Source organism: Xanthomonas sp. CFBP 8152 (assembly GCF_014199025.1).
In the GTDB taxonomy this organism is placed as follows: domain Bacteria; phylum Pseudomonadota; class Gammaproteobacteria; order Xanthomonadales; family Xanthomonadaceae; genus Xanthomonas; species Xanthomonas arboricola_B.
In genome coordinates, this window is record NZ_JACHNO010000001.1 from 1,553,907 (window position 1) to 1,610,023 (window position 56,117).

52 protein-coding genes, 1 tRNA gene and 1 pseudogene (2 of these 54 cut by a window edge) are annotated in these 56,117 nt (G+C 66.9%); 27 read left to right on the forward strand and 27 right to left on the reverse strand.

Annotation, left to right across the window (positions count from 1 at the left end):
* From FHT09_RS06500 to rnd, 5 genes are all read right to left on the reverse strand, one after another.
* Positions 1–4 carry the 5' end (the start) of a sensor domain-containing diguanylate cyclase gene (locus FHT09_RS06500; RefSeq protein WP_104604827.1) on the reverse strand. It extends 1,076 nt beyond the left edge of the window, so only the first 4 of its 1,080 coding nucleotides appear in the window; the start codon lies at positions 2–4; its stop codon lies beyond the left edge, outside the window.
* Positions 5–209: 205 nt separating this feature from the next.
* Positions 210–386, reverse strand: coding sequence for a hypothetical protein (locus FHT09_RS06505; RefSeq protein WP_181141221.1), 177 nt, complete (start codon positions 384–386; stop codon positions 210–212).
* Between the two features lie 172 nt (positions 387–558).
* Positions 559–634: transfer RNA gene (locus FHT09_RS06510), tRNA-Ala, on the reverse strand.
* Between the two features lie 75 nt (positions 635–709).
* Complete coding sequence (locus tag FHT09_RS06515) at positions 710–1,111, reverse strand: H-NS family nucleoid-associated regulatory protein (RefSeq protein WP_047125217.1); 402 nt, start codon at positions 1,109–1,111, stop codon at positions 710–712.
* A gap of 451 nt (positions 1,112–1,562) precedes the next feature.
* The gene (rnd, locus tag FHT09_RS06520; protein WP_104604825.1) at positions 1,563–2,657 is read right to left on the reverse strand and encodes a ribonuclease D; all 1,095 of its coding nucleotides are present in this window, start codon (positions 2,655–2,657) and stop codon (positions 1,563–1,565) included.
* Positions 2,658–2,754: 97 nt separating this feature from the next.
* Here rnd and FHT09_RS06525 point away from each other — a divergent pair, with 97 nt between their 5' ends.
* Positions 2,755–4,617 (forward strand): formylglycine-generating enzyme family protein, encoded by a 1,863-nt coding sequence (locus FHT09_RS06525; RefSeq protein WP_104604913.1) that lies wholly within the window; start codon positions 2,755–2,757, stop codon positions 4,615–4,617.
* 252 nt (positions 4,618–4,869) lie between these two features.
* Positions 4,870–6,117 (forward strand): virulence factor, encoded by a 1,248-nt coding sequence (locus FHT09_RS06530; RefSeq protein WP_104604912.1) that lies wholly within the window; start codon positions 4,870–4,872, stop codon positions 6,115–6,117.
* A 234-nt stretch (positions 6,118–6,351) separates the two neighbouring features.
* Here FHT09_RS06530 and xseA read toward each other — a convergent pair whose 3' ends face one another.
* Together xseA and queG are read right to left on the reverse strand one after the other, a co-directional pair.
* The gene (gene xseA, locus FHT09_RS06535) at positions 6,352–7,692 is read right to left on the reverse strand and encodes an exodeoxyribonuclease VII large subunit (RefSeq protein WP_184416889.1); all 1,341 of its coding nucleotides are present in this window, start codon (positions 7,690–7,692) and stop codon (positions 6,352–6,354) included.
* Positions 7,693–7,745: 53 nt separating this feature from the next.
* The gene (gene queG, locus FHT09_RS06540; RefSeq protein WP_104604823.1) at positions 7,746–8,813 is read right to left on the reverse strand and encodes a tRNA epoxyqueuosine(34) reductase QueG; all 1,068 of its coding nucleotides are present in this window, start codon (positions 8,811–8,813) and stop codon (positions 7,746–7,748) included.
* Between the two features lie 24 nt (positions 8,814–8,837).
* Here queG and FHT09_RS06545 point away from each other — a divergent pair, with 24 nt between their 5' ends.
* From FHT09_RS06545 to FHT09_RS06570, 6 genes are all read left to right on the forward strand, one after another.
* Entirely contained in the window at positions 8,838–10,325 is a 1,488-nt protein-coding gene (locus FHT09_RS06545) for an NAD(P)H-hydrate dehydratase (RefSeq protein WP_104604821.1), read from the forward strand.
* A complete protein-coding gene (tsaE, locus tag FHT09_RS06550) occupies positions 10,322–10,822 on the forward strand; it encodes a tRNA (adenosine(37)-N6)-threonylcarbamoyltransferase complex ATPase subunit type 1 TsaE (RefSeq protein WP_104604819.1) in 501 nt (166 codons plus the stop codon). The genes FHT09_RS06545 and tsaE overlap by 4 nt, the downstream gene beginning before the upstream one ends.
* 70 nt (positions 10,823–10,892) lie before the next feature.
* Complete coding sequence (locus FHT09_RS06555; RefSeq protein WP_104604817.1) at positions 10,893–12,566, forward strand: N-acetylmuramoyl-L-alanine amidase; 1,674 nt, start codon at positions 10,893–10,895, stop codon at positions 12,564–12,566.
* A 137-nt stretch (positions 12,567–12,703) separates the two neighbouring features.
* Positions 12,704–14,566, forward strand: a complete 1,863-nt coding sequence (mutL, locus tag FHT09_RS06560; RefSeq protein WP_104604911.1) for a DNA mismatch repair endonuclease MutL — start codon at positions 12,704–12,706, stop codon at positions 14,564–14,566.
* The gene (locus FHT09_RS06565) at positions 14,566–15,504 is read left to right on the forward strand and encodes a DUF1684 domain-containing protein (protein ID WP_104604815.1); all 939 of its coding nucleotides are present in this window, start codon (positions 14,566–14,568) and stop codon (positions 15,502–15,504) included. Before mutL ends, FHT09_RS06565 begins: the two co-directional genes overlap by 1 nt.
* A gap of 15 nt (positions 15,505–15,519) precedes the next feature.
* The gene (locus FHT09_RS06570) at positions 15,520–16,485 is read left to right on the forward strand and encodes a TraB/GumN family protein (RefSeq protein ID WP_104604813.1); all 966 of its coding nucleotides are present in this window, start codon (positions 15,520–15,522) and stop codon (positions 16,483–16,485) included.
* A 46-nt stretch (positions 16,486–16,531) separates the two neighbouring features.
* Here FHT09_RS06570 and phaR read toward each other — a convergent pair whose 3' ends face one another.
* The 3 genes and pseudogenes from phaR to gluQRS all read right to left on the reverse strand — a co-directional run bounded on the left by phaR (position 16,532) and on the right by gluQRS (position 18,981).
* Entirely contained in the window at positions 16,532–17,098 is a 567-nt protein-coding gene (gene phaR, locus FHT09_RS06575; RefSeq protein ID WP_039526896.1) for a polyhydroxyalkanoate synthesis repressor PhaR, read from the reverse strand.
* A gap of 158 nt (positions 17,099–17,256) precedes the next feature.
* Complete coding sequence (locus FHT09_RS06580) at positions 17,257–17,997, reverse strand: beta-ketoacyl-ACP reductase (protein WP_104604811.1); 741 nt, start codon at positions 17,995–17,997, stop codon at positions 17,257–17,259.
* A gap of 84 nt (positions 17,998–18,081) precedes the next feature.
* A pseudogene (gluQRS, locus tag FHT09_RS06585) lies at positions 18,082–18,981 on the reverse strand (tRNA glutamyl-Q(34) synthetase GluQRS).
* A 97-nt stretch (positions 18,982–19,078) separates the two neighbouring features.
* Between gluQRS and htpX the strand changes: the two are divergent.
* Positions 19,079–19,957 (forward strand): protease HtpX, encoded by an 879-nt coding sequence (htpX, locus tag FHT09_RS06590; protein ID WP_104604809.1) that lies wholly within the window; start codon positions 19,079–19,081, stop codon positions 19,955–19,957.
* A gap of 119 nt (positions 19,958–20,076) precedes the next feature.
* Here htpX and FHT09_RS06595 read toward each other — a convergent pair whose 3' ends face one another.
* From FHT09_RS06595 to FHT09_RS06605, 3 genes are all read right to left on the reverse strand, one after another.
* Positions 20,077–22,146: an EAL domain-containing protein gene (locus FHT09_RS06595; protein ID WP_104537104.1), complete on the reverse strand. Its 2,070-nt coding sequence runs from the start codon at positions 22,144–22,146 to the stop codon at positions 20,077–20,079.
* Positions 22,147–22,264: 118 nt separating this feature from the next.
* The gene (locus FHT09_RS06600) at positions 22,265–23,446 is read right to left on the reverse strand and encodes an NAD(P)/FAD-dependent oxidoreductase (protein WP_104604807.1); all 1,182 of its coding nucleotides are present in this window, start codon (positions 23,444–23,446) and stop codon (positions 22,265–22,267) included.
* A complete protein-coding gene (locus tag FHT09_RS06605; protein ID WP_024939301.1) occupies positions 23,443–23,991 on the reverse strand; it encodes a YaeQ family protein in 549 nt (182 codons plus the stop codon). The genes FHT09_RS06600 and FHT09_RS06605 overlap by 4 nt, the downstream gene beginning before the upstream one ends.
* 428 nt (positions 23,992–24,419) lie before the next feature.
* Here FHT09_RS06605 and FHT09_RS06610 point away from each other — a divergent pair, with 428 nt between their 5' ends.
* Together FHT09_RS06610 and FHT09_RS06615 are read left to right on the forward strand one after the other, a co-directional pair.
* On the forward strand, positions 24,420–24,629 hold the full coding sequence (locus tag FHT09_RS06610) for a cold-shock protein (RefSeq protein WP_006451993.1): 210 nt from the start codon (positions 24,420–24,422) through the stop codon (positions 24,627–24,629).
* Between the two features lie 175 nt (positions 24,630–24,804).
* Positions 24,805–25,503, forward strand: a complete 699-nt coding sequence (locus FHT09_RS06615; RefSeq protein ID WP_104604909.1) for a glutathione S-transferase — start codon at positions 24,805–24,807, stop codon at positions 25,501–25,503.
* 140 nt (positions 25,504–25,643) lie between these two features.
* Here FHT09_RS06615 and FHT09_RS06620 read toward each other — a convergent pair whose 3' ends face one another.
* Complete coding sequence (locus FHT09_RS06620) at positions 25,644–26,522, reverse strand: alpha/beta hydrolase (RefSeq protein WP_104604805.1); 879 nt, start codon at positions 26,520–26,522, stop codon at positions 25,644–25,646.
* Between the two features lie 169 nt (positions 26,523–26,691).
* Between FHT09_RS06620 and FHT09_RS06625 the strand changes: the two genes are divergently transcribed.
* Positions 26,692–28,248, forward strand: a complete 1,557-nt coding sequence (locus tag FHT09_RS06625) for a YdiU family protein (protein WP_104604803.1) — start codon at positions 26,692–26,694, stop codon at positions 28,246–28,248.
* A gap of 93 nt (positions 28,249–28,341) precedes the next feature.
* Positions 28,342–28,902, forward strand: a complete 561-nt coding sequence (locus tag FHT09_RS06630) for an adenine phosphoribosyltransferase (protein ID WP_104537865.1) — start codon at positions 28,342–28,344, stop codon at positions 28,900–28,902.
* Between the two features lie 129 nt (positions 28,903–29,031).
* Here the strand turns inward: FHT09_RS06630 and dbpA are convergent, their stop codons facing one another.
* Entirely contained in the window at positions 29,032–30,408 is a 1,377-nt protein-coding gene (dbpA, locus tag FHT09_RS06635; RefSeq protein ID WP_024939307.1) for an ATP-dependent RNA helicase DbpA, read from the reverse strand.
* A gap of 100 nt (positions 30,409–30,508) precedes the next feature.
* Here dbpA and FHT09_RS06640 point away from each other — a divergent pair, with 100 nt between their 5' ends.
* Entirely contained in the window at positions 30,509–32,401 is a 1,893-nt protein-coding gene (locus FHT09_RS06640) for an ATP-binding cassette domain-containing protein (RefSeq protein WP_104604801.1), read from the forward strand.
* 221 nt (positions 32,402–32,622) lie between these two features.
* Here FHT09_RS06640 and FHT09_RS06645 read toward each other — a convergent pair whose 3' ends face one another.
* Together FHT09_RS06645 and FHT09_RS06650 are read right to left on the reverse strand one after the other, a co-directional pair.
* Positions 32,623–33,048 carry a barstar family protein gene (locus FHT09_RS06645; protein ID WP_104604799.1) on the reverse strand — a complete coding sequence of 142 codons (426 nt, stop codon included), beginning with the start codon at positions 33,046–33,048 and terminating at the stop codon, positions 32,623–32,625.
* On the reverse strand, positions 33,045–33,494 hold the full coding sequence (locus FHT09_RS06650; RefSeq protein WP_104537111.1) for a ribonuclease: 450 nt from the start codon (positions 33,492–33,494) through the stop codon (positions 33,045–33,047). Before FHT09_RS06650 ends, FHT09_RS06645 begins: the two co-directional genes overlap by 4 nt.
* Positions 33,495–33,751: 257 nt before the next feature.
* Between FHT09_RS06650 and FHT09_RS06655 the strand changes: the two genes are divergently transcribed.
* Positions 33,752–34,363: a superoxide dismutase gene (locus FHT09_RS06655; protein WP_016904847.1), complete on the forward strand. Its 612-nt coding sequence runs from the start codon at positions 33,752–33,754 to the stop codon at positions 34,361–34,363.
* 211 nt (positions 34,364–34,574) lie between these two features.
* Here FHT09_RS06655 and FHT09_RS06660 read toward each other — a convergent pair whose 3' ends face one another.
* Positions 34,575–35,408 carry an inositol monophosphatase family protein gene (locus FHT09_RS06660; RefSeq protein WP_016905058.1) on the reverse strand — a complete coding sequence of 278 codons (834 nt, stop codon included), beginning with the start codon at positions 35,406–35,408 and terminating at the stop codon, positions 34,575–34,577.
* 116 nt (positions 35,409–35,524) lie between these two features.
* Here FHT09_RS06660 and FHT09_RS06665 point away from each other — a divergent pair, with 116 nt between their 5' ends.
* The 3 genes from FHT09_RS06665 to FHT09_RS06675 are packed head-to-tail and all read left to right on the forward strand — an operon-like array spanning position 35,525 to position 39,387.
* Positions 35,525–36,292: an RNA methyltransferase gene (locus tag FHT09_RS06665; RefSeq protein WP_104604797.1), complete on the forward strand. Its 768-nt coding sequence runs from the start codon at positions 35,525–35,527 to the stop codon at positions 36,290–36,292.
* A gap of 51 nt (positions 36,293–36,343) precedes the next feature.
* Positions 36,344–37,273, forward strand: coding sequence for a phosphate/phosphite/phosphonate ABC transporter substrate-binding protein (locus tag FHT09_RS06670; protein ID WP_181141220.1), 930 nt, complete (start codon positions 36,344–36,346; stop codon positions 37,271–37,273).
* Positions 37,270–39,387, forward strand: a complete 2,118-nt coding sequence (locus FHT09_RS06675) for an EAL domain-containing protein (RefSeq protein ID WP_104604795.1) — start codon at positions 37,270–37,272, stop codon at positions 39,385–39,387. Before FHT09_RS06670 ends, FHT09_RS06675 begins: the two co-directional genes overlap by 4 nt.
* A gap of 99 nt (positions 39,388–39,486) precedes the next feature.
* On the opposite strand, the gene epmB is transcribed toward FHT09_RS06675, so the two are convergent.
* The gene (epmB, locus tag FHT09_RS06680) at positions 39,487–40,515 is read right to left on the reverse strand and encodes an EF-P beta-lysylation protein EpmB (protein ID WP_104604793.1); all 1,029 of its coding nucleotides are present in this window, start codon (positions 40,513–40,515) and stop codon (positions 39,487–39,489) included.
* A 103-nt stretch (positions 40,516–40,618) separates the two neighbouring features.
* On the opposite strand from epmB, the gene efp reads away from it, so the two are divergent.
* The 8 genes from efp (at position 40,619) to FHT09_RS06720 (ending at position 46,980) form a co-directional block, all read left to right on the forward strand.
* Positions 40,619–41,185, forward strand: coding sequence for an elongation factor P (efp, locus tag FHT09_RS06685; RefSeq protein WP_002802373.1), 567 nt, complete (start codon positions 40,619–40,621; stop codon positions 41,183–41,185).
* A gap of 4 nt (positions 41,186–41,189) precedes the next feature.
* Positions 41,190–42,038 (forward strand): hypothetical protein, encoded by an 849-nt coding sequence (locus FHT09_RS06690; RefSeq protein ID WP_184416892.1) that lies wholly within the window; start codon positions 41,190–41,192, stop codon positions 42,036–42,038.
* Positions 42,039–42,056: 18 nt separating this feature from the next.
* Positions 42,057–43,394: a TRZ/ATZ family hydrolase gene (locus FHT09_RS06695; RefSeq protein ID WP_166774648.1), complete on the forward strand. Its 1,338-nt coding sequence runs from the start codon at positions 42,057–42,059 to the stop codon at positions 43,392–43,394.
* A gap of 29 nt (positions 43,395–43,423) precedes the next feature.
* Positions 43,424–44,143, forward strand: coding sequence for a bifunctional 2-polyprenyl-6-hydroxyphenol methylase/3-demethylubiquinol 3-O-methyltransferase UbiG (gene ubiG / locus FHT09_RS06700; protein WP_104537866.1), 720 nt, complete (start codon positions 43,424–43,426; stop codon positions 44,141–44,143).
* Positions 44,144–44,195: 52 nt separating this feature from the next.
* Positions 44,196–44,921 carry a phosphoglycolate phosphatase gene (locus FHT09_RS06705; protein ID WP_104604789.1) on the forward strand — a complete coding sequence of 242 codons (726 nt, stop codon included), beginning with the start codon at positions 44,196–44,198 and terminating at the stop codon, positions 44,919–44,921.
* A 28-nt stretch (positions 44,922–44,949) separates the two neighbouring features.
* The gene (locus tag FHT09_RS06710; RefSeq protein WP_104604787.1) at positions 44,950–45,639 is read left to right on the forward strand and encodes a phytoene/squalene synthase family protein; all 690 of its coding nucleotides are present in this window, start codon (positions 44,950–44,952) and stop codon (positions 45,637–45,639) included.
* Between the two features lie 385 nt (positions 45,640–46,024).
* Positions 46,025–46,513 (forward strand): pyridoxamine 5'-phosphate oxidase family protein, encoded by a 489-nt coding sequence (locus tag FHT09_RS06715; protein WP_104604785.1) that lies wholly within the window; start codon positions 46,025–46,027, stop codon positions 46,511–46,513.
* 176 nt (positions 46,514–46,689) lie between these two features.
* The gene (locus tag FHT09_RS06720; protein WP_104604783.1) at positions 46,690–46,980 is read left to right on the forward strand and encodes a hypothetical protein; all 291 of its coding nucleotides are present in this window, start codon (positions 46,690–46,692) and stop codon (positions 46,978–46,980) included.
* A 9-nt stretch (positions 46,981–46,989) separates the two neighbouring features.
* Here FHT09_RS06720 and eutC read toward each other — a convergent pair whose 3' ends face one another.
* The 6 genes from eutC to yidD form a co-directional block, all read right to left on the reverse strand.
* On the reverse strand, positions 46,990–47,835 hold the full coding sequence (gene eutC / locus FHT09_RS06725; RefSeq protein ID WP_104604781.1) for an ethanolamine ammonia-lyase subunit EutC: 846 nt from the start codon (positions 47,833–47,835) through the stop codon (positions 46,990–46,992).
* Entirely contained in the window at positions 47,832–49,241 is a 1,410-nt protein-coding gene (locus FHT09_RS06730; RefSeq protein WP_104604779.1) for an ethanolamine ammonia-lyase subunit EutB, read from the reverse strand. Before FHT09_RS06730 ends, eutC begins: the two co-directional genes overlap by 4 nt.
* Positions 49,238–50,602 carry an ethanolamine permease gene (gene eat / locus FHT09_RS06735; RefSeq protein WP_104604777.1) on the reverse strand — a complete coding sequence of 455 codons (1,365 nt, stop codon included), beginning with the start codon at positions 50,600–50,602 and terminating at the stop codon, positions 49,238–49,240. Before eat ends, FHT09_RS06730 begins: the two co-directional genes overlap by 4 nt.
* 208 nt (positions 50,603–50,810) lie before the next feature.
* Positions 50,811–51,650, reverse strand: a complete 840-nt coding sequence (locus tag FHT09_RS06740; protein WP_181141219.1) for a M23 family metallopeptidase — start codon at positions 51,648–51,650, stop codon at positions 50,811–50,813.
* Positions 51,650–52,999: a dihydroorotase gene (locus tag FHT09_RS06745; protein ID WP_104604773.1), complete on the reverse strand. Its 1,350-nt coding sequence runs from the start codon at positions 52,997–52,999 to the stop codon at positions 51,650–51,652. The genes FHT09_RS06740 and FHT09_RS06745 overlap by 1 nt, the downstream gene beginning before the upstream one ends.
* Positions 52,996–53,289: a membrane protein insertion efficiency factor YidD gene (yidD, locus tag FHT09_RS06750; protein WP_104537124.1), complete on the reverse strand. Its 294-nt coding sequence runs from the start codon at positions 53,287–53,289 to the stop codon at positions 52,996–52,998. Before yidD ends, FHT09_RS06745 begins: the two co-directional genes overlap by 4 nt.
* A gap of 90 nt (positions 53,290–53,379) precedes the next feature.
* On the opposite strand from yidD, the gene dksA reads away from it, so the two are divergent.
* Positions 53,380–54,423, forward strand: coding sequence for an RNA polymerase-binding protein DksA (gene dksA / locus FHT09_RS20430; protein WP_104537125.1), 1,044 nt, complete (start codon positions 53,380–53,382; stop codon positions 54,421–54,423).
* 307 nt (positions 54,424–54,730) lie between these two features.
* On the opposite strand, the gene FHT09_RS06760 is transcribed toward dksA, so the two are convergent.
* Both FHT09_RS06760 and FHT09_RS06765 read right to left on the reverse strand, forming a co-directional pair.
* Positions 54,731–55,981 carry an MFS transporter gene (locus FHT09_RS06760; protein ID WP_104604771.1) on the reverse strand — a complete coding sequence of 417 codons (1,251 nt, stop codon included), beginning with the start codon at positions 55,979–55,981 and terminating at the stop codon, positions 54,731–54,733.
* Positions 55,978–56,117, reverse strand: the final stretch of a protein-coding gene (locus FHT09_RS06765) for a SufE family protein (RefSeq protein ID WP_104537127.1). It continues 298 nt past the right edge of the window; 140 of the gene's 438 nt are visible here — the last part of the coding sequence; its start codon lies off the right edge, out of view; its stop codon occupies positions 55,978–55,980. Before FHT09_RS06765 ends, FHT09_RS06760 begins: the two co-directional genes overlap by 4 nt.

Consider the following 56,117-nt stretch of genomic DNA (forward strand, 5'->3'; position numbering starts at 1 on the left):
GCATGGCAAGACCACCGAAACAAGGCGCCGTCAGGCGATGGATATGTGTGCGTGGCGACGGTATGTCGCAGCCCTTCGCACGCGTTGGTTGGCGCAGTCCTCATCCACTCCAGCGGATGAGGTCCGTCAACGATCTTGCCACACCGGGCAGGGCAGGTCGGCGCCAGCGATTCCATTCTGATGCGCCGCAAAACCGCCCGCCTGGCAGGTCATTCGCCCCGGCCAGCGTTGCCCTTGGGGCGGCGCGTCTGTTCGTCATGGATCTGCATATCCTCTTGTCCAGGGCGCTGCTTGGCGGCCTCATCCTGTTTGCGATCCTGCCGGCTCTCTGAAACGCCGTGCTGCTTGTCGGCAGCCTTGTCGGGCTGGCTCTGCTTGTTGTTCATGGCTTGCCTCCGGAATGATGATGAAACGGACGTTAGCGCGCGCGATGTGATCCTGGCGGCATGGCGTCCGGGGCACGGGCGCTCCACCGAGCCGACACGCTACCCGATGCAGGGCCCAAAACGGAAAAGCCTCGGAAACATGGCGTTTCCGAGGCTTTCACGGTCGAAACAATGGTGGAGCGGAAGGGGATCGAACCCTCGACCTTCGCGATGCGAACGCGACGCTCTCCCAGCTGAGCTACCGCCCCACGTGCTTGGATTCTAACCACATGTCGCGCGATTCGCCAAGCACACCGGCGGCCTAGGGCGCGATCCTGCGGAACTCACTCGCGGATCAGCGGGAACTTGAGGTCCGGGTTCTTGGCCTTCCATTCCTTGTACGACACCGAGCCTTCCCAGGCGGCGAAGGCCTTGGGGGTGCGGCCGCGGCCGGACCAGGTCTCGCCGGTATGCGGCAGTTCGTACTTCGGCTTGACTTCGCTGCGGCCGCTCTTGACCACGTCCTTGCGTGCCGTGGTGGTGCCCAGGTAAGCGGAAATATCGTTGCGCTGCTTGGTGTTGAAATGGCCGGCAAACTGCTCCAGCAGCGAAACGATGGTGGCATGCGCAGAGGATGCCTCGCTGGCGCGCTCGGTCTTTTCCTGTTCTTCCAGCTTCTGCAGCTCGTCCAGCAGTTTGGCTTTGGCTTGTGCGATGGAATCCAGTTTGGAGGTGGTATTGCTCACAGAGGTATAGCCTCGGAATAGGGAGGTGGAGACGTTGCCCGATGGGCATGCGTCATTATGGCATGTGGCCCGGGGGCGGCCGGTGCGTGTGCGCGTGCCCGCAGGTGCGGTGACCAGGCCTTGTCTGGTCGCGCGTTCGCAGTGTTCTGGCGAGTCCGACCAGCATGCTTGCGCAAGCTGCGACCCGACCGTAACGATACAACAGCAAGCCAGGCGGGATGACACAGCTGTGCGGCGTTGGCCAGATGCTGACTGCATCACGGCCAGGCACGTCCTGGTGGGCTGCCAGTCTCGATGGCGCGGTATCCAATGGCAGAGGCGGCGATGGACGGGGATGCTGCCGGAGTATGTGGTCTGATTCATGACCGGCGCAGCCGCCGAACGGCCCTCCGCGCCCTGCCCGCATCGCGACGGCCGCGTGTATGCGTGGTCTCTGGACCGTTGCATCCAGTCACTGCGCTGCAGCGTCTTCCAGCAGCGGTGTCAGCTGCGCTTCCAGCGCGTCGCGGCGCCATTGCCCCAGCGGTGCGGGCCAGCTGCGTTGCTCGATCAGGGTTTCCAGGTGCCGGCGCGAGGCTAGGATGCCGTCGGGCAACCCCAGCTCGCGGCTGCGCTGGGCCACCGCGTCCTGCAGGCGCTTGAGCACGGCCTTGTTGCCGTCGGTGGCGGCCTGCGCCAGCGGTGCATGGTCCTCGTCGGGCAGCGGCGTATTCAATGCTTCCCACACTGCAGTGGCGAGCTTGCGCGGCGCCTTGGGAAACTTGTCGAACTGGCGCAGCAAGGCGTCCAGATCGGCGGGCGGAAACCGCGCCAGCTGGCTGGCCAGTTCGTTGTCCAGGATCCAGCTGCGTGGGCGATCTCTCTGGCGCGCCTGCAGGTCGCGCCAGCGCAGCAGTCGCAACAGGCGACGTTGCGCCGCAGGCTCCAGGAACTGCGCGGTGCGCAGGCTCACGTGCGGCCAGCGCTCGCCATCGTCGTGCTCCACCGTGACGAGCAGGCGCTCGGCGTCTTCGGCCAGCCAGCCCAGGCGATCCTGCTCGGTCAGGCGGCGGGTTAGTTCGTCGTGGATGGCGAACAGGTAGCGCACATCGTCGGCGGCGTATTCCAGCTGCGCCGGCGACAGTGGGCGACGCATCCAGTCCGAGCGCGTCTCGCCCTTGGTCAGCAAGGTGCCGGTCACTTCCTGCACCAGTTTCTGATAGCCCATCCCACCCCCCACACCTGCCAACGCGGCGGCGATCTGGGTGTCGAACAACGGCCGCGGCAACACCCCGCACGCGCATTTGAAGGTGACCAGATCCTCGCTGGCGCTATGCATCACCTTGACGATGTCGGTGGCGGTCAACCACTGCTTGAGCGCCTCGTTCATGCCCGGGATGAGCGGGTCGATCAGCAGGATCTCCTCGCCAATGGCCATCTGCACCAGCGCCAGTTGCGGCCAGTAGGTGCGTTCGCGAATGAATTCGGTATCCAGGCCAATGCGGGACGGACGCGATGCCTGCAGGCGTTCGCTCAGCTCGGAGGGGTGGGTGATCCAATGAGGCACGTGATTTCCGTCGACAGCGAGGGTTTGCGCAGAACGCGCAGAATAGCCTAACGTCGCGATCGCCTGTCGTGCGGCAGAGCACTGGAAGGAGCGGGTGGTGGGTGAGTGCGGTAACCGGATCGCGGCGTGGGCATTGCTGGCGCTCAGCGTGTGCGCCTGTTCGCGTACACCGACGCCAGCGCCTGCCGCTGCGCCGCAACCTGCCGCTACTGCGGTGCCGAGCAAGCCGAATGTGTCCATCGGTGGCGAAGAATCCGCCGAGACCGTGGCGCAATGGCAGCCGCCGCCAGTGGACCTGGGCGATGCGCCGCTGGCGCAGGTGCGCAAGCGCGCCGACCAGGCATTGAAGGACGACCGGCTATATCGCAACGCGGACGACGCGATTCCGCTGTATCTGGCGATCCAGCAACGCACCGACGGCAAGGACGCGGCCAGTGGTCGCGGGCTGGAGCAGGCGCGGCGCCGATTGATCGAGCGTGGCCAGGGGCTGATCGAACAGACCGACCGTCAGGACAGCGCGCTGGAACAGGCGCGTGAGTTGGCCATCGTGGCACTGGCACTCGCTCCGCAGGATCCGAAGGTACGCGCACTGCAGCGCGCGGTGGAAACCGCGCAACGGGTGCTGAGCTTCAACCGTGCCGGCGAAGAGGATCTGCGTGGCGACCGCCTGGGCGAGGACGGCAACGGGGCGCTGGTGAACTTTCGCGATGCCGCGCAGCTGGATCCGGACAACCCGCGCACGCGCCAGGGCCTGGCTGCGGTGGAAAGCGGCCTGCTGGCACGCGCCGAACAGGCGGCCGGGGCGAGCGACTTCATCGGCGCACGCTACTGGTTGCAAATGGCCGGGCAGGTGCGTGAGCGCGCACCGACCATTGCCGATGCACGGGCGCGCATCGAGCGTATGCGCCGTGCCCAGATCGCCGCTTTGCACGACGCCGGCCTGCACGATCTCAGCTCGCCCCGCGGCCTCAAGGCGGCCGGCGAAACACTGGCCGAGGTACTGCGTATCGCCGATCCGGGCGATGCGGTGGCCGGCGATCTGCGGCGGCGGCTGGAACTGGCCACCCATTACGGCAGCTTCCGCCCCGGACAGGTGTTCACCGACGGACTCAAGCTCGGCGGGCGCGGTCCGCAGATGATCGTGGTCCCGCATGGCGCGTTCCAGATGGGCGCAGGCGATGCCGAGCCCGGCGCCTCCGACAACGAACGCCCGTCGCATTACGTGCGTTTTGCGCGCGGCTTTGCGTTGTCGATCACCGAAGTGACGGTCGCCGAGTTCCGCCAGTTCGTCGAGGCGACCGGCGCGCGTCCGCGTGCCACCCGGCGCGGGCATTCGGTGGTGTACGACGAGCGCAGCGGCAACTTCATCCGCCGCAGCGGGGTGGATTGGCAGTCCGACTACAACGGCGCCCAGGCCGCACCCAACAGCCCGGTGATGCACGTCAGCATCCGTGACGCCGAAGCCTACGCGAGCTGGTTGTCGGAACAGACCGGTCGTCACTACCACGTGCCCAGCGAGGCCGAGTTCGAATACGCGGTGCGCGCCGGCACCACTGGACGCTATCCCTGGGGCAATGCCGGCTCGCCGCCGCTGGATGCGGGCAACTTCACCGGCGGCAACGATGTCTCGCGCAGCGGCAGGCACTGGAACAACGGCTTCGTCGGCTACGGCGACGGCTTCTGGGGACCGGCACCGGTCGGTAGCTTCCGCGCCAATGCCTGGGGGCTGCACGACATGGGCGGCAACCTGAGCGAGTGGGTGGCCGATTGCTGGCATGCCAGCTACCGTCGCGCGCCGGCCGACGGTGCCGCCTGGTTCAACCCCGGCTGCCGTCAGCGCATGATCCGCGGCGGCAGCTGGGCCAACTCGCCGCAGCAGACGCGTGCGGCCTGGCGGCAGTCGCAGGACTCGGACAGCACCAGTGCACGGATCGGCTTCCGCCTGGCACGCGGGATCTAGAGCGCAGCTGTAAGCCAGTGCGCAAGCGCGGTTTGCGCCTGCACGGAGCTCGATCACCGATCGCCGGGCTGTCCGGGTGGCATGCCCGCCTCGAAGTGACATGTCGGTCGCGATCACCCGGGCAGTTCCGGGTCTGGTCCCGCCGCAAGACCGGGCGCGCAGGCTTAACCGCTGCGAACACTGTCCGCGATCGCGGTGGAACCGGCCGCCTTGGTCGCGGTCCAAGTGCCAGCGCTTGCGAGGATGGCGGTGATGGGCTGGGGAATCAAAGTGTTTCGTTGGGTCATCGCGGTACTGCTGATCGGCGGCAGCGGCTATGCCGTGGCGCGTCATCTGCAGGACGGAAATACCGCCGGGCATTACCGCTCGGTGGAGGTGCTACGTCCGGAAGGCACGCCGAAGGCCATGGTGGTGCTGTTGCCCGACAGCGGCCATGCGCAGGACGGCCAGCGGCTTGCCGAGATGCTGAGCAACGATGGCGCGCTGGTCGCGGTGGTCGACACCGCCAGCTATCGCGCACGGTTGCGCGCGCATCAGGCAGCCTGCAGCTCCCTGGCCGACGATGCCGAACGCTTGGGCAAGAAGTTGCTGCGCGCCGAGCATGTCGATGCATTCTTGCCGCCGGTTCTGGTGGGGCAGGGCGATGGCGCGATGCTGGCGCGGCAGGCACTGGCCTCGGCCGCGCCCGACGTGCTGAGTGGCGCGGTTGTCGCCGATGGCGACGCCAGCGATGGCGGCCTGGCCTGCTCGCGCGACGTGCCCGATGCCAATCAAGGCTTCCTCGACGATCTGGTCGACGCTGCCAGCCCCCTGCAGATCGCTGCGGCCACCCGGGGCCATTTCCTGACGGCGCATGCGCAGGGCGTGGGCGATCTGCCGCTGGTCGAACTGCATGCGCCCGGCAGCGACCGCATGGTGGTCATGCTGTCCGGCGACGGCGGCTGGCGCGAACTGGATAAAGGCATTGCCGCGCAACTGCAGCAGCAGGGCGTATCGGTGGTGGGCTGGAACAGCCTGCGCTACTTCTGGGCCAGCCGTACGCCGCAGCAGGTCGGAGCGGACCTGGACCGGGTGATTGCGACCTATCAGCAGCGTTGGCATATCCACCACGTCGCCCTGGTGGGTTACTCGTTCGGCGCAGATGTGCTGCCGTTTGCCTATCCCGGGCTGTCGCCGCAGCAGCGCGCGTCGGTGCAGTTCGTCAGCCTGCTCGGCCTTGCCCATCGAGCCGATTTCAAGGTGCGTGTCGGTGGCTGGCTGGGCTGGCACAACGATGCCGAGCGCGATGTGGAACCGGCGATCCAGGCGTTGGACGCGCATCGCCTGCAATGCATCTACGGCGATCAGGAAACGGACACGCTGTGCCCGGAGTTGCGCGCGCGTGGCGTGCAGGTGGTGGCGCGTCCGGGCGGGCATCACTTCGACCATGATCCGGTGGCGCTGGCCGGGCTGCTGATGCAGGGCTGGCAGCAGGCGGCGCAGACGCCCAGTCAGGGTTAGAGAGCCGGTGATGCCCTCTGATCTGCACGCGGAACGGTCTGCGGCGGGTTGAAGGGTTGATCCAGGCTTGGTTCGCCTGGGTGACGCGGGTGGCGCCGCATCGGCGCGCCCTCTGTGCCAATCCACGGCGCTGCTCGGGCGACCGCCCTGCAGCTCATTGTTATCGCGACACTGCGATGCGTGTGCGCTTGCTGATCGCCTGCGGCAACCAGGCAGCAAGCGTGGTTACCGCTGTCAGTCGTCGTTGCCCGGCCCGACCCGCACCTCGATGCTGCCATCGGCCAGCTGCGCACGCAGGCGCTCGCCAGCGGTGACCTCGGCAGCGCTGCGCACCACGCTGCCATCGGCGGTGCGGGTCACGATGGCGTAGCCACGCGCGACGGTGGCGAGCGGGCTGACCGCTTCCAGTGAGCGTGCCAGGCTACGCAGCCGCAGTTGATCGTGCTGCAGGCGTCGCTGCATCGCTGCCTGCGGATGCAGTGTTCGCAGTCGTTGCTGCAGCGTGGCCAGATCGCGTTGCGGGTTGTGCGCCTGCAGGCGTGCCTGCGTCCGTTGCACGCGTGCCTGCAGACGCTCCAGCACCTGGGTCATGCGCGCGCGCAGCTGGCGGCCGGCGTCCTGCTGCCGGCATTGCAGCAGTTGCAGCCGCGCCTGCGGGCTGTGTGCACGCAGGCGCAGGGCAAGCCGGTCGGCGCGCTGCATCGCGTTGCCCAGCGCGTGCTGCTGCAGCTGGGCCATGCGGGCATGCGCACGCCGCACGCGGGCGACCAGCTCGCGCTGATCGGGCACCAGCAGTTCCGCCGCCACCGAGGGCGTGGGCGCGCGCACGTCGGCCACGAAATCGCTGAGGCTGAAGTCGGTCTCGTGCCCGACCGCCGACACCACCGGCGTGCGCGCGGCGGCAATCGCGCGGGCCAGGCGTTCGTCGTTGAAGGCCCACAGGTCCTCCAGCGAGCCGCCGCCGCGGGTGATCAGAATGACGTTGTAGCGCCCGGACGCATCGGCGCGCTGCAGCAACGAGGTGATCTGCGCCGCGGCGCTGTCGCCCTGCACCATGCAGGGCAGCAGGTCCACTTCCAGCAACGGAAAGCGGCGCGCCAGGACGCTGAGCACGTCGCGCACCGCCGCACCGCTGGGTGAGGTGATCACTGCCAGCCGCCGCACATGCGCCGGCAGCGGCTGCTTGCGCTCGGCATCGAACAGGCCCTCGGCGGCCAGGCGCGCACGCAGTTCGTCGAAGGCACGGCGCAAGGCGCCTTCGCCGGCCTCTTCCATGTGGTCGAGTACCAGCTGGTAGTCGCCGCGCGCTTCGTACAGGGTGAGACGTCCGCGCGCGAGCACGCGCAGCCCTTCGCGCGGCTGGAACTTCAGCCAGGTGCTCTTGGGCTTGAACATCGCGCAACGGATCTGCGCGCGCGCGTCCTTGAGCGTGAAGTACAGATGGCCCGAGGACGGGCGCGTGACGCTGCTCAGCTCTGCTTCCACCCAGACCAGCGGGAAGCTGCCTTCCAGCAGGTCGCGTGCCAGCGTGTTGAGCTGGCTGGGGGTGAGGATCTGTTCGTTGCGGTCGGCCATCGCCGCATTATCCCGCAGCGGCGATGCGCATGCGTGAGTGCATCGGGCCGAACTTACCCACCGTGTTGCGCCAGCGCCCAGCCCACATGTTCGCGTACCAGCTCCGACGCGTCGTGGCGACGCGCCTCCAGTGCCGCCAACACCTCCGGCGTGCCGGGCGCATTGCCCAGGCCCACCGCGATATTGCGCAGCCACCGCTGATGGCCGCTGCGACGGATCGGGCTGCCTTCGGTGCGGCGCAGGAACTCGGCTTCGTCCCAGGCAAACAGCTGCGGCAGCGTCGCCACATCCAGCTCGTTGCGGGCGCGGAAATCGGCTTCGTCGGTGCGCTGGGCGAACTTGTTCCAGGGGCAGGCCAGCTGGCAGTCGTCGCAACCGAAGATGCGGTTGCCGATCGGCTTGCGCATCTGCTCGGGAATTGCGCCCTCGTGTTCGATGGTGAGATAGGCGATGCAGCGGCGCGCATCCAGCCGGTAGGGCGCGATGATGGCCTGGGTCGGGCAGATGTCGATGCAACGCGTGCAGGTGCCGCAATGCGCGGTGGCCGGGGTGTCGATGGGCAGTGGCAGATCGAGATAGATCTCGCCCAGGAAGAACCACGACCCGCCGTTGCGATCGATCAGGCAGGTGTGTTTGCCGATCCAGCCCAGCCCGGCATTGCGCGCCAGTGCGCGCTCCAGCACCGGTGCCGAATCCACGAAGACCCGATAGCCGAACGCGCCGACTTCGCCCTGGATGCGCTCGGCCAGTTTCTGCAGCCGGTTGCGCATCAGCTTGTGATAGTCGCGCCCCAGCGCGTATCGCGCCACGTAGGCGCGGCGGCCGTCGTGCAAGGTGTTCCAGGCCTCAGTGTCGTCCTTGCGGCCGTAGTCCATACCCACCGACAACACGCGCAAGGTGCCGGGCACCAGCTCCTGCGGGCGCGAACGTTTGTCGCCGTGCTGGGCCATCCAGTGCATGGTCCCGTACAGGCCTTCTTCCAGCCAGCTGCGCAGATGCGCCTCGTCTTCGCCGAGCTCGATGCCGGTGATCCCGCAGCGCTGGAAGCCGGCCTCGCGCGCAAGCGCACGGATGCGCGCGGCAGCGTCGGTGGGGTCGGGGCGGGCGAGGACGGCAGACATGGCGACAAGTATAGAATTCCCGGCATGTACGCACCGCTCGATCTCTACGACACCGCCGCCGCACGCAGCCTGGACACGCAGGCCACCACGCTGCTCGGCGGCGACGGCTATACCTTGATGCAGCGCGCCGGGCAGGCCGCCTGGCAGCATCTGCTGGATCGCTGGCCGCAGGCACGCCGCATCGTGGTGGTCTGCGGCACCGGCAACAACGGCGGCGACGGTTATGTGCTGGCACGGCTGGCGCAGCGGGCCGGGCGCCAGGTGCAGGTGGTACATCTCCCCGAGCACGGCCCGGCCTCGCCGCTGGCGCAACGTGCCTGCACGGACTATCTGGGCGTGGGCGGTGCGATCGAGCTGTTTCCGTCGCCGCTGGCACAGGCAGATGTGATCGTCGATGCGCTGTTCGGCATCGGCCTCAACCGCGCGCCCGACGCCGAGACCGCCGCGTTGATCGACGCCATCAACGCAGCCGGTGTGCCGGTGCTTGCGCTGGATGTGCCCAGCGGCATCGATGCCGATCACGGCGTGGCCTTCGGTGCCGCGGTGCGCGCGGATGCCACCTTGCAGTTCCTCGTACCGCACGTCGGGCTCTATACCGGCGATGCGCTGGAGCATGCCGGCACGCGCGCAACCGCGTCGCTGGACGTGCCGGATGCCGCGTTCGACGGGCTGGCGCCGGCCGCGCACAGCTGGGACATCGACGCCTTGGCCGCGCAGTTGCGCCCACGGCGACGCAATACGCACAAGGGCGAGTCCGGCCGCGTGCTGTGTGTCGGTGGCAACCTCGGCAGCGGCGGCGCGATCATGCTCACCGCCGAAGCGGCCTTGCGCAGCGGGGCAGGGCTGGTGCAGGTCGCCACCCGCGCCGAGCACGTCGCGCCGCTGCTGGCGCGCTGCCCGGAAGCGATGGCGCGCCCGGTGCAGGCCGACGACGACATCGCCGCATTGGCCGATGCGGCCGACGTGGTCGCGCTGGGTCCGGGCCTGGGGCAGGACGCCTGGGCGCAGCAGTTGTGGCGTACGGTGCTGGCCTCGGACAGCGCCATCGTCATCGATGCCGATGGCCTGAATCTGCTGGCCGCCAACAAGGTGCCGGCGCGAGGCCCGCGCGTCTTGACCCCGCATCCCGGCGAGGCCGGCCGCCTGCTGGGGATGTCGACCACGCAGGTTCAGCAGGATCGACTGGCCGTTGCAGACGCATTGGCCAGGCGCTTTGATGCGGTGGTGGTGCTCAAGGGCGCCGGCAGCGTGATCGCCGCGCCGCACGCGGTGCCGTGCATCATCGATGCCGGCAATCCGGGTATGGCGGTCGGCGGCATGGGCGACCTGCTGACGGGCGTGATCGCGGCCTTGCTGGCACAGGGGTGGTCGCCATTCGATGCCGCCAGCCTGGGCGCCTTGCTGCATGCCTGCGCCGGCGATGCGGCCGCACGCGCGGGCGAGCGCGGCCTGCTGCCGACCGATCTGCTGCACGAACTTCGCCGCTTGGCCAATGCCGGAGCCACTGCATGAGCCAGCTCAACGCGACACTGGTCGATGCGCAGGCCACCGAAACCCTGGGGCAGGCCCTGGCTGCGGTACGGCCCGCCCGCGCGATGGTGCAACTGCACGGCGATCTCGGCGCAGGCAAGTCCACGCTGGCACGCGCGTTGCTGCGCGCACTCGGCGTCACCGGGCCGATTCGCAGCCCCACCTACACGCTGGTCGAGCGCTACCCGCTCGGCACTGGCGACGAGGCCTGGCACCTGGATCTGTATCGCATCGGACAAGCCGGGGAACTGGATTTTCTCGGGCTCGACGAGGGCAGTGCGAGCCTGTGGCTGGTCGAGTGGCCGGAACGCGGCGCAGGTGCATTGCCGCCGGTGGATCTGGACGTGGAACTTGCGGTCGACGGCGATGGGCGCAGCGTCACGCTGTTGGGCCGCAGCGATACCGGGCGCGGCTGGCTGGCGCGGCTGTCGGACCTGCCTCAGTTGCAGTCCCTTTGTACCAGCTCACAGGAAGAATGAACGCCAGGTTGTGGATTATTAAGGGAAATCACCTTGCAATTCACACGTTTGGGTGATTGAATCCAGCGCCATGACACCGGGGTTCCGCCAGTTTTGCGTTTCCGCCCTGACCGCCAGCCTCAGCCTGGCGGTTTTTGCTGCGTGGGCCGGCGAGATCAAGGGTGTCGGCATCAGCACCGGTGCAACCGGCACGCGTGCCGAGATCCAGCTCGCCGGTAGCGGCGGATTCAAGACCCTGTCGCTGGCCAATCCCAATCGCCTGGTGGTGGATTTTCCCGATTCCTCGGGTGTGCGCGGCCTCAAGCTGCCGCCGGCTGCCGGCCTGGTGACGTCGGTGCGTACCGGGCAACCGGTGCCCGGCACCTTCCGTGTGGTGTTCGAGCTGGCGACGCCGGTGACGCCGTTGAAGCCGCAGATGCAGACGTTGGGCAGCGCATCGACCCTGGTGATCGAGTGGCCGGGCGATCCGCCGGCTGCCGGCACGCTGGCCGCCGCCACAACAGCACCTGCCGCGCTGCTGCCGCCGCGCCCGGCCAATGCACAATCCGAGGCTGCCCGCGCAACTGCTGCGTTGGCAGCGTCTGCGCAACGCGCGTCGGTGGTGCCGCCTGCTCCGGCACCCGCACCGTATGTGCCTGCCTCGGCCATGCCCAGCGTGACTCCGGCACCGGTACCGACCACGGTCGCCACCGGTGTACCGACACCGCGTCCAGGCACCGCCACGACCGCGGTGACGACCGGCACCAACGCGCCAGCAAACACCGCCGGCAACACGTCCAATCGCGTCACCGCCGCGGTGTCGCCCGTCTCGGCGATGCCAGGCAACGGCACATCGCCCGCCGCCATCTTGAATGGCGGCAGTGCCGTGGCCGCCACGCCGAATGCGGCTGCCGGCAGCGTCGCTGCGGCGGAAAGCGATGATTTGCCGCCGCGTCCGGTGCTGCCCAGTGAATCCTCGCGGATCAAGATGGCACCGGGCATGCGTCCGCTGATCGTGGCCATCGATCCGGGCCATGGTGGCCAGGATCCCGGCGCCATGGGCCCTACCGGCAAGCGCGAAAAAGACGTCACCCTGGCGGTCGGTCGCGAGCTGGCGCGCCAGATCAATGCCACGCCCGGCATGAAGGCGTACCTGACGCGCGATACCGACGTGTTCATTCCGCTGCCGATGCGCGCGCAGAAGGCACGCGCCGCCAAGGCCGATATCTTCATCTCCATCCACGCCGACGCTGCCGAGAACCGCAGTGCGACCGGTTCGTCCGTCTACGTGCTGTCGACCAAGGGCGCCTCCTCGCAGCGCGCGCGCTGGCTGGCCGACAAGGAAAACGCCGCCGACCTGGTCGGCGGCGTGCGTCTGCAGCAGACCGAAAGCACGCTGGCCAATGTGCTGCTGGATCTGGCGCAGAGCGGCCACATGAAGGCCTCCGAAGATGCGGCAGGGCACGTGCTCGGCGGCCTCAAGCGGATCGGCAACAATCACAAGCCGCAGCTGGAACGCGCCAACTTCGCGGTGCTGCGCACCTCGGACATGCCGGCGATGCTGGTGGAAACGGCCTTCATTTCCAATCCGGACGAAGAGCGCCGGCTGATCGACCCGGCCTACCAGCGCAAGATCGCCTCGGCGGTGCTGGACGGCATCGATACCTTCTTCACCCGTCAGCCGCCACCCGGCACGCTGTTTGCCGCACGTGCGCAGGCCGAAGCCGATGCCGGTGTCGGCACCGTGGCCGGCGGCAGCCGCTGAGCCGCTCGGCTATCATTCCGCACTGATTCCTTGATGACGGCGCCTGCGCGCCGCCGGATTGCCGTGCCGACGTCTGTCTTGCCTGTTACACCCTCGATGCGCTCCGCAGTCTGCGTCCAGCGCGAGCGCCTGTGCTGATGGCGATCCGTCAGCTCCCCGAGATCCTGATCAACCAGATTGCCGCCGGCGAAGTCGTCGAGCGGCCTGCCTCTGTGGTCAAGGAACTGGTCGAAAACGCGCTCGATGCCGGCGCCACCCGCGTGGATATCGAGCTGGAGGAGGGCGGAGTGCGGCTGATCCGCATCCGCGACAACGGCGGCGGCATCAGTCCCGACGAGCTGCCGCTGGCGGTGTCGCGGCATGCCACCAGCAAGATCGCATCGCTGGACGATCTGGAAACCGTGGCAACGCTCGGATTCCGCGGCGAAGCCCTGCCGTCGATCGCCTCGGTCAGCCGTTTCACGCTGATCTCGCGCCGCCACGATGCCGAACATGGCTCCGCACTGGAGATCGATGGCGGACGCCTAAGCGAGGTGATGCCACGCGCGCATGCGCCCGGCACCACGGTCGAAGTGCGCGAGCTGTTCTTCAACGTGCCGGCGCGGCGCAAGTTCCTGCGTGCCGAGCGCACCGAGCTGGGGCATATCGAAGAATGGCTGCGCTCGTTGGCGTTGGCGCGCCCGGATGTGGAATTGCGGGTGTCGCACAACGGCAAACCGTCGCGTCGCTACAAGCCGGGCGATCTGTATTCGGATGCGCGGCTGGGCGAAACCCTGGGCGAGGATTTCGCGCGGCAGGCCCTGCGCGTCGATCACAGCGGCGCCGGCCTGCGGCTGCATGGCTGGGTTGCGCAGCCGCATTACTCGCGCGCCAGTACCGACCAGCAGTATCTCTACGTCAATGGCCGCTCGGTGCGCGATCGCAGCGTTGCGCACGCGGTCAAGATGGCCTATGGCGATGTGCTGTTCCATGGCCGCCAGCCGGCCTATGTGCTGTTCCTGGAACTGGATCCGGCGCGCGTGGACGTCAACGTGCATCCGGCCAAGCACGAGGTGCGTTTCCGTGAGGCGCGGCTGATCCACGACTTCGTCTACCGCACCTTGCAGGACGCGCTGGCGCACACGCGCGCCGGTGCGATGCCCAACAGCATCGGCACGGACGGCGCCAGCGACACGGTTGCGGCGCCGGGCGGCATGCTCGACCGTCCAAACTACGGTGCCGGAAACGGCAGTGGCGGCGGTGCCGGCTACGGTCAGTGGACGCCATCGCAGACCCCGCTGGGCCTGCGTGTGGACGAGGCGCGTGCGGCCTACAGCGCGCTGTATGCGCCGCCGTCCAGTGGCGCGCAGCAGCAGTCTGCCGCCCTGCCGGAGGGCGCGGGGATGGGCCTGCCTGCGACTGCCGCAGACAGTGGCGTGCCGCCGCTGGGGTATGCCGTCGCGCAGTTGCACGGCATCTACATCCTGGCCGAGAACGCCGAAGGCCTGATCGTGGTGGACATGCACGCCGCGCACGAACGCATCGGCTACGAGCGGCTCAAGAACGCGCACGACAGCATCGGCCTGCACGCGCAACCGCTGCTGGTGCCGATGACGCTGGCGGTGGGCGAGCGCGAGGCCGATACCGCCGAGCGCGAAGCCGACACGCTGGCCAGCCTGGGCTTCGAGATCACCCGCGCCGGCCCGCAGTCGCTGCATGTGCGCAGCATTCCCGCGCTGCTTGCCAACGCCGAACCAGAGGCGTTGTTGCGCGATGTGCTCGGCGATCTGCGCGAGCATGGCCAGAGCCGGCGCATTGCCAGTGCGCGCGACGAGCTGCTCTCGACGATGGCGTGCCACGGCGCGGTACGCGCGAACCGGCGCCTGACCGTGCCGGAAATGAACGCACTGCTGCGCGATATGGAAATCACCGAGCGCTCGGGCCAATGCAACCATGGCCGACCGACCTGGGCACGGTTTACGCTGGGCGAAATCGATCGCTGGTTTCTGAGGGGGCGCTGATGGCTGTATTGCACAAGGGGAGCCGCTGGCTGCTCGGCATGCTGGTGTGTGCGGCACTGGCCGGCTGCGGCAAGGACGCACCGCCATCGGCAGCACCGGCCGCACTCGACAAGGCCTTCCTGGCCGACAATGCGGCCTGGCGCGAAGCGCGCCTGACCGAGTTGCGTGCGCCCGATGGCTGGACCAGCCTGGTCGGCCTGCACTGGCTGTCGCTGAAGGCGCATTACATCGGCAGCAGTGCCGACAGCGGCATCAGGCTGGCGGTCGGGCCGCCCAAGATGGGCATGGTCGCCACCGAGGCCGGCACGGTCTGGTTCGTGCCCGAGCGCGGCGCGGCACTGACCGTCGACGGCAAGCCGCTGGCCGGCAGGATCCGCTTCCAGCCCGATCGCGACCCGCAGCCGACCTTCATCCATTTCGACGATGGCAAGGGCGTGTTGAGCCTGATCCACCGGGGCGACCGCAATGCGCTGCGGGTCAAGCATGCCGATGCGCCATCGCGCAGCCACTTCGCCGGTCTGGACTACTGGCCGGTCGATCCGTCCTGGCGCATCAGCGCGCGCTATGTGCCCAACGATGTCGGCAAGACCATCCCGATCGTGGACATCGTCGGCATCAGCAGCGAACAGCCCAACGCCGGGGCGATCACCTTCGATCGCAACGGCAAGGCGTACCGGCTGGAGACCATCGGCGAACCCGGGCGGCCGATGTTCGTGGTGTTCGCCGATCGCACCAGCGGACACGGCAGCTATCCGGCCGGACGCTTCCTGGATCTGGACGTGCCCGACGCCTCCGGGCATGTGGTCGTCGATTTCAACCGTGCCTACAACCCGCCGTGCGCGTTCACTCCGTTTGCGACATGTCCGCTGCCGCCGCCGGAGAACCGCATCGACCTGGCGGTGTCGGCCGGCGAGAAGACCTACAAGGTGCCGCACTGACGTGGAGAGGCCGACATGGTGAAGGCAAGCATGCGCACCCGGCTGGCAGCCTGGTGCGGCGGTGTGGTGATTGCTCTGGCGCTATGGAGCGGGGCGGCCGCGCCGACCTGGGCGCGCGCCGGCAGCGAGGCGCCGGCCGGTCCGCCGGTGCCGCTGTTGTGGAAGGTCGATGGCAAGGGCGGCACGCTGTATCTGCTGGGTTCGTTCCATGTGCTCAAGCCCAGCGATTACCCGTTGTCGCCGGATGTGATGCAGGCCTTCGCCAAGGCCGACCGGCTGGTGTTCGAACTGCCGCCCTCCGATGCGCAGTCGCCCGAACTGGCCGGCCGCATGCTGCAGGCGGCGCGGCGCAGCGACGGGCGTCGCCTGCAGGACGCACTGGATCCGAAGACCTGGCAGGCGCTGGCCACCTACGCCCGCAAACACGGGATGCCGGTGGACAGCTTGCAGCCCCTGGAACCCTGGTTCGTGGCGCTGACGATCAGCCTGACGGAGATGCGCCGGCAAGGCATGGACCCGAACGCCGGTCTGGACCATCATCTGATGGCGCAGGCGCAGATCAGTGGCAAGCCGGCCGATGGACTGGAGCGTGCCGAAGAGCAGATTGCCTTGCTCGATGGCATGTCGCCCACCGAGCAGCATCAGCTGCTGGAGGAATCGCTGGACGACGCCGGCGCCAACGATCAGCTGCGTCAGTTGCACGCGGCCTGGCGCAGTGGAGATGTGCGCACCCTGTCCACGCAGATGGCCGAAGAGATGCGGCAGCACTACCCGGCGCTGTATCAGGACATCAATGTCGAGCGCAATGCGCGCTGGGTGCCGCGGCTGGAGCAGCGGCTGGGCAGAGGCAGCGGGACCACGCTGGTGGTGGTCGGTGCGCTGCACTTGCTGGGAAGCGATGGCGTGGTGGAGCGCCTGCGTGCGCGTGGCTACCACGTGGAGCGGATCTGCTCGGCTTGCGCGGAACAGGCCGGCCGCTGATTGGCGAGGTCGTGGAGCGGCTCACGCTCCACGCGCCGCGCTTGCGTTACCCGCGGTTGCGGGCCTTGCCGGTGGTGCCGGCGCTACCGGCAGTGCCGTGCGTGCCGGTGCCCATCGGGCCGCTGCCCATGCCGCTGGCACCCGGCGGCGGCGTACCAGGGCCGCCCGGACGACCGAAGCCGGCACCGAAGTTGCGCTGGAATTCCTGCCACAACTCCAGGTTGCGCTCGGTCAGCTGGTTCATCATCGCCCACGGGGTCTGCCCTAGCAGGTTGCCCATCTGCTGGCGGAACTGCTGCTGCTGATCCAGGAATACCTGCATGCTGCGCTCCAGGTAGTTGCCCATGAAGCCCTGCAGCGAATCGCCGTAGAAACGGATGATCTGACTCAGCAACTGGGTCGACAGCATCGGCTCGCCGTCCTGTTCGCGGTCGGCAATGATCTGCAGCAAGACCGCGCGACTGAGGTCTTCGCCGCTCTTGGCGTCGCGTACCTCGAATTCTTCGCCGTCGATGATGAGCTGACGCACGTCCTCGATGGTGATGTAGCTGGAAATTTCCGTGTCATAGAGACGGCGATTGGGATACTTCTTGATGATGCGAAGTCCGGCCATGGAACGTTCACTCACAACGATAGTGCGCGCAGGATGGCGCACCGCAGCAGCCCTTGCAACCGCTACAAGGCCTTATTTTCTTAAGGAGACACCAAAAAAATGTTGCGCAGCATGATTTTCAAGGATTTTTATGCTGCATCGAAAAGTTGCAGCAAACCTCACCAGCCCATGTGGTGGCCGCCGTTGATATCTAGGTTGGAACCAGTGATCCAGGCGGCCTCTTCCGCAACCAGGAATGCCACCGCATAGGCGATTTCTTCCGGCCGGCCCAGGCGGCCGGTGGGGATGTCGGCGACGATCTTGGCGCGCACCTCCTCCGGGACCGCCATCACCATGTCGGTGGCCACATAGCCGGGCGAAACGGTATTGACGGTCACCCCGAACGCGGCGTTTTCGCGCGCCAGCGAGATGGTGAAGCCGTGCATGCCGGCCTTGGCGGCAGCGTAGTTGGCCTGTCCGTACTGGCCCTTCAGGCCATTGATCGAACTGATCTGGATCACCCGTCCCCAGCCGCGCTGGCGCATGCCCTCGATCACCGGGCGGGTAACGTTGAACACCGAGTTGAGATTGGTGTTGATGACGTCGTGCCATTGTTCGGCTGTCATGCGATGGAAGGTGGTATCGCGGGTGATGCCGGCGTTGTTGACCAGTATTTCGATCGGCCCCAGCGCTGACTGGACGTCCTCGACCAGGGTGCGCGCATGCTCGGAGGACGCCACATCGCCGCGGAACAGGGCGATGTCGTAGCCCTGGGTCTGCATGCGCTGCTGCCACGCCTGGGCCTTTTCGGCATTGCGGAAGTTGCTGGCCACCCGGTGGCCCTGGTCGGCCAGGCGCTTGCAGATGGCGGTGCCGATACCGCCGGTGCCGCCGGTGACCAATACGACGCGAGATGTCATGACGACTCCAATGGACAGGTAAGACTGGGGGCGGGCAGGGCACGGGCACGCTGCCCGGCCCGACGCCATTGCTGGGGCGCAATTCTAGTCACGCCGGGGCTTCGATGCGCGTCCGTTCGCGTCCAGATGCAGGTGCCGGGGCAGCCGCTGTGGCGTAAAATGCTGCACCGCATGCTGCAGCAAGGTGTCCAGCGCCGCATGGCGCGGCAATGCCGCCGGCTGCTGTCCCAGCACCGCCCAGGCGGCGTGCAGGGCCGGTTGCGGATCGGCGTCGTCCAGCGCGGGCGCAGCGTGCGACTTGGACAGCTTGCGGCCGGCGTGGTCCAGGATCAGCGGCAGGTGCAGGTAGCGCGGTTGCGGCAGGCCCAGTGCGCGCTGCAGCAGCAACTGGCGCGGGGTGGAGTCGAGCAGGTCGGCGCCGCGCACGACATCGGTGATGGCCTGCGCAGCATCGTCGACCACCACCGCCAGCTGGTACGCCCAGTAGCCATCGGCGCGGCGCAGCACCACGTCGCCGACCTCGGCATGCACGTCCTGCACCACGCGACCCTGCAGTGCGTCGTCGAAACCGACCGGCGGCTGTGGCGGCACCCGCAGGCGCACCGCGCGGCGGGCGCCCAGCGGCGCCACGCAGGCGTGGTGGATGCCGCCCATGCCGGCAAGGTCGGCCCGGCTGCAGCTGCATTCGAAGGCCAGTCCGGTCTCCAGCAAGGTGGCGACGGCGGCGTCGTACTGCGCATGGCGCTCGGACTGATACAGCACCGGCAGGTCCGAGCGCAGGCCGAAGGCGGCCAGCGTGCGCAGCTGGCGCTCGGAGGCGCCGGGTTCGGCACGCGGCGGGTCGATGTCTTCGACACGCACGCACTACTGCCCGCCGGCGTGCCGCGCGAGCAGCCAGCTGCCAAACGCCGCCAGCAGGGAGCCGAAGTGCAACGGGCCGGTCGGGGAGGGCGCAAAGCGGCCGCGGTAGGGGAGGGCTGGCATGATCGGCTGAATCGTCGGTCAGGTGAATGCTTGATTTCAAGCGCTGACGACCGCAGATCCGCTGCAGGTCATCCTGCTCGCGTGGAGTCATCGCACCATGTTCAACCGCATTTTCCTGTTCCTGCTAACCAATTTTGCGGTGTTGATGCTGGCCGGCATCGTGATGTCGGTACTGGGCGTCAATCCCGCGCAGATGAGCGGCCTGCTGGTGATGGCGGCCGTGTTCGGGTTCGGCGGCTCGTTCATCTCGCTGCTGCTGTCCAAGTTCATGGCCAAGCGCAGCACCGGTGCGCAGGTGATCACCGAGCCGCGCACGCCGACCGAGCGCTGGTTGCTGGCGACAGTGCGGCGCCAGGCCGAGGCGGCCGGCATCGGCATGCCGGAAGTGGCGGTCTACGACGGCCCGGAAATCAATGCCTTCGCCACTGGCGCCAACCGCAACAACGCGCTGGTGGCCGTGTCCACCGGGCTGCTGCAGAACATGAGCCAGGACGAGGCCGAGGCGGTGCTGGGCCATGAAATCGCGCATGTCGCCAATGGTGACATGGTCACCATGGCCTTGTTGCAAGGCGTGCTCAATACCTTTGTGATCGTGCTGGCGCGGGTGGTCGGCGGCGTCATCGACAGCGCGATGTCGGGCAATCGCGACGGTGGCCGCGGCTTTGCCTACTACATCATCGTGTTTGTGCTGGAGATGGTGTTCGGCCTGTTCGCGACGATGATCGCGATGTGGTTCTCGCGTCGCCGCGAATTCCGCGCCGATGCCGGTGGCGCGCAACTGGCGGGCCGCGGCAAGATGATCGCCGCGTTGGAACGCCTGTCGCTCAACCATGGCCAGAACACCTTGCCATCGCAGGTGCAGGCCTTCGGCATCTCCGGCGGTGTCGGCGATGGTCTGCGCCGGCTGTTCCTGAGCCACCCGCCGCTGGCCGAGCGCATCGCTGCGCTGCGCGCCGCGAGCGGTGCGCCGATGTAAGAAGGTCTTGTCAGATGCACGCGTGGCGCATTGATTCACGCCGCCCAACAAAAAACCCGCGGCTTGCGGGTTTTTTGTTGGGCGGCGCAAGGGGGCAGTGATGCGCTATGGCTACAATCTTAGCCGAACTCGTAGTTCATCAACGGCCCGGTCGGTGCGACGAAATCGCCTTGCACATAGTCCACCCCGGCGCTGAAGAAGGTGCTCATCGACTGCGCATCGGCCACGAACTCGGCCACGGTGAGGATGCCGGCCGGCTGCGCGCGCGAGGTGATCTCGCGGATCTTGTCCTGGCTGTCGCGTGCCGAGGCCACTTCGCCGGTGATCCCGCGATCGAGCTTGAGGAAGGCCGGCTGGAAATGCGCCAGCAGCTGGAACGAATCCAGGCCCGAGCCGAACTGTTCCAGCCCGACCTTGCAACCCATCGCCGACACCGCCGCCAGGAACTGCTGGGCATTGCGCAGATGCGTGAAAACCTTCGATTCCGGCGTCTGCAACCACAGCCGTTCGCCCGGCACGCCGTAGACAGCCAACTGCTCGCGGATGATGTCGATCATCTGCGGGTCGGAGAACGAATTGGGCCCGATACGTACCAGCAGGTGCGTTTTGTGTCCTGCACGTTGCCGTTCGCCGAGCTGGCGGATCGCGCGCGCCACCACCCAGCGATCGATCTCGGTGATTAGATCGTGCTCCTCGGCAATCGCCATGAAGGCGTTCGGCGACATCATCTCGCCGTTGCGCTCCAGCCGCAGGAAGGCCTGGTACAGCTCCAGCGGCTCGCCCTGCAGATTAAGCACCGGCTGGTAATGCAGCAGGAAGCCGTCGCCGGCCAGGGCCTCGCGCAGTTGCTGTACCCAGCGTTCGATGCGTTCCTCTTCGGCCCGATCGCCCGCTGCCGGGTCGTAGATGCTGACCGCATTGCCGCCGAGCTCGGCCGTGGTGCGTACCGCCTCGGTGCCGCGGTTGAGCACCTGGCCGATGCTGGCGATCTTCTCGCCGATCTGCACCCCGCCGATGCTCACCGTCACCGTGGCCGAGCGCGCGCCGATGCTGAAGACATGTTGCGCAAAGGCGTCGCGTATCAGCTCCGCCAGTGCGTGCGTACGCGCGTAATTGCCGTCCATCAACAAGGCAAAGCTGTGCTCGCCGAAACGCGCGGCGACCACGCTGTCATCGCTCACGCTGGCCACATGCGCGGCCAGGGCGGCGATCAGCGCGTCGGCCGAATCCAGGCCAATCTCCGGCAGCAGGCGCGCGTAATGGTCGGGCTCGATCAACAGGAAGCCGGACTGGCCTTCGCTGCGGCCGGCGCGCGCCACGGCCTGTTCCAGCGCCACCATGAACGTGGGCCGGTTGAGCAGGCCGGTGACCTGGTCGCGCTGACGCAGGTCCTCGACCTCGCGCGCCAGCTCCGGATCGAATTCCTCGCGGCGGCGGAATACCACCTGGATACACGGCTCGCCTTCGTAGGTCGCAGTGGCGAACTCCATCGTCGCCGGGAAGGTGTCGCCTTCCAGCCGGCGCGCGTCGACCTTGTATTGCGCCGGCGGCGGCTCGCCCTTGGACATGGCCTTGAGCAGCTGCTTGAAATCGTCGACGTACTGGGCGGCGATCATGTCCAGCAGCGACACGCCCTCGACATCGTCGAACGACTCGAAGCCGAACATCTCCAGATACGCCTCGTTGGCGCGGATGTGCATGCCTTCGTGCACGTAGGCGATCGGATCGCGCGAGGAGGCGATCAGGGCGTCGCAGCGCCGCTCGGTCTCGCGCATCTGCGCCTCGATGCGGCGCAGGCCACGGCGTGCCTGCAGGTCGGCCCATTCCGAGCGCACCAGCGCCAGCAGGTGTTCAGGGCGATGACGCAGCACGATGGCGCGAATGCCATGCGCAGCGGCCTCGACCAACGCGTTTTCCTCGATCCGCTCGGCCAGCAGCATGATCGGAATATCCTTGCCGCTGCCGGCGATCTGCTGCTGCAACGCATTCATCGGGATCTGCAGCGCCTGCCCGTGCAGGGCCAGGTCGATCTGGCCCGACAGCATGCTGGCGAGCTCTTCCGGGGTCTGCGGCCGCGATGGACGCACCGCGATGCCACCGTTGCGCAACGCAGTTACGATCGCCTCCGCGCCTTCGACACTGTCGTCGACGATCATCAGGCGGAGGGTGAGATCTTTGCCTTTTTGCATGCGCGTTTCCCTAGCGACGAGCTTTAATACACGAAGGAACTCGTCTGCGTCCATGTCTGTGGACAAGGCCGCATCCGGGGTGAGACTCAGGCCACGTTTCCATATGTCGACGCCGGAATCATGCGACGCTTCCGGCGGCATGACCGGACGCCCATGCCCATTGAAAGTTGTAGCCGCCCAACCATCCGGTCACATCCAGCACCTCGCCGACAAAGTACAGGCCGGCCACCAGCCGCGATTCCATGCTCGCGCTGGAGACCTGGTTGGTATCGACACCTCCCAGCGTGACTTCGGCGGTGCGATAGCCCTCGGTTCCACTGGCGATCAGCGGGAAGGCGGCCAGCAGGTCCGCTGCGGCCTGCAGCTGCGGTGGGTCGAGCTGGCGGACCGGCTTGTCCGGCAACCACGCCTCGCACAGGCGCTGGGCGAACCGCCGCGGCAGCACGTCGGCCAGCACGTTGCGCAGTTCGGTGGCGCCACGCTGTTTTTTTTGGTCGCGCAGCCATGCCGCAGCATCCTGGCCGGGCAGCAGGTCCAGGCGCAGGTCGTCGCCAGGCTGCCAATACGAGGAGATCTGCAGGATGGCCGGGCCGCTGACGCCACGGTGAGTGACCAGCATGAAGTTGCGGAAGCTGACCCCGTTGCACTGCGCCTGGACCGGTAGCGCCAGCCCGGACAGGTCCTGCAGCCGTTCCTGGTGCTTGCCGCTCAGGGTCAGCGGCACCAGCCCGGCGCGCCTCGGCAACAGCGCGTGGCCGAACTGCTGGGCCAGCGCATAGCCGAAGCCGCTGGCGCCCATGCTCGGAATCGACAGCCCGCCGGTCGCCACGATCAGCGACTGCGCCTGCACGCGTCCCTGGCTGGTCTCCACGCTGAAACCGTCGCTGCCGCGCTGCACCGCTAGCACCTTGCAGTCGGTACGCACCTGCACGCCCGCCGCGTCGCACTCGTCCAGCAGCATGCGCACGATCTGCTTGGACGAAATGTCGCAAAACAGCTGGCCCAGCTCTTTCTCGTGATAGGCGATGCCGTGGCGCTCGACCATCTCCACGAAATCCAGCGGGCTGTAGCGGGCGAGGGCGGACTTGCAGAAGTGGCGGTTGGCCGAGAGGAAGTTGCCCGGCGTGGTGCCGGTATTGGTGAAGTTGCAGCGACCGCCCCCGGACATCAGGATCTTCTTGCCGACCTTGTTGGCATGGTCGATCACCAGCACCTGGCGGCCGCGCCGGCCCGCAGTGAAGGCGCTCATCAGTCCGGCCGCGCCGGCACCGACGACCAGCACGTCGCAACGCATGCTCATTCGGCCGGGGCTTGCCGCACCATCGGGGTCAGGGTGACGCTGCCGTGGTCGGCCAGCATCTGCACCTCGCCGTCCTGGATGATCACGTCGAAACGCATGCCGCGCTGGATCAGCGCGCCCAGCGCTTCGGTGGCCTGCGAGTCCAGCTCGATCACGCGCAGGTTGCGCTGCCGGCTAAGCGCGTTGGCCTGCTTCTTCCACCAGGTTTCGGTGGCCTGGCCGCCATAGCCGATCACCACCGCCTCGCGCGACCGATTGCAGGCCTTGCGCACCCGGCTTTCGTCCGGCTGGCCGAGGTCGATCCACAGGTCCGGGTCGCCGGTGTAGTCGCGCCGCCACAGGTCGGGTTCGTCCTCGTTGCTGAGGCCGCGGCCGAATTCCAGGCGGTCGTCGGCGAACAGGGCGAACGCCAGCAGCCGCACCATCAGGCGCTCGTCGGTTTCGGAGGGGTGCTGGGCCAGGGTCAACGAATGGTTGGCGTAATAGCCACGGTCCATGTCGCTGATCTGGAGTTCCGCCCTGCGGACGGTGGCGGTAAGGGCCATCAGGATGCCGGTTGCAAAGGGCACTTATGATACGCCCGCGCTGCAATCCCGGCATGGTGCGGTCAGCGCCGCGCCATCAATGAATGTCGCGAATGACTGTGGGGCAGGCATCGGCATCGGCCCCAGATATGCGGGAGGGACGGCGGGGCAGGCGTATTCATGTGCTGAAATCGAGAGGGAAAGGGCCTGACAAGTGGTCGGATCCGCCCTGACAGTAAAAAATTTGACGCAAGGTGTCGCTTTTTGCTGGGAACACGAGTACTGTGCACGCACTGTGTTTGCAAGGGTCACCGTGAATCGTGGCCTGATGCAGCCGGATCGTTACAGATCTCGCTTCATCGTTCCGCTTTACCAACGCCTGCAACTCAGTCTCAGCTCCGGCTTTTCGGACGCTGCGATTTATCCATCTATAGTTCAGGAGTTTGTAAATGTCAGATCGTCAGAGCGGTACCGTGAAGTGGTTCAACGATGCCAAGGGCTTCGGCTTCATCACCCCGGAAAGCGGCCCGGACCTGTTCGTGCACTTCCGTGCCATCCAGGGCACCGGCTTCAAGTCGCTGCAGGAAGGCCAGAAGGTGACCTTCGTCGCCGTGCAGGGCCAGAAGGGCATGCAGGCTGACCAGGTGCAGGCGGTCTAATCCGTCTGCAACCGTAAGGTTGCCGAAAACGCCGGTCGCGCAAGCGACCGGCGTTTTTTATTGGGCGCGATTGCGTCAGTGCAACAGGCGGTATCGGCTGTTCGCCCCGTTCGGGTGAGCACAGCGACGACACGGCGACCGGTAGCATATGCGTTTTCCGCGTGCAGCCTCTTTCATGATCACTGTCCACCATCTCAACAATTCCCGTTCCCAGCGCGTGCTGTGGCTGCTGGAAGAACTGGCGCTGCCGTACCAGATCGTGCGGCATGAGCGCGATCCCAAGACCATGCTGGCGCCGGCGGCATTGCGTGCGATCCATCCGCTCGGCAAGTCGCCGGTGGTTGTCGACGGCGATCTGACCGTGGCCGAGTCCGGCGCGATCCTGGAGTTCCTGGCCGAACGCTACGACACCGAATGCGCGCTGTCGCCGCCGCCGCGTCCGCTGGAATCGCCCGAGCGCCTGAAGTTCCGTTACTGGATGCATTACGCCGAAGGCTCGGCGATGCCGCCGTTGTTGATGACGCTGATCTTCGGGCGGATTCGCAGTGCGCCGATGCCGTTCTTCGCCAGGCCGATCGCACGTGCCATCGTGGACAAGGCGATGTCGGGCTTTGTCGGTCCGCAGCTCAAACTGCACCTGGACTGGATGGAGCAGTCGCTGCAGGCGAGCGAATGGTTTGCCGGTGAGCGTTTCACTGCGGCGGACATCCAGATGAGCTTTCCGGTACAGGCCGCGGCTGCGCGCGGCGGCGGGCTGGAAAGCTATCCACGCCTGCGCGCGTTTCTTGCGCGCATCGAAGCGCGTCCCGCGTACCAGGCCGCGCTGAAGAAGGGCGGCCCGTTCGAGCTGATGGGGCGCAAGCCCGCCGCGTGATGCCGCTATCGCCGTGTCGAGTCTGTGCCCAGAGAAGCTGCAGGTCGCCGCGCTTGCCGGTGCGCTGCTAGGGGGTGGCGAATCCCAAATCCCGATTTCCCAATCCCGCGCCACACAGACTCGCCGGCAGCGGCCACAAATCAATCGGGCGCCCGACATTGCCGCAGGAACTGCAGCGTGTCGCGCAGCACGGGCGAGCGCTCGGGCGGTTTGCGCAGCGCCAGCACGATGCCGAGATGGCCCATGCCCGGGTAGACCTTCAACTCGGCCGTGCCGCCCTTGCGTTGCAGGGCGTGCTGCAACGAGGTGCTGTTCTGCAGCTCGACCACACGATCGGCATCGCCGTGCTGCAGCAGCATCGGCGGTTCGTCGCCGCCGACGTAGTGCACCGGCTGCGATTGCTGTTGTGCGGCCGGTGCCTCGCCGAAGATCTCGATCAGCTCCGGATCGGTCAACGGCAGGAAGTCGTAGGGACCGGCCAATCCCACCACCCCGCACAGCTGCCGGGGTTGCAGGCCTTGCGTCTGCAGCCAGCGCGCATCGGTACCCAGCAGCGCGGCCATATGCGCGCCGGCGGAGTGGCCCATCACCGCCAGACGCGCCGGGTTCCCGCCGTAGTCGTGCGCATGCCGATAGCCCCAGGCGGTGGCGCCGGCAGCGTCGGACATGAAGCCCTGCAGGCCGACCTGCGGATACTTGCGATAGTCGGCCACCATCGCCACCACGCCCTGGCGCGCGAGCGCGCGGCCGACCCAGCGGTAGTTGGCGCGCGTCCCGCGCTTCCAGGTGCCGCCATAGAAGAACACCACCACCGGTGCATCCACCGCGCCGCGCGGCTGGTAGACGTCCAGGGCCAGACCATGCGCCGGATCGAACACCTGGTCGCGGTGCTCGACAATGCCGTCGCGGCTGGAGGCGGCGTTGATGCCGCCGAAGAACACGCTGCTGCAGGCGGTCAGTGTCAGCGAGCCGAGCAGCAGCAGGGTGGGGCGAAACCAGCGATAGGCGCGCGAGGGCATGGGCGATGTCATTTGAGGGGCGGGGAGGAATAACGCTGTGGCTGTCGCCGGCGTGTGCAGGACCAGCCCGCTTGCTGGCGGCCAGCTGATCGAAGATACGGTACGTGCGCAACGCCGGATGCGTGGTTGCCCATGCGAAGTTCACTGTCGCTGGCCTACGCTGGCACGCATGACGACTCTGCAGTTTGACAACCGCCTGCGACAGCAGCTGCCCGGTGATTCCGAACAAGGTCCACGCCGCCGCGAAGTGCGCGCTGCGTGGTCGACGGTGATGCCGACGCCGGTGGCCGCGCCACGCCTGCTGGCGTATTCGGCCGATGTCGCCCAACGGCTGGGGCTGGATGAGGCGGAGATCGGCAGTGCGCGCTTTGCCGAGGTGTTGTCCGGCAATGCGCTGTACCCGGGCATGCAGCCGTGGGCGGTCAATTATGGCGGGCACCAGTTCGGACATTGGGCCGGCCAGTTGGGCGATGGCCGGGCGATTTCGCTGGGCGAGGCGATCGGGATCGATGGCGGTCGCTACGAGTTGCAGCTCAAGGGTGCCGGCCCGACCCCTTACTCGCGCGGTGCCGATGGCCGCGCAGTGTTGCGCTCGTCGATCCGCGAATTCCTGTGCAGCGAAGCCATGCATCACCTGGGCGTGCCGACCACGCGCGCGCTGAGCCTGGTCACCACCGGTGATGCGGTGGTGCGCGACATGTTCTACGACGGCCGGCCGCAGCGCGAGCCGGGCGCGATCGTGTGCCGGGTGGCGCCGTCGTTCATCCGCTTCGGCAACTTCGAGTTGCCCAGTGCGCGCGGCGATCTGGCGCTGCTGCGGCAATGGGTGGACTTCACCATCGCACGCGACTTCCCGCAGCTGGAAGGTGCTGGCGAGGAGCTCTACGCAGCATGGTTCGCACAGGTCTGCGAGCGCACCGCGGTGATGGTGGCGCACTGGATGCGGGTGGGCTTCGTGCATGGGGTGATGAACACCGACAACATGTCGATTCTGGGCCTGACCATCGATTACGGCCCCTATGGCTGGGTCGAGGACTACGACCCGGACTGGACGCCGAACACCACCGATGCGCAAGGCCGCCGCTATCGCTTCGGCACCCAGCCCCAGGTCGCCTATTGGAACCTGGGGCGCCTGGCGCAGGCGCTGGCGCCACTGTTCGCCGACCAGGCGCGGTTGCAGCAGGGGCTGGATCGCTTCCGCGATACCTACCTGGCCTGCGACAGGCGCGACACCGCTGCCAAGTTGGGTCTGGCCGACTGTCGCGACGAGGATCTGCAGTTGATCGATGCGCTGCGCGCGCTGATGCACAACGCGGAAATGGACATGACGCTGACCTTCCGCGGCCTGATCGCGTTGGTGCCGGAGCATCCCGATCCTGATCTATTGCGTGAGGCTTTCTATGACGAGGACAAGCGCCTCGCGCATGCCGCGCAGTTGCAGGAATGGCTGCAGCGTTACGCTGAGCGGCTGCAGCAGGACACGCTGTTGCCGGAGGAGCGGAGCGAACGCATGCGCCTGGCCAACCCGCGCTACGTGCTGCGCAACTATTTGGCGCAGCAGGCGATCGATCTGGCCGAGCAGGGCGATCCGTCCGGCGTGCAGGCGTTGCTGGAGGTCATGCGTCGCCCGTACGACGATCAGCCGGGCCGCGAGGCGTTTGCCGCGCGGCGGCCGGACTGGGCGCGCGACCGCGCAGGTTGCTCGATGCTGTCCTGCAGTTCCTGACGCGCTCAGACGCAGGTCCGTCGTGACCGCAGCGGCGTGAGTCCGCGCAGCCTAGAATAGGTGGTCCCCACCGGCCCTGACGCCACCACCACCATGACTGACTGCACCCGCTGCGCCGGCACCAATTCTTCCGGACCCAATCAATGGTCCGAACGGATCCGCGACATCGCCGATTTTCCCAAGCCGGGCATCGTCTTCAAGGACATCACGCCGCTGCTGTCCGATGGCCCGGACTTCGCTTCCGCGCTGGACGAAATGGCGCAGCCCTGGCGCACCACGCCGCTGGATGCGGTGCTTGGCATCGAAGCGCGCGGTTTCATCCTGGGTGCGGCGCTGGCGCGCGAGCTGCGCACCGGGTTCGTGCCGGTGCGCAAGCCCGGCAAATTGCCCGGGCGTACCCTGGTCCAGGAATACGCGCTGGAGTACGGGACCGATCGCATCGAGATGCACGAGGATGCGTTGCCACGCGGTGCCCGTGTGTTGATCGTCGACGACGTGCTTGCCACCGGCGGTACGCTGCGCGCAGCCTTGAGTCTGGCCGCACAGCTGGAGCTGGAAGTGGTCGGCGCGGCGGTGCTGGTCGAGCTGCTGGCGCTGCAGGGCCGTGAGAAGTGGGCCAACGACGTGCCGTTGCTGGCCACGTTGCGCTATTGATCCAGGTGCCTTGCCGATAGGCTTTCTGAAAACAGGAATGCGCAAGCGTGCGCATCCCTGTGGAGCGTGCGGCAGGCGCTATCGTCGCCGCTCGATCGGTTGGTCGGCAGGGTCGCTGCCGTGCGTTGATTACAGCTTGCTGACCCGGAACCGGCGTCCCTTGATCTTGCCCGCATGCAGATGCGCCAGCGCCTTGGCGACCTGCGCGCGGGCGATGGCGACATAGGAGCGGGTGGGGTAGATCGCGATCTTGCCGATCGCCGCGCCCGAGAGGCCGGCTTCGCCGGTCAACGCACCCAGGATGTCGCCGGCACGCAGCTTGTCGGTCTTGCCGCCGTCGATGCGCAGCGTGGTCATGGCCGCCTGCGGCAGCTGCGCCGGGCGGGCGGTGGCCAAGGGTGCGCGCGACCACTTCAGCGGCTGGCCCTGTTCGGCTTCCAGCGCCTGCGCGCGGCCGGTCTCGCGCGAGGCCACCAGGCTGAGCGCCAATCCGCGCTTGCCGGCGCGTGCGGTGCGACCGATGCGGTGGCGGTAGGTTTCGGTATCGGTGGGCAGCTCGTAATTGACCACTGCCGACAGGTCTTCCACATCCAGCCCGCGTGCGGCCACATCGCTGGCCACCAGCACGTTGCAGCTGCGGTTGACGAAGCGCACCAGCACTTCGTCGCGGTCGCGCTGTTCCATGTCGCCGTGCAGGGCGAGCGCGGAGAAGCCGAACTCCTGCAGCGAGCCGGCCACCTCGTCCACCTCCTTGCGGGTATTGCAGAACACCACGCTGGATTCGGGATTGAAGCGCAGCAGCAGGCCGGCGACGGCCTTCTGCCGGTAGGTCGGGTCGACCTCGAAGAATTGCTGGTCGATTTCCGGCGCGTTGTCGGCGCCCTCGACGGTGATTTCGACCGGGTCCTTGAGGATCTCGCGCGCCAGCGTGCGGATGATGTCCGGGAAGGTGGCCGAGAACAGCAGGCTCTGGCGGTGCTTGTCGCAGCGGCTGGCGATTTCGCGGATGGGTTCTTCGAAGCCCATGTCGAGCATGCGGTCGGCCTCGTCCAGCACCAGTGTGCGCACGCCGCCCAGATGCAGGGCGCGCTTGCGGGCCAGCTCCTGGATGCGGCCGGGCGTGCCGACCACCACCTGCGGGTCGTGCGCTTCCAGCGAGGCCAGTTGCGGGCCGAGCGGCATGCCGCCGGTGAGTACCACCAGCTTCATGTTGGGGATGCCGGTGGCCAGCTTGCGCAGCTGCTTGCCGACCTGATCGGCCAGCTCGCGGGTGGGGCACAGCACCAGCGCCTGCGCGCGGGTCAATGCAGGATCGAGCTTCTGCAGTAGCCCCAGCCCGAAGGCGGCGGTCTTGCCGCTACCGGTCGGCGCCTGGGCGATGACGTCCAGCCCCTGCAGGATCGGCGGCAGGCTCTGCGCCTGGATGGGTGTAAGGACGGTGTAGCCAAGGGCGTCGATGCCGGGGGCCAGGGCCGGCGACAGCGGCAGCGCGGAGAATTCGTTCATGGCGCATTTTAGCGGGAATCGGGAGTGGGGAATGGGGAATCGCAACGGCGAGGCTTTTCCATTCCCGATTCACCATTCCCGATTCCCGTACAATCAGCGCATGCCTTTAATCACTCTGCAAAGCGTCGACTACAGCGTCGGCGGCCCCTTGTTGCTGGAAAAAACCGACCTCACGATCGAGCCGGGCGAGCGTATCGCCCTGATCGGCCGTAATGGCGCCGGCAAATCGACCTTGATGAAACTGATTGCCGGCGAGCTCAAGCCCGACGACGGCGAAGTGCGCGTGCAACAGGGCGTGCGCATCGCGCGGCTGGAGCAGGAGGTGCCGCAGGGTACCGGCGGCAGCGTGTTCGACGTGGTGGCCGACGGCCTGGGCGAATTGGGTCATTGGCTGGCCGAGTTTCATCAGCTCAGCCATGCCGAGGTGTTCGATGCCGACGCGTTCGGCAAGGTGCAGGCCAAGATCGATGCAGCCGAGGGCTGGGCGCTGGATCAGCGCGTCAGCGAGACGCTGACCAAGCTGGAGCTGGACGGCGATGCGGAGTTTGCGCGGCTGTCCGGCGGCATGAAGCGGCGCGTGCTGCTGGCGCGCTCGCTGGTGTCCTCGCCGGATGTGCTGCTGCTGGACGAGCCGACCAACCATCTGGACATCGAGGCCATCGACTGGCTGGAGTCGTTCCTGAAGAACTGGAACGGCAGCGTGCTGTTCGTCACCCATGACCGGCGCTTCCTGCGCGCGTTGGCCACCCGCATCGTCGAGATCGATCGTGGACAGGTCACCAGCTGGCCGGGCGACTGGGCCAATTACGAGCGTCGCCGTGAAGAGCGGCTCAATGCGCAGGCGCAGGAAAATGCGCGCTTCGACAAGATGCTGGCGCAGGAGGAAATCTGGATCCGTCAGGGCATCAAGGCGCGGCGTACCCGCGACGAAGGCCGCGTACGGCGCCTGGAATCGATGCGCAACGAGCGTGTGCAGCGCCGCGACCTGACCGGCAACGTGCGCATGGAAGTCTCGCAGGGCGAGTCCTCCGGCAAGAAGGTGATCGAGGCCAAGGAGGTCGGCTTCGCGTTCGGCGCGCGCACGATGGTCAAGGATTTTTCGACCATCATCCAACGCGGCGACCGGATCGGGCTGATCGGCCCCAACGGCAGCGGCAAGACCACCTTGCTGAAGTTGTTGCTGGGCGATCTGCAGGCGCAGCAGGGCGAGATCCGCATCGGCACCAATCTGCAGATCGCCTACTTCGATCAGTACCGTTCCACGCTGCGCGAGGACTGGAGCGCGATCGAGAACGTGGCCGAAGGCCGCGATTTCATCGAGATCAATGGCAAGCGCAAGCATGTGCATGCGTATCTGCAGGACTTTTTGTTCACCCCCGAGCGCGCACGTGCGCCGATCACCCGGCTGTCCGGTGGCGAGCGCAATCGGCTGCTGCTGGCCCGCCTGTTCGCGCAGCCGTCCAACCTGCTGGTGATGGACGAACCGACCAACGATCTGGACGTGGAAACGCTGGAGCTGCTGGAAGAGCTGCTGGGCGAATATACCGGCACCTTGTTGCTGGTCAGCCATGACCGCGACTTCCTCGACAACGTGGTGACCTCGACGTTGGTGATGGAAGGCGAGGGCTTGATCGGCGATTACGTCGGCGGGTACAGCGATTCGCTGCGTCAGCGTCGCACCCCGGCGCCCAACGCGATGGCGGTCGCCAAGGCATCGGCGACGGCAGCGGTGACCACGCCGGTGGCGGCTGCGCTGCCGGCCGATGCCGCGCCCAAGCGCAAGCTCAGCTACAAGGACGCGCGTGAGCTGGAGCAGTTGCCGGCGTTGATCGAAACCCTGGAGCAGCGGGTCGCGGCACTGACCGAGGCGATGAACGACCCGGCCTTCTACCAGCGCGACAGCGCGGCGATGGCCGCGCATACCGCCGCATTGGGCGATGCGCAGGCGCAGCTGGATGCGGCGTTCGCGCGCTGGAGCGAGCTGGATAGTTGACGATCGGGCCGGTGCGTGACTGCGTGCCGGCCTTGTGGATTCGTGTCTCGAACAGCTTGCAAGCGCGCACACCACGTCCACTGCGCGATGACGGCCGTTCGGACGGCGCGTAGGGTAAAACGCGGGATGGATACGCGCAGCTCATCGGCGATCATCTGCACGATGCGTCTGATGGTCGCGCCGTGTACCAGTGGTCTTGCAGTGCGTCTCGCAGGCAGCGCCTAGTCGCAGGCACTCGCAGGCGCCACGAAGGCCGCAAACGTCAGCCCGCGCGCGGCCCAGGCGGTGGCCGCCTCGTCGAGGATATCCAGCAAGGTGTTGCGGTCGTTCGGTGCAGTGCGGGCCAGCGCATCGGCGCCGTCGATCAGCAGCGCATAGCCATGCGACGCCGGCAGCCATGCCAGATCGCGCAAGGCATCGGAGAGCGCGTCCCAATTGCGGCCGAAGCTGGCCGGGAAGTCCAGTTGAGTGGCCAGGCGCATCAGCAACCTGTGCTTGTCGCTGCAGCTGGCCAGGTCCACGCGCAGGATGTGCAGGCCGGCATCGCGTGCGAGCGCGGCCATGGTGTCCAGGTCGTCGGTCTCGGCTTGATAGACGCCCGATTGCTGCGGGTCGGACAGATCCAGTGCGAAGTCGCCTGTGCTCATGGCGCCTGCTCCCCCGCCGGACCCTGGAATGATCTGAAACTCTGGTAATGATCGTCGCTGTAATACCACGCCTGCGGCGGCGTACCGCCGGTGACGAGACGGCGCGCGCCGCGATCGGGGCTGCCCGGCGTTTCCACGGTGTATTCGTGGTAATAGCCGCGCGGACGCTCGGGCAAGCGCTGCTCACGATTGCCGAAGACGCTGCCGTCCTGCGGATGCGGAAACGGCCCGCCGCGTTGGATCAATACGATCGTGGCCATTGCCTCGGTGGGTAGAAATCCCGGCAGCTCTTGCTGCTGCGGCGAGCGTTCGACCGGTGCTGCCGCGGCGATCGGCGCACTGAGCTGTGGCGCGAAATGCGGCTTGGGCGTCTGCATCGCACGCATGCCCCACAACCCGGCGACGAGCAGCACGATGGCGACGATCAGTAAAGCGGGCTTGCGCATGACGGGTCCGGAAACAGCGTGTGGAGACGGCAGGGCAAGTATGCCGCTGCACGACTGTGTCGACTTTGAACGCGCCGGGTGGCGAGGCGGTTCACGCCCAAGTAACCGGGGCATGGTGCAAGGTGTGCAGCGGATACGACGCGGCATGCGATGGGATGAAGTTTCCCTGCCAACACCCTTGGTAAGCGCCGACGCCGTCCCTACCATCTACCCCGCAACGCCCGGTCTTCGCCGGGCGGCAAGCCCAGGAGACACGCATGGCCTACACCCTCCCGCAGTTGCCCTACGCCTACGACGCGCTGGAACCCAACATCGATGCGCAGACGATGGAAATCCATCACACCAAGCATCATCAGACCTATATCAACAACGTCAACGCGGCGCTGGAAGGGACTGAGTACGCCGACCTGCCGGTGGAAGAGCTGGTGTCCAAGCTGAAGAGCCTGCCGGAAAACCTGCAGGGCCCGGTGCGCAACAACGGTGGCGGCCACGCCAACCATTCGCTGTTCTGGACCGTGCTGTCGCCCAATGGCGGCGGTGAGCCCAAGGGCGAGGTCGCCAAGGCGATCGACAAGGACATTGGCGGTTTCGAGAAATTCAAGGAAGCCTTCACCAAAGCCGCCGTCAGCCGTTTTGGCTCTGGCTGGGCCTGGTTGAGCGTGACCCCGGACAAGAAGCTGGTAGTGGAAAGCACTGCCAACCAGGACAGCCCACTGTTCGAAGGCAACACCCCGATCCTGGGCCTGGACGTGTGGGAACACGCGTACTACCTGAAGTATCAGAACCGTCGCCCGGAGTACATTGGCGCGTTCTACAACGCGGTGAACTGGGAAGAAGTCGAGCGCCGCTACCACGCTGCGATCGCCTGACGTCCTGCATCAGCGCTAGGTTCTGCGCAGCGCTGTGACAGCGGCACCCAACGAACAAGGCCGGGAGCGATCCCGGCCTTGTTCGTTTGCTGCGAACTGTTGTAGGAGCGACCCTGGTCGCGAGGGGCTTTGCCGCCGGGAAAGCCCGTCGCGCTCTGGCGCGCTCCTACGTTGTGCGGGGCGTCGACCAGGACTTGCGCTCGGGGAGCGATCAGAACTTGGCGTCGAACTCGCGGGCGTAGCCGGTGTTGACGATGACCTTTTGCAGGGCGTCGCTGATCTTGATGTTGCCGGCCACGATCTGCTGCGTTTCCGGGCCCATGTTGTCCATGCGCGGCGGGGTGGCACCCTTGTAATCGCAGACGCGGCCACCGGCTTCGCGTACCAGCAGTACGCCGGCCGCGATGTCCCAGGCTTTGACGCCGGCCTCGAAATACGCATCGGCGCGGCCGCAGGCCACATAGGCCAGGTCCAGTGCGGCAGAACCGGTACGACGCACATCCTCGGCCTGCACCAGCAACGCATCGACGCACTTCAGCTGCGCACTGATGCGTGCGCGCTCGCGCGGCGGGAAGCCGGTGTGGACCATCGCGCCTTCCAGGTCCTTGCGCTCGGCAATGCGGATGCGGCGGTCGTTGAGCACCGCACCGGCGCCGCGGCTGGCGGTGAACAGCTCGTTGCGCAGCGGGTCGAAGATCACCGCATCGGTGGGCTCGCCGTTTTCCACCAGCGCGATCGACACGCAGTAATGCGGGAAGCCGCGCAGATAGTTGCTGGTGCCGTCCAGCGGATCGATGACCCAGGTGTAGCGGCCACTCTTGCCACCTTGCACGCCGCCTTCTTCGCCGAACACGGCGTACTCCGGGTAGCCGCGCTTGAGTTCCTTGATGATGACCTTTTCGGCATCGGCATCGACTTCGCTGGCATAGTCCATGCGGCCTTTCTGCACCACGTTGAGCGCATCGAGCTTGTTGATGCCGCGCAACAGCACATTGCCGGCGAGGCGGGCGGCTTTGACCATGACGGTGACGGCGGGTTTCTGCATGGTTAAAGCTCCCGTGAAGGCAGAATCGAAAATGGCGAAGGTAAAAGAGCGGTCCGGCACCAAAGCCGGCCGCGCAGTTTACCATCTACGACCGAATCGCTCCCCAATCTCCGTTCATGTCCGTCAGCCAGCGCATCCGTTTCGTTCTTGTCGGCACCCAGCATCCAGGCAACATCGGCGCCGCCGCGCGCGCGATGAAGACGATGGGCGTGTCGCGCCTGGTGCTGGTGGCGCCGGAGCGTGCGCTCGACGAAGACGCCTATCGGCGTTCGGCCGGTGCCGAAGACGTGCTCGGCGAGGCACCGATCCTCGCCACCCTGGCCGAGGCGGTGGCCGATTGCACCCTGGTGATCGGCTGCACCGCGCGTGCGCGCCGGGTCGCGCTGGAGGAGTTGCCGCCGGACGAAGGCGCGCGCCGTGCCTGGGCCAAGGCCGGCGAACCGGCCGAGGTGGCGATCGTGTTCGGCCGCGAGCGCACCGGGTTGACCAACGACGAGCTGCAGCTCTGTCATGCGGCACTGCATATCCCGTCCGATCCGGCGTTCAGCTCGCTCAACCTGGCGGCGGCGGTACAAGTCGTGGCGTACGAGGTGCGGCGGGCGCAGCTGGCGGCCGGCGAAGCGGAGGCCGTATCCGCTACGGCGGCCGGGGCGCTGCGCGACGGCCCGGCCAGCCATGCTCAACTGGAGGGCATGTTCGGCCAGTTGGGCCAGACCCTGGACGAAATCGACTTCCACAAGGGGCGCGCACCGGAGTCGGCGATGCGCAAGCTGCGGCGGCTGTTGCTGCGCGCGGACATGAGCGAGCAGGAGGTACGTTTGCTGCGCGGCATTCTGTCCGACGCGCAGCGCATGGCCATGCTGGCGAAGCGCGCCGGAAGCTGACGTCTGTCACATCTCGAAAGATTCGGCTAGGCTGTCGGCGGCTCTAGGGGAGTGTCCGTTTTGCGCGGTCTACGATGGTGTCTGATTGCCTGCGGGCTGTTGGCCGGGGCAGGCTTGGCCGCAACGGCGACGGCGGCGCCTTCCCCGGTATTGGTGCTTGGACGGATCAGCGACGATCCCGCCACGCATTACGCGCAACTCAAGCCATTGCTGGATTACGTGGTGCCGCGCATGCACGAGGTCGGTATCCGCCGTGGCGAAATCCTGATGGCGCCGGATGCGCGGCAGATGTCCAGTTACCTGCGGCGTGGGCGCGTCGACTGGGTCAGCGAAACCACCGGTGCGGCGATGCTGCTGCAGCAGCGTGGCAGTGCGCACCCGCTGGTGATGACCGAGCGCGCCGGCCTGCGCGAATTCCACACGGTGTTCTTCGTGCGCCGCGACAGCCCGATCCGGTCGCTCAGGCAATTGCGCGGCCACACCCTGGCATTGCAGAACACCTCCTCCACCAGCGGCTATCTGTTGCCGATGCTGGAGCTGGTGCGCAATGGCATCGCCTGTGATGTGCTGCTGTCGCCGGACGACAGCCAGGTGCCGGGCTCGGTGGGTTACCTGATGGTCGGGTCGAAATTGAATATCGCCACCTTCGTGCATCGGCGCCTGGTCGATGCGGGCGCTTTCAGCAACGCCGACTGGGATGACGAGCGCCACCTGCCACAGATGTTCAGGCGCGACTTCCGCATCGTCCATCACAGTGCGCCGGTGCCGCGCGCGGTGGAGATGGTGCGTACCGGCATGGATCCGGCCGTAGAGCGGCGGCTGCGCGTGGTGCTGCTGCAGGCGGCCTCCGACCCCAAGGCCGGGCCGGCCTTGAAGCGCTTCTTCGGCACCACCGCCTTTCACCCGCTGGATGATGTCAATCGCCGGCGCCTGGATGGACTGAGCGCCGGGCTGCAACGTGTCAGGGATCAAGTGGAATGACTCAGGTGCGCTTCGGGTTGCAGGCACGCTTTCTGCTGGTGATGGCGCTGACGCTGCTGCTGGTCGGTGCGATCCTGGCGTCGCTGTTGCAGCGCCAGAGCGCGATGCAACGCGAAGTGCGCGGGCTCAGCGCGCAGATTCTGCACGAGCTGTTCGATCGCAGCCTGCGCACGCGTGGAGAGACCCTGGCCACCGAACTGGCGAGCGGTCTGGCCAATCCGCTGTACTACTCCGATCTGGGCGCAGTGGGGGCGCTGGTGCGCAATGCCTCGCGGCAGCAGGTGGTGAGCTACGTGCTGGTGTTCGATCGACGCGGCCTGCTGGTACACGATGGCTCGCACAATCTGCAGCGTTATGGCCAGGCCATGACCGATCCGCTCGCGGCCAAGGCGAAGACGACGCGCGCCATGCTGTTGCAATCCTCGCCCGAAGTGCTGGACGTGACGGTGCCGATCAAGATCGGCGACCAGCGCATCGGCGGGGTGCGGGTGGGGATGTCGCGCGAGCGGGTGCGCAGGATCGAATCCGGCGCCAACCTGACCCTGGTGCAGAACCTCAACGCGATCGGCAAGCGCGATCTGGGCTGGTTGCTGGTGCTGCTGGCCGCGCTGGTGGCGCTGGGGGTGCTGTTGGCCATCTATGTGCAACGTACCCTGGTGGCGCCGGTGCGGTTGCTGGCTGCGGCCGCGCGCCAGATCGAGCGTGGCGACTACGCGGTGCAATTGCCGCCGCATCCGCGCAACGACGAGATCGGCGAGTTGATTTCCGCCTTCGGCCGCATGAGCGAGAGCATCGCCCGGCACGATCGCGAGGTGCGCCACATGGCCTACACCGATGCGCTGACCGGCCTGACCAACCGGCTGGGTTTCCGCGAAGGCCTGGACCATCTGCTCAACACCGCCCGCAGCACCGGCAGCAAGCTGGCGCTGCTGTTCGCCGACATCGACGACTTCAAGCGCGTCAACGACACGTTGGGCCACGAAGCCGGCGACGAGGCGCTGCTGCAGTTCGCCAGTCGCATCAGTCGCGCGGTCGGTGCGTTGGGCGGCGACGACGCGATCCTGGCGCGCTTCGGTGGCGATGAGTTCGTGATCCTGCTGCAAAATGGCGATGTCAGCCTGCTTGCCGCCCAGCTCGCAGACCGGCTGGTGCACGAATTGAGCCGCCCCTTGAATGTGCAGGGCCGGGAGGTGTTCCTGGGTACCTCAATCGGCATCACGCTGTTCCCGGACGACGCCAGCAACGCCACTGTGTTGCTGAAGAACGGCGACATCGCGATGTACCAGGCCAAGGTGGCGGGCAAGAACTGCCACCGCTTCTACAGCCGCGCCGCCGATCATGCAGTGGAGCGCCGTGTGCACATGGAGCACGAGCTGCGCGGGGCCTGGGATCGCGACGAGCTGCGGCTGGTCTATCAGCCGATCTATCGCACCAGCGACCGTGTGCTGGTGGGGGTGGAAGTGCTGTTGCGCTGGCAGCACCCGGCGCTGGGCACGATTGCGCCGTCCACCTTTATCGATATCGCAGAGCAAAGCGGCCTGATCGAGGTGATCGGCCCCAAGGTGCTGCGCGCGGCGTGTCTGGAAGCGGCGCAATGGCCGGTGGTGGGCGAGGGCTTGTTCATCTCGGTCAACGTCTCGCCCCGTCAGCTGCGCAGTGGCGACCTGATCGACACCGTGGCCGAGTGTCTGGCCGAGTCTGGCCTGCCGGCCGCACGGCTGCATCTGGAGCTGACCGAGACGGCGGTGATCGGCGACGAAATGATGGCCGCCAGCCTGCTCGATCAACTGCACCGCACCGGCGTGAAGGTGTGGCTGGACGACTTCGGCACCGGTTTCTCCGGGTTGAGCCATCTGCGCCAGGTGCCGGTGGACGGGGTCAAGATCGACAAGAGTTTCGTCGCCGATCTGCAGCGCGACCCGGACGATCTGGCGCTGACCACGGCCATCATCGGCATGGCGCATTCGCTGGGTATCACGGTGGTGGCCGAGGGAATCGAGCAGGAAGCGCAGTTCAACCTGCTGCGCGAGCGCGGCTGCGATCTGGGCCAGGGCTATTGGTTCAGCCGCCCACTGAGCCCGGCCGATATGGCGAAGCTGATCGCGGCGGGCTGAGCAGCGTAGGAGCGCACCTGGGCGCGATGGGTGTTACCGGTCATGCTTCGTCGCGCCCGGGTGCGCTCCTACCATTCAATGTGTCTGAGAGCTGAGTGGTTACAGCGGCCGTTTGCCGGTGTCGCCGGGGATTTCGCGCACCAGGCGCGGCACCAGGTAGCCGGACAGGCGCGTGGCCAGCTCGGTGTGCAGGGCGCGCGCGCGCGCATCGTCCACTTCGAAATGCGCCACGCCGGCCACCCGGTCGAGCTGATGCAGGTAGTACGGCAGCACGCCGGCGGCGAAGCTGCGTTCGCTCAGGGCCGCCAGCGCGTCAACGCTGTCGTTGACGCCGCGCAGCAGCACGGCCTGGTTGAGCAACTGCGCGCCAGCCTCGCGCAGGGCGCGCATGGCGTCGTCCACGGCGGTATCGAATTCGTTGGCGTGGTTGGCATGCACCACAAAGGCCACCGGCCACGGCAGGCTGCGCAGCCAGGCCAGCAGTGGCGCATCGACACGCTCGGGCAGCACGATCGGCAGCCGGCTGTGGATGCGCAGGCGCTTGATATGGCCGATGGCGGCCAGCGCGTCGGTGAGTTCGGCCAGCTTGCCGGTCGCCAGCGACAGTGGGTCGCCGCCGGACAGCAGCACTTCGTCGATGCCGGGGTCGGCCGCGATCGTGGCGACCGCGTCGCGCCATCCGTCGCGCGCGGCGGTTTCCTCGGCATACGGGAAGTGGCGGCGGAAGCAGTAGCGGCAGTGCACCGCGCAGCTGCCGGTGGCGATCAGCAGCGCGCGGCCGCGGTACTTCTGGATCACACCGTCGGCGGTCTTGGCCGCGCCATCGCCGACCGCATCCAGGCCGAAGCCGGGCACCGGCCGCATTTCATCGTCCAGCGGCAGCACCTGGCGCAGCAGCGGGTCGTGCAGGTCGCCACGGCGCATGCGCGCCACGAACGCCTGCGGCACCCGCAGCGGGAACTGGGCGGCGGCCGCCTCGCTGATCCCGGCCGCCTGCGTGTCCAGGCCCAGCAGCGCCAGCAGCGCGCGCGGGTCGCGCACGGCGTCGCGCCACTGCTGCTGCCAGCGCGGCGGCTGCAGGGTGGGAGGCGGAGATGGCTGCAAGGCGAGGGGGGCTGCGGGTATCATGTGCGGTCACAAAACCAATGCCCGCCGGTTGCGGCGGGCGCCCCATTCTAATCCGACCTGCCACGGCCTGTGGCAGGTCGTGGTCTTATCGAGGAGCTGCACCATGGCCACTGTTGGCATGAACGACGTCAAGAACGGCATGAAGATCCTGGTCAACAACGAGCCGGCGGTCATCACCGAGACCGAATACGTCAAGCCGGGCAAGGGCCAGGCCTTTACCCGCATGAAGTATCGCTTCATCAAGTCCGGCCGCGTGGTTGAAATGACCATGAAGGCGACCGACGACGTGGAAGTGGCCGACGTGGTCGATACCGACATGCGCTACCTGTACAGCGATGGCGAGTACTGGCACTTCATGGACCCGGAAACCTTCGAGCAGGTGCAGACCGACAAGGCCGGCATGGGTGGCGCCGACAAGTGGCTCAAGGGCGAGGAAGACTGCATCGTGACGCTGTGGAACGGCGCGCCGATCTGGGTGCAGCCGCCTAACTTCGTCGAGCTGAAGATCACCGAGACCGACCCGGGCGTGCGCGGCGATACCTCCGGCGGCGGCGGCAAGCCGGCGACGCTGGAAACCGGCGCGGTGGTGCGCGTGCCGCTGTTCGTCAATCAGGACGAAATCATCAAGGTCGACACCCGCTCGGGCGAATACTCGGCGCGCGTCAAGTAAGACGATGCGTCCGGGACACTGGCCTGATCGAGCGGGACGCGGTGCCAGTGTCGTGTTGGGGCTGTGGGGTGCGCTGCTCGCGTGCCCGGCTTTTGCGCAATCGGCTGCCGCAACGTGCGACGCCGATGACGTGGCCGCCGTTGCGGCCATCGCAACGTCCGGCGTCGTGGGCGGCGCTGCCGCCACGGTGCCGGTCGACCGTGTGGTGGCCCAGACCTGCAAGCCGTGGCCGAACGATGCGGCGATCCGGCTGGCGGCAATCGCATTTGCCGGCGACGCGGAGACCGTGCCTGGCGAGCGCGACCTCGAGTTGCGCGTGGCCATGCTCGATGCCGCCAGCGGCAAGGTGCTGGCGTTCTACGCGCAGGCAATGGGCGAGGACGCCGCCTTCGAACTCGCTGCCGACAGCCTGCGCCTGGACACGGCGCGCTACGATCTGGCCAAGGACGTGCGTGCGATCGGCGTGATTGTGCGTAGTGCTGCGCGCGGGCCCAGCTGCCCGGATTTTTACAGCAATCAGGCATTGACCTTGCTGGTGCGCGAGGGGCGCAGCCTGCGCCCGGTGCTGCAACGCGATCTCTATGCGTGGCAACGTGTAAAAGGCGAGCCGTGCAGTCTGGGCAAGGGCGATGTGATCACCGAAGTCGCCAACCTGAGCGTGAGCATGGCGCCGCAGGTACATGCCGGCTATGCGGACATCGTGCTGACAGCCAACGTGTCTACCGTGGAAAGCGCCGCTGGCAGCGACACCGATACCGAGCGCACCCGTCGCGCGCGCCAGGTGCTGCGTTACAACGGCCAGCGCTATGTGCCTGTGGCCGGTGGCGATCCCCGCTGGCCGTTCGACAACTAACCTTTTATGGATCCGCTCATGACCAATGCCCCTCCCGAAGTCTGCGACCTGTTGATCGAAGCCGGTTATGTCGTGCCGATCGAGCCGCATGCGGTGGTACTCGACGATCACGCGGTGGCGGTGCACAACGGCGTCATCGTGGCGATCCTGCCGACCGCCGAGGCGCGCCTGCGGTTTGCGCCGACGCAGACCGTCTCGCGCCCGGAGGCGGCCCTGATCCCGGGTCTGGTCAATGCGCATACGCATAACCCGATGACGCTGCTGCGCGGCGTTGCCGACGATCTGCCGCTGATGGTGTGGCTGCAGCAGCACATCTGGCCGGTGGAAGCAGCAGTGATCGGGCCGGAATTCGTGGCCGACGGCACCACGCTGGCGATTGCCGAAATGCTGCGTGGCGGCACCACCTGCGTCAACGAAAATTATTTCTTCGCCGATGTGCAGGCGGCCGTGTACAAGCAGCACGGTTTCCGTGCGCTGGTCGGCGCGGTGATCATCGATTTCCCCACCGCCTGGGCATCGTCGGACGACGAATACTTCGCACGGGCCGGCGAACTGCACGACCAGTGGCGCGACGATCCGCTGATCAGCACCGCCTTCGCGCCGCATGCGCCGTACACGGTCAACGACGCCAACTTCGAACGCGTGCGCATGCTCGCCGACCAGCTGGATCTGCCGGTGCATCTGCACACGCACGAAACCGCGCAGGAAGTGGCTGACTCGGTTGCCCAGTACGGGCAGCGCCCGCTGGCGCGGCTGGATCGCCTGGGGCTGGTCAACGACCGCCTGATCGCCGTGCACATGACCCAGCTCACCGAGGCGGAAATCCACCTATGCGCCGAGCGCGGCGTCAGCGTGGTGCATTGCCCCGAGTCCAACCTCAAGCTCGCTTCGGGCTTTTGCCCGGCCTGCGCGCTGCAACGTGCCGGCGTGAATCTGGCGATCGGCACCGACGGCTGCGCCAGCAACAACGACCTGGACATGTTCAGCGAGAACCGCACGGCGGCGATCCTGGCCAAGGCAGTGGCCAACGATGCCACCGCACTGGACGCGGCCACCACGCTGCGCGCGGCCACGCTGGGCGGCGCGCGCGCGTTGGGCTTCGGCGACAGGATCGGCTCGATCGAAGTCGGCAAGCAGGCCGATCTGGTCTGCGTGGATCTGTCCGCACTGGAGACCCAGCCGCTGCATCATGTGCTGTCGCAACTGATCTACGCCGCCGGCCGTCATCAGGTCACCGATGTGTGGATCGCCGGCAAGCCCAAGCTGGTGCAGCGCGAGCTCATCGACATGGACACCGCTGCCCTGGTCGCCAATGCGCGACAGTGGCGCGAGCGCATCCGCACCGTCCGCGCCTGAGCGCGCGGCATCCCATCACGGAGCTCTGCATGAACCCGAATACCCAATCCAATTCCAGCAACTTCCATCAGAGCGAGCTGGACAAGTTCGCGGCGCTGGCCAACCGCTGGTGGGATGCCGATGGCCCGCAGAAGCCGCTGCACGCGCTCAATCCGGTGCGCCTGGACTACGTGTCCGCACGGCTGGGCCTGGCCGGCGCGCGCGTGCTCGACGTCGGCTGCGGCGGTGGTCTGCTCAGCGAGTCGATGGCGCGTCTGGGCGCGCAGGTCACGGCGATCGATCTGGCGCCGGAACTGGTCAAGGTGGCGCGCCTGCACAGCCTGGAATCGGGTGTGCAGGTGGATTACCGCGTGCAGTCGGTGGAAGACCTGGCCGCCGAACAGCCGGGCAGCTTCGATGCGGTGACCTGCATGGAAATGCTCGAGCACGTGCCGGACCCGACCGCGATCATCCGCGCCTGCGCCAGCCTGCTCAAGCCGGGCGGCAAGCTGTTCTTGTCCACGCTCAACCGCACACCTGCCGCGTTCGCGCTGGCGGTGGTCGGCGCCGAATACGTCGCACGGTTGCTGCCCAAGGGCACGCATCACTACAAGGATTTCATCAAGCCGGCAGAACTTGCGGCATGGTTGCGCAGCGCCGAACTGCAGCTGGAAGACGTCAGCGGCATGATGTACGAGCCGTGGCGCAATCGTGCGCGCCTGTCGTCGCGGACGGAGGTCAACTACTTGGCTTATGCGGTGAAGCCGTGACAAATCGGGAATCGGGATTCGGGAATCGCAATAACAGAGCCCGGCGCTGGTGATGTCCGAGCCATTCCGAGTTCAAGATGACGCCGCGCAGCGGAAAGACGCCGTTGCATCGTCGACGTTTCCGCGTGCGGTGTTGTTCGATCTGGATGGCACCTTGCTGGATAGTGCGCCGGACATGCTGGCGACCGTCAACGCGATGCTGGATGCGCGTGGCCGTGCGCCGATCGCGTTGGCGCAGTTGCGTCCGGTGGTGTCCAAGGGCGCGCGCGCGATGCTGGCGGTGGCGTTTGCCGAACTCGATGCAGTCGAACGCGATGCGCTGGTGCCGGAATTCCTGCGCCGTTACGAAGCCTTGATCGGCACGCAGTCGCAGCTGTTCGATGGTGTCGAAGAACTGCTGCTGCGGCTGGAGCGCGCCGGTTGCATCTGGGGCGTGGTCACCAACAAGCCCGAGTATCTGGCCCGGCTGATCCTGCCGCAACTGGGGTGGGAGCAGCGCTGCGCGGTGCTGATCGGCGGCGATACGCTGGCCGAGCGCAAGCCGCATCCGTTGCCCTTGTTGGCCGCTGCCGAGCGCATCGGCGTTGTGCCGGCGCAGTGCGTCTACGTCGGCGACGACGAGCGCGACATCCTGGCCGCGCGCGCAGCGGCGATGCCGTCGGTGGCGGTGTTGTGGGGCTACCGCCTGCACGACGATGCGCCGTCGCGCTGGCAGGCCAACGTCCTCGTCGCGCAGCCGCAGGCATTGTGGGATGCCATGGCGTGGCCGCAGACCTGATCTTCTTTCGTCTTTTTCTGGACCCGCCATGAGCCAATCCAGCGCTCTCGACAGTTTTCTCGACAAGTGGCGCACCCGCTGGCCGGAATGGTCGGTTGCCGAACCCTTCATTCCCGAACCGCAGCGACGCCTCACGGCGGCCTGGTTTGCGCTGCTGCAGGAATGGGAAGACATCATGAACATCGCCGGCGACCCGTTGCCGGCCGACGCCAAGCTGGCGTGGTGGCAGCAGGAGCTGCGCGACTGGTCGCAGCAGCGCTCGCGCCATCCGCTCGGGCGCGTGCTGGAGCCGGTGCGCGCCCCATGGGCGCAGCTGGCCGACACCTTGCCGGCCATGCAGGACGCCCGTGCGCAGCCGCACTCGTTGCAGCAGGCGTTGGCGAGATTGCGTGCCTTCGCCGAGGCCGTGATCGCTGTGGAAGCTGTGCTATTTGCGCGCACGCAGCCTGGTGATGCCCCTGCGGTGGCGGTGCAGTGGCTGGACGCACGCCAACGTGTGGCCGGCGACAGTGGCGCGCCCGGTGACATGACCAACGCCGCATGGCGCACGCAGTTGCTGCGCGCCTGGCCACGCAAACCGGCGTTGGCGCGGCCGCATCGGGTATGGTCGCGGCTGGCCCGTCTGCGCCTGCAGCGCGAGCTTGCCGGCAAGGCTGCGTACCCACCGCCCGTGCAGCAGCTGTGGCATAGCTGGCGCGCTGCCAGCGGCGCAGACTGAAGTCTCGATCGCTTCAGGCGTCGTGTGCCGAACGCCTGGACAGCGCGGATCGATCGGTGGCGGAGCGGGGATCTGCGACTTGGCTGCAGGACCTTGCCGCCCACCATCGCGGGAACACGCCATGAATCCGTCCCTGCGAGCTCTGCCCACCCTCCAGCACCACATCGTCCAGCAAGAGGGATCGGCAAGGTCGTGCTCGCGTTGCAATACCCATGGAAGCTCAACTCGCCGCCCAATGCCTTGGAACACCGAGCGGGTGCGATTGCTCAGCCGGCCAACCGCGTTGCCACCATGTGCAGACAGGAGTGCCTGTCGTCACATGCCGTGGGCAGGCAGACTTCCAGACTGGGACACCCGCGTGGACACGCGCATGTGAGACATCGAGATGGCAGATCCCAAAGAGCTGCAGGACAAATTCTGGAAAGCCCTGAAATCCGATCGCACCGTGATGCTGGGTCTGGATGGCGTGGAAGACGGGCATGCACGGCCGATGACCGCGCAGATCGAAGGCGATAGCGGTGGTCCGATCTGGTTCTTCACCTCCAAGGACAATGCGCTGATTTCCATGCTGGGGCAGGGCCGCCGTGTCATCGGCGCCTTCAGCAGCAAGGGACACGACCTGTTCGCCAGTATCAGCGGCTCGTTGCGGGAAGACACCGATCCGGCCGTGGTCGAGAGTCTGTGGAACCCGCATGTCGCTGCCTGGTATGAAGGCGGCAAGGACGACCCCAAGTTGGCGCTGCTGCGTCTGGACACCGATCACGCGCAGATCTGGCTCAACGGTTCCAGTCTGTTGGCCGGCATCAAGGTGTTGTTCGGCGTCGACCCGAAAAAGGATTACCAGGACAAGGTGGCGGACGTTCCGCTGCGTTGAGGCCTGCTGCACGCCTGCACGATCTTCGCGATGGTGCACGGGTCTTATCCATTCATGTGCTGTCGCTTGCGCGGGCGCCGATCCGGTTGTGAGGCCGGATCGGCGCCGCCAGCCTGGACTGCATTCAAAAGCGGCCGTGGCGTCATGCGCTGTGCGCCCGCCCTAGGAGAAACGAGATGCAACAGATCGAAATCGGCCAGATGGTGTTTGTGCGCGATGGTGAAGTCGGCGTTGGTGCAATCCGCGAGGTGCGCAAGGATGGCGCCGAGCTGGTCATCAATATCGAAAACGGCGGCGACTTCGTGCTGCCTGCAACGGTGGTGCGCGATGTGCATTCCGGCAAGGTGATGCTGGATGTCGAGCAACTGCCGGAAGACGTGCGCAATGCCTTGCGTCATCCACACGACAACGAGTTGCCAACCAGCACGTATGCGGCCAGCGACCCGCAGGATGGCGCGCTTAAGTAATTGGGCTAACTACGAACCGGGGTCAAAGTCCGGACGCACACCCTCAGGAAGTAAAAATGTCCGCGGCGCGGCATTGGACGGGCCTGCCGACGGTAGCGCCGGTCGCTCGGCCTCGTCCTTGAGCTGCACGCCGGACAGCTTGCGCCGAAATGATTCGCGCAGCAGGTACGCAAGCTTGTGCGTGGCTTCGGCGTAGCTCAGTCCCTCGGCGCGGATATTGGAGATGCAATTGCGCATGGCGTCGGTCAGGCCAACCCGCGGCGCGTAGGTCAGATACAGGCCCAGGCTGTCGGGCGAGCTCAGGCCTGGTCGCTCGCCGATCAACACGATCACCAGGCGCGCCTTGAGCAGTTCGCCGACTTCGTCGCCGATGGCGACGCGGCCTTGTGCGATCAATACCACCGGTGCCAACGACCAGCTTTCGCGCGCGGCCAGGGCGTCGATATGCTCCAGCATCTGCGCTGCGTGCCGATGCACCGCCAACGCAGAGAGTCCGTCGGCGACCACCACGGCGACGTCGTGCCCGCCGCCGTGTACCGCGGTCAGGCCACGCAGATGCGCGGCCGCATCCTCGCCCAGGCGCCGGCCCAGATCCGGACGTTGCAGATAGGTGTGCCGGTCCACCGCCGCGCTGTGCAGCAGAATGCTGTCCCGCCCGCGCTGTTGCAGCGCTGCCTGCAGCGGTAGCGGATCGAAGGCCAGATGCACCGCATCGCGCGCCTGCGCATGCGCAAGCTGGAAATCCAGATGCGCGGCGGTCGGCAGGCTGGTGCCGACGCGCCCCAGCGCGATACGCGCCGGTGTGAGCGGACGTAGCTGCGCCCAGGCATCACGCGGAGTGGTCGGGCCGCTCATTGCACGCTGCCGGCGTTCAATTGCTGCAGCGCACGCCGGAACGGTGCGGGAAGCTCGCTGCCGAGTTCGAAGCGACCGTCGCGCAGGCGCAGGATGCCTTGCTGTTCCAGCCAGTGTTCGAACTCGGGCGCGGCGCGCAGGCCCAGTGCCTGGCGCGCATACAGCGCATCGTGAAACGAGGTGGTCTGGTAGTTGAGCATCACATCGTCGGAGCCGGGAATGCCCATGATGAAGTTGATGCCGGCGGTGCCGAGCAGGGTCAGCAGCACGTCCATGTCGTCCTGGTCCGCTTCGGCATGATTGGTGTAGCAGATGTCGCAGCCCATCGGTACGCCGAGCAGCTTGCCGCAGAAGTGATCCTCCAGCCCGGCACGGATGATCTGCTTGCCGTCGTAGAGATATTCCGGGCCGATAAAGCCCACCACGGTGTTCACCAGCAGCGGCTTGAACTGCCGCGCCACGGCATAGGCGCGCACCTCGCAGGTCTGCTGATCGACGCCATGATGCGCATTGGCCGACAACGCACTGCCCTGGCCGGTCTCGAAATACATCACGTTGTCGCCGACGCTGCCGCGCCGCAATGAGAGCCCGGCGTCCTGGCCTTCCTGCAGCAGCGCCAGATTGATGCCGAAGCTGGCATTGGCCGCTTCGGTGCCGGCGATCGACTGGAACACCAGATCCACCGGCACGCCGCGGTTGATCGCGTCGATGGTGGTGGTGATATGCGCCAGCACGCAGGACTGCGTGGGGATCTTGTAGCCGGTGATCACCGCATCGAGCATGCGCAACAACGCGATGGTGGCGGCCAGGCTGTCGCTGGCAGGATTGATGCCGATCACCGCATCGCCGTTGCCGTACAACAGGCCGTCGAGCACGCTGGCGGCAATGCCGGTGGCATCGTCGGTGGGGTGGTTGGGCTGCAGGCGCGTGGACAGGCGTCCACGCAGGCCCAGCGTATTGCGAAAGCGCGTGACCACGCGCGTCTTCTGCGCGACCAGGATCAGGTCCTGCACGCGCATCAACTTCGATACCGCCGCCACCATTTCCGGTGTGAGTCCGGGTGCCAGTGCAGTCAATGCCGCTTCGTCGGCCTGCGCACTCAACAGCCAGTCACGAAAGCCACCGACGGTAAGATGCGCCACCGTGGCAAATGCCGCCGCATCGTGCTGGTCGACGATCAGGCGGGTGACTTCGTCCGATTCGTACGGCACCACCGCCTCATCGAGGAAGTGACGCAGCGGCAGGTTCGCAAGCGCCATCTGCGCGGCCACCCGCTGCAGCCCGGAGTTCGCGGCGAGCCCGGCGAGTTGGTCGCCCGAGCGCGGCGGCGTGGCCTTGGCCAGCAGGGTCTTCAGATCGGCAAACTGGAAGCGCTCGCCGCCGGCGGTAAACGCGAACCCGCTCATCTGGCGCTGGCCGCAGGCGTGGCTTGGCTGCGCAAGCTCAGCACGCAACACAGCGCACCGAACAGCAGCAGGCCCACGAAGATCAGCGCCACGATCGGGTTGAACCAGACCATCGCCACCAGACACACCAGCGCCAGCAGCAGCGCGATTGCCGGCACCACCGGATAGCCCGGCGCGCGAAAGCTGCGCTCCAGCCCGGGTTCGGCGCGGCGCAGCTTGAACAGGCTGAGCATGCTCATCACATACATCACGATCGCGCCGAATACCGACATGGTGATCATCGCCGCGGTCAGCGACATGCCCTGGATCTTGACCACGCTGTCGCTGCAGATCGCCGCGATGCCGATCGCGCCGCCGGCAAGAATCGCGCGATGCGGCGTGCGAAAGCGCGACAGCCTGGCCAGCCCGTGCGGCAGGAACCCGGCACGCGCCAACGCAAAGAACTGCCGCGAATACCCCAGGATGATGCCGTGGAAGCTGGCCACCAGGCCGAACAGGCCGATCCACACCAGCATGTGCAGCCAGGTCGAACTGTTGCCGACCACCGCCTTCATCGCCTGCGGCAGCGGATCGTTGATGTTGGAGAGCTGACGCCAGTCGCCGACCCCGCCCGCAAACACCATCACGCCCAGCGCCAGCACCACCAGGGTGAGGATGCCGGCGATGTAGGCGCGCGGAATCGTGCGCTTGGGGTCCTTGGCTTCTTCGGCCGCCATCGCCGCGCCCTCGATCGCCAGAAAGAACCAGATCGCAAACGGGATCGCGGCAAAGATGCCGGAAATGGCGGCCGGGCCGAACACATCGCGACCGGCCCAGCCATTGGCGGCAAAGCGCGCAACGCTGAAGCCCGGCGCCACCACGCCCATGAACACCAGCAGCTCGATCACCGCCAGCAAGGTCACGATCAGCTCGAAGGTGGCGGCGATCGCCACGCCGACGATGTTCAAGCCCATGAAGATTGCATACGCGCCGATCGCAGCGATGCGCGGGTCCAGGGTCGGGAACTGCACGTTGAGATAGGCGCCGATCGCCATCGCAATGGCCGGCGGCGCGAACACGAACTCGATCAGCGTGGCCAGGCCCGCCAGCATGCCGCCATAGGTGCCGAATGCGCGCAGGCTGTAGGCGAACGGCCCACCCGCATTGGGGATGGCGGTGGTCAGCTCGGTAAAGCTGAAGATGAAGCAGGTATACATCACCGCGACCAGCAGCGTGGTCACCAGAAAGCCCAGCGTGCCGGCGGTGCCCCAGCCGTAGCTCCAGCCGAAATATTCGCCGGAGATCACCAGGCCCACGGCGATCCCCCACAGTTGCCAGGTGCCCAGGGTGGGTTCGAGCTGCTGGTTGCGCATGTCGCGCATCTCCTGCGGTCGGGGGAGGGAGATGAAGCAGGCCCGGCGGCCAAGCACTGGACCGACCGCCAGTGACCGATCGCCCGCCGGTGCATGGCGACGATCGACGGCCGTTCCGGTTATACCCCAAAGCCCTGCGGCGAACACAAGCGCAACGGGTGGGTCGCGGGGAACATGCCGCCGCGCGCCAGCCCCGTCGACACACCGCGCACGCTGGCTACTTGCTGCGCTCAAGCACCAGCAGCGGATCGATGCGCACGTCGAACCAGTTCATCCCCCAATGCAGATGCGGCCCGGTCGCGCGCCCGGTGGCACCGACGGCCGCAATCACCTGGCCTTGCTCCACCCGGTCGCCCACCTTGACGTCGATGCGCGACAGGTGCAGAAAATTCGAGCTCACGCCGAAGCCATGGTCCAGCAGCACGGTGCCGCCGGTCAGATACAGGTCCGGTGCGGCAAAGGTCACCACCCCGGCGGCCGGCGCCTTGACCGGCGTGCCGGTGGGCACGGCGATATCCATGCCCGAGTGGCCTGCACCGGGCTGGCCGTTGTAGACCCGCGCATTGCCGAAGCGCCCGCTGATGCGGCCCTGCACCGGCCAGATGAAGGGCTGGGCGAAATCGGTGCGGGCATCGTCGCGGTCGCGCGCGGCGGTGACCTGCGCCTGCTCGCGCTTGATCCGCTCGGCGATCGCCGCAGGCGGATTGACCGTCTTGGGCGGCACGCCATTGACGCGCTCCACCGGCCAGTCGCGCGGCGTCACCGCGATGCTGGCGGTCTGTTTGCTGCCATCGGGCCGGGTGATCTGCACCTGCAACGGGCCGGTGGCATCGCGGCCGATGCCGAACACCACGCTGCCATAGCCGCTGACCCGCAAGCTGCGGCCGGCGTACTGCAACTGGCTGCCCGCCGGCACCTTGCCGATCACCAGCGCGCCCTGGGAGGCGCTTTGCGGGAAGACTGCTTCCGCGGCGTCGGCAGACTGCGCAGCCACGCTGCCGGCAGCGAGCGTGAACGGCGCCAGCGCAAGCCAGGCGCCAATCAGGGCTGCGCGCATCAGCGGTCGAAGGTCAGGCGTTGACCGGCGGCAGTGCCGACCAACTGTTCGCCGTCCCACACCTGCTGACCGTTGACCCAGGTCGCGGCGATGCGCGAGCGGAACGTGGTGCCTTCGAACGGCGACCAGCCGCACTTGGACAGCACCTGCTCGCGCTTCACCGTGAACGGGGTGTTGTCGATCATCACCAGGTCGGCGAAATAGCCTTCGCGCAGGAAGCCGCGCTCTTCCACATCGAACAGCTGCGCCGGCGCATGCGCGAACTTCTGCACGATGCGGGTGATCGGCAGCTTGCCCTCGTGCACCAGCTCCAATGCGGCCACCAGTGCGTATTGCACCAGCGGCAGGCCGGAGGGTGCCTGCGCGTAGGGCTTCTGCTTTTCTTCCCAGGTATGCGGCGCATGGTCGGTGGCGAGCACGTCGATGACGTCTTCGGCCAACGCCTCGATCAGCGCCAGGCGGTCGTCGGCGTCCTTGATCGCGGGGTTGCACTTGATCAGGTTGCCCAGCCGCGCGTAATCGCTGCGGTCGAAGCGCAGAAAATGGATGCAGGTCTCGGCGGTGATGCGCTTGCGCAGCTTGCCCTCGGCATCCACCAGCGGGCCGGCCTCGAACAGCGCCAGCTCGTCGGCGGTGGAGATATGCAGCACGTGCAGGCGGGTGTTGTGCTTGCGCGCCAGCGACACCGCCAGCTGCGAGGACGTCAGGCAGGCCTGCCGCGAGCGGATGTCCGGATGCATCTCCGGGGTCAACGCGTCGCCATAGGTTTCCTTGTACTGCGCCAGCGTCGCATCGATGGTCGGGGTGTCTTCGCAGTGGGTGATGATCGGCGTCGGCGCGTCGCGGAAGATCGCGTCCAGCGTCTCGGGGTTGTCGACCAGCATGTTGCCGGTGGAGGCGCCCATGAACACCTTGATGCCCGGGGCGGTCTTCGGGTCCAGCGTCTGGATCGCGGCCAGATTGTCGTTGCTGGCGCCCATGTAGAAGCCGTAGTTGGCCCAGGCACGCCCGGCCGCCGCGTCGTACTTGGCCTGCAGTGCGGCCGCGTTCAGCGTCGGCGGATTGGTGTTGGGCATGTCCATGAAGCTGGTCAGCCCACCGGCCACCGCGGCGCCGGATTCGGTCGCGATATCGCCCTTGTGGGTCAGGCCCGGCTCGCGAAAGTGCACCTGGTCGTCGATCATGCCCGGCAGCACCCAACGTCCGGCAGCGTCCACCACGGTGTCACCTGCGGCTGGGGCGATCTTGCCGGAGATCCTGGCGATACGGCCAGCTTCGATCAGCAGATCGGCGTCGAATTCCTTGCCTTCGTTGACCAGGCGGGCGTTGACGATGAGAGTTCGGCTCATGGATGAGGTCCTTTGCAACTGCAGGAAGGGGAAGCGGGCGATGACGCGGACGCAGGCGCGTCGGGGACAGGGTCGAACCCGCCCGGATGGAAGGGATGGCAGCGGCCGAGCCGGCGCGCGGCCAGCCAGCAACCGCGCAGCGGGCCGAAGCGGCCGATCGCGGTCATCGCATACTCCGAGCAACTGGGCGCAAAACGGCAACGCGGCCCCAGCAAGGGGCTGATGAACCGCTTGTAGAAACGCAGCAGCGCGATGAGCAGGCGTGAGATCACTTGCCAATGATATGCCACTTGGATTAATACGTGGTTGCCGGGGGTCCGTGGGGTAAGCTATAAAGGCCCGCTTTCCCGGGCCCCGGGGGAACCAAGGATGAGCGTTTCGTGGCTGCTAAAAAACCTGCAAAAAAGGCCGTAGAGGCCGCCAAGAAGTCCGCCAAACCCGTTGCGAAGAAGGCAGCGGCGCCCGCCGCTGCAAAACCGGCCGCCAAGCAGGCGACGCCGGCTGCCAAGCAACCGGTTGCCAAGAAGGTAGCTGCGGGCAAGACCGTGGCCAAGCCGGCGCCGGTCGCCAAGACCGCAGCGTCCAAACCCGTGGCCGCCAAACCTGTAAAATCTCCTGTCGCCAAGAGTGCTGCCAAGCCGGCGGCGAACAAGGCAGCTCCGGCTGCCGCCAAACCGGCCGCCAAGCCGGTGGCGCCCAAGTCCGTACCGAAGCCGGCTACCAAGTCGACTGCGGCCAAGTCAGTCCCGGTCAAGGCTGAAAAGCCCGCTCCCGCACCGGCCGCCAAGGCCGTCCCTGCGAAGCCGGCAAAGCCTGCGACCCCGTCACTTAAGAATCCCGTGCCCGTTTCGAAATCTTCAGCAAAAACGCCAACCAAAACCGAAGCCCCCGCCAAGCCCGCCGCGACCCGTCCGGTCGGCAAGGTGGCCGTGGCCGTGACCTCCAAGCCGTCCAGCCCGACTCCCAAGACCAAGTACAAGGTGGTCGAGTACAAGACCGACGAAGCCACCGGTCGTCCGATCCTGCCGCAGGGCTACAAGCCTGCAGCCGATGAAGAGTACATGAGCAAGCTGCAGCAGGAGTACTTCCGTCAGCGCCTGCAGAGCTGGCGCAACGACCTGGTCGAAGAGTCCAAGCAGACCATCGAAAACCTGCGCGAAGAAGTACGCGACATCGGCGACGAAGCCGAGCGTGCCACGCGCGAGACCGAGAACTCGCTGGAGCTGCGCACCCGCGACCGGCACCGCAAGCTGATCGGCAAGATCGACAGCACGCTCAAGCGTCTGGAAGACGGCGACTACGGCTATTGCGTGGACACCGGCGAAGAGATCGGCATCGACCGCCTGGAAGCGCGTCTGACCGCCGAGCGCACCATCGACGCCCAGGAGCGTTGGGAGCACTTGCAGAAGCAGCAGGGCGACTGATCGTTCGACAAGGTCGAATCGCTATCAATCGACTGAAAAGACCCCGCCCTGTGCGGGGTTTTTTATGTGCATCGCGCCTGTGGGATGGGCGCTGCATTCATCGGCATCCCTGACGGATGCCGGGCGCGCGTCGGTTGCGTGATACGCGAGCAGATGTGCGGGAGTGCGCTGTGACGTTCCTGTTGCGCGCGAAGGCGATCGCTTTGGCGCGCAGGGATCTCGAGTCCGATGGAGGGCACGGCTGCAGTGCGCGAAGCGAAACCAGCTGCCGGCGGTAGCGGCAACCGGCACTGCATCATTGCGGACCTCACTGCAGGTCGCGCAGGTCCAGCTTGCGCAGCTTGGGCGCCTTCCACGCGGTGGTGGCGACAACGCCCAGGGTCACGCAGCCGCCGATCACCACCGCCGGCACCAGGCCGACCAGGCGTGCCATCACCCCGTCGTAGAACGCACCCAGCTCGTTGGACGAGCCGATGAAGATGCCGTTGATCGACGACACCCGGCCGCGCATCGCATCGGGCGTGGCCAGCTGCAGGATGGTCTGGCGCACCACCACCGATACCCCGTCGCACATGCCGTAGACCAGCAGGATCGCCGCCGACAGCCAGAAGTGCCGCGACAGGCCGAACGCGATCGTGCACAGCCCGAAGCCGGCCACCGACAGCATCAGGATGCGCCCGGCATTGCGCTGCAGCGGGTGCCGTGCCAGCCACACCCCGACCACGATCGAGCCCAGCGCCGGGGCGCCGCGCAGGATGCCCAGGCCTTCCGGGCCGTAGTGCAGGATGTCGTGGATGAAGGCCGGCAGCATTGACACCGCGCCGCCCAGCAGCACCGAGAACATGTCCAGCGCCATCGCGCCCAGCATGACCTGGTTGGACAGCACGAACTGCGCACCTTCGGCGATGCTGCGGAAGATCGGCGCACGCGGGCCTGCGTTGACCGGCTCGCTGACCCGCAACAGCGCCAGTGCCAGGATCGCCAGCAGCGCCACGCCGGCGGCCACGCCATAGGCCAGGCCCTTGCCGCCCCAGCCGACCAGCACGCCGCCCAGCGCCGGGCCGATCACCATGCCGGCCTGGAAGGTGACGCTGCCGATGCTGGCGCCGCGGGCGAAGGCCTCGCGCGGCAGCGCACGCGCGAACAGCGCGTTGTAGACCGGCGACAGGAACGAGCGCGCTGCACCGGTCAGCGCGATGGCCGCGTAGATCGGCCACACGCCCTGCACCGGCAGCCAGCCATGGGTGATGGCCAACAGCAGCAGCGCGGTGGCGACCAGGCCGAGCACCGCGACCATGCCCAGCCGTCGGCGCGGCAGATGATCGACCAGATAGCCGGCAAACGGCGCGATGCAGAAGAACGGCAGGATCTCCGCCAGGCCGATCAGCCCGAGCGAGAGCGGATTGCGGGTGATCTCGTAGATATGCCAGCCGACCGTGACCGCGACGATCTGGTACGACAGCATCGCCGCCACGCGATACAGCAGCACCAGGCCGAAGCCGGGGTGGGCCAGCAGCGTACGCAGCGAGGCGGCAGGCGAGGGCGTCGGGGTGCTCACTGCTGGGCGCGGGCGGTGTCGCGGATGAAGGCCAGCATTGCCGCCACGCCATTGCTGCGGGTCGGCGACAGATGCTTGGCCAGCCCGATGCCGGCGATGTAGTCCGGCTCGGTGGCCAGGATCTCCTGTGCGCTAC

Excerpts from the sequence above, each read along its gene's own strand:
- FHT09_RS06505 (WP_181141221.1), bottom strand. The coding sequence starts at position 386 with ATGAACAACAAGCAGAGCCAGCCCGACAAGGCTGCCGACAAGCAGCAC.
- FHT09_RS06530 (WP_104604912.1), top strand. The coding sequence starts at position 4,870 with ATGGGCTGGGGAATCAAAGTGTTTCGTTGGGTCATCGCGGTACTGCTG.
- xseA (WP_184416889.1), bottom strand. The coding sequence starts at position 7,692 with ATGGCCGACCGCAACGAACAGATCCTCACCCCCAGCCAGCTCAACACG.
- queG (WP_104604823.1), bottom strand. The coding sequence starts at position 8,813 with ATGTCTGCCGTCCTCGCCCGCCCCGACCCCACCGACGCTGCCGCGCGC.
- FHT09_RS06545 (WP_104604821.1), top strand. The coding sequence starts at position 8,838 with ATGTACGCACCGCTCGATCTCTACGACACCGCCGCCGCACGCAGCCTG.
- tsaE (WP_104604819.1), top strand. The coding sequence starts at position 10,322 with ATGAGCCAGCTCAACGCGACACTGGTCGATGCGCAGGCCACCGAAACC.
- FHT09_RS06555 (WP_104604817.1), top strand. The coding sequence starts at position 10,893 with ATGACACCGGGGTTCCGCCAGTTTTGCGTTTCCGCCCTGACCGCCAGC.
- mutL (WP_104604911.1), top strand. The coding sequence starts at position 12,704 with ATGGCGATCCGTCAGCTCCCCGAGATCCTGATCAACCAGATTGCCGCC.
- FHT09_RS06565 (WP_104604815.1), top strand. The coding sequence starts at position 14,566 with ATGGCTGTATTGCACAAGGGGAGCCGCTGGCTGCTCGGCATGCTGGTG.
- FHT09_RS06570 (WP_104604813.1), top strand. The coding sequence starts at position 15,520 with ATGGTGAAGGCAAGCATGCGCACCCGGCTGGCAGCCTGGTGCGGCGGT.
- phaR (WP_039526896.1), bottom strand. The coding sequence starts at position 17,098 with ATGGCCGGACTTCGCATCATCAAGAAGTATCCCAATCGCCGTCTCTAT.
- FHT09_RS06580 (WP_104604811.1), bottom strand. The coding sequence starts at position 17,997 with ATGACATCTCGCGTCGTATTGGTCACCGGCGGCACCGGCGGTATCGGC.
- htpX (WP_104604809.1), top strand. The coding sequence starts at position 19,079 with ATGTTCAACCGCATTTTCCTGTTCCTGCTAACCAATTTTGCGGTGTTG.
- FHT09_RS06595 (WP_104537104.1), bottom strand. The coding sequence starts at position 22,146 with ATGCAAAAAGGCAAAGATCTCACCCTCCGCCTGATGATCGTCGACGAC.
- FHT09_RS06600 (WP_104604807.1), bottom strand. The coding sequence starts at position 23,446 with ATGAGCATGCGTTGCGACGTGCTGGTCGTCGGTGCCGGCGCGGCCGGA.
- FHT09_RS06605 (WP_024939301.1), bottom strand. The coding sequence starts at position 23,991 with ATGGCCCTTACCGCCACCGTCCGCAGGGCGGAACTCCAGATCAGCGAC.
- FHT09_RS06610 (WP_006451993.1), top strand. The coding sequence starts at position 24,420 with ATGTCAGATCGTCAGAGCGGTACCGTGAAGTGGTTCAACGATGCCAAG.
- FHT09_RS06615 (WP_104604909.1), top strand. The coding sequence starts at position 24,805 with ATGATCACTGTCCACCATCTCAACAATTCCCGTTCCCAGCGCGTGCTG.
- FHT09_RS06620 (WP_104604805.1), bottom strand. The coding sequence starts at position 26,522 with ATGCCCTCGCGCGCCTATCGCTGGTTTCGCCCCACCCTGCTGCTGCTC.
- FHT09_RS06625 (WP_104604803.1), top strand. The coding sequence starts at position 26,692 with ATGACGACTCTGCAGTTTGACAACCGCCTGCGACAGCAGCTGCCCGGT.
- FHT09_RS06630 (WP_104537865.1), top strand. The coding sequence starts at position 28,342 with ATGACTGACTGCACCCGCTGCGCCGGCACCAATTCTTCCGGACCCAAT.
- dbpA (WP_024939307.1), bottom strand. The coding sequence starts at position 30,408 with ATGAACGAATTCTCCGCGCTGCCGCTGTCGCCGGCCCTGGCCCCCGGC.
- FHT09_RS06640 (WP_104604801.1), top strand. The coding sequence starts at position 30,509 with ATGCCTTTAATCACTCTGCAAAGCGTCGACTACAGCGTCGGCGGCCCC.
- FHT09_RS06645 (WP_104604799.1), bottom strand. The coding sequence starts at position 33,048 with ATGAGCACAGGCGACTTCGCACTGGATCTGTCCGACCCGCAGCAATCG.
- FHT09_RS06650 (WP_104537111.1), bottom strand. The coding sequence starts at position 33,494 with ATGCGCAAGCCCGCTTTACTGATCGTCGCCATCGTGCTGCTCGTCGCC.
- FHT09_RS06655 (WP_016904847.1), top strand. The coding sequence starts at position 33,752 with ATGGCCTACACCCTCCCGCAGTTGCCCTACGCCTACGACGCGCTGGAA.
- FHT09_RS06660 (WP_016905058.1), bottom strand. The coding sequence starts at position 35,408 with ATGCAGAAACCCGCCGTCACCGTCATGGTCAAAGCCGCCCGCCTCGCC.
- FHT09_RS06665 (WP_104604797.1), top strand. The coding sequence starts at position 35,525 with ATGTCCGTCAGCCAGCGCATCCGTTTCGTTCTTGTCGGCACCCAGCAT.
- FHT09_RS06675 (WP_104604795.1), top strand. The coding sequence starts at position 37,270 with ATGACTCAGGTGCGCTTCGGGTTGCAGGCACGCTTTCTGCTGGTGATG.
- epmB (WP_104604793.1), bottom strand. The coding sequence starts at position 40,515 with ATGATACCCGCAGCCCCCCTCGCCTTGCAGCCATCTCCGCCTCCCACC.
- efp (WP_002802373.1), top strand. The coding sequence starts at position 40,619 with ATGGCCACTGTTGGCATGAACGACGTCAAGAACGGCATGAAGATCCTG.
- FHT09_RS06690 (WP_184416892.1), top strand. The coding sequence starts at position 41,190 with ATGCGTCCGGGACACTGGCCTGATCGAGCGGGACGCGGTGCCAGTGTC.
- FHT09_RS06695 (WP_166774648.1), top strand. The coding sequence starts at position 42,057 with ATGACCAATGCCCCTCCCGAAGTCTGCGACCTGTTGATCGAAGCCGGT.
- ubiG (WP_104537866.1), top strand. The coding sequence starts at position 43,424 with ATGAACCCGAATACCCAATCCAATTCCAGCAACTTCCATCAGAGCGAG.
- FHT09_RS06705 (WP_104604789.1), top strand. The coding sequence starts at position 44,196 with ATGTCCGAGCCATTCCGAGTTCAAGATGACGCCGCGCAGCGGAAAGAC.
- FHT09_RS06710 (WP_104604787.1), top strand. The coding sequence starts at position 44,950 with ATGAGCCAATCCAGCGCTCTCGACAGTTTTCTCGACAAGTGGCGCACC.
- FHT09_RS06715 (WP_104604785.1), top strand. The coding sequence starts at position 46,025 with ATGGCAGATCCCAAAGAGCTGCAGGACAAATTCTGGAAAGCCCTGAAA.
- FHT09_RS06720 (WP_104604783.1), top strand. The coding sequence starts at position 46,690 with ATGCAACAGATCGAAATCGGCCAGATGGTGTTTGTGCGCGATGGTGAA.
- eutC (WP_104604781.1), bottom strand. The coding sequence starts at position 47,835 with ATGAGCGGCCCGACCACTCCGCGTGATGCCTGGGCGCAGCTACGTCCG.
- FHT09_RS06730 (WP_104604779.1), bottom strand. The coding sequence starts at position 49,241 with ATGAGCGGGTTCGCGTTTACCGCCGGCGGCGAGCGCTTCCAGTTTGCC.
- eat (WP_104604777.1), bottom strand. The coding sequence starts at position 50,602 with ATGCGCGACATGCGCAACCAGCAGCTCGAACCCACCCTGGGCACCTGG.
- FHT09_RS06740 (WP_181141219.1), bottom strand. The coding sequence starts at position 51,650 with ATGCGCGCAGCCCTGATTGGCGCCTGGCTTGCGCTGGCGCCGTTCACG.
- FHT09_RS06745 (WP_104604773.1), bottom strand. The coding sequence starts at position 52,999 with ATGAGCCGAACTCTCATCGTCAACGCCCGCCTGGTCAACGAAGGCAAG.